The organism is Streptomyces sp. NPDC004539 (assembly GCF_040610055.1).
Taxonomy (GTDB): domain Bacteria; phylum Actinomycetota; class Actinomycetes; order Streptomycetales; family Streptomycetaceae; genus Streptomyces.
Genome location: NZ_JBEXLS010000001.1, coordinates 584,676 through 641,769 on the forward strand (window position 1 = coordinate 584,676; position 57,094 = coordinate 641,769).

50 protein-coding genes, 2 tRNA genes and 1 riboswitch (2 of these 53 only partly in view) are annotated in these 57,094 nt (G+C 71.8%); of the genes, 20 read left to right on the plus strand and 32 right to left on the minus strand.

The genetic code is table 11. The features are described from left to right. A protein-coding gene (locus tag ABZX85_RS02535; RefSeq protein WP_355861834.1) for a glycoside hydrolase family 3 protein crosses the window boundary here: on the minus strand, positions 1–959 show its 5' portion. Its footprint begins 541 nt before the window's first position; only the first 959 of its 1,500 coding nucleotides appear in the window; the start codon lies at positions 957–959; the stop codon falls past the left edge of the window. A 169-nt stretch (positions 960–1,128) separates the two neighbouring features. On the opposite strand from ABZX85_RS02535, the gene ABZX85_RS02540 reads away from it, so the two are divergent. The 5 genes from ABZX85_RS02540 to ABZX85_RS02560 all read left to right on the plus strand — a co-directional run bounded on the left by ABZX85_RS02540 (position 1,129) and on the right by ABZX85_RS02560 (position 7,840). After that, positions 1,129–1,893 carry a GntR family transcriptional regulator gene (locus tag ABZX85_RS02540; RefSeq protein ID WP_355861836.1) on the plus strand — a complete coding sequence of 255 codons (765 nt, stop codon included), beginning with the start codon at positions 1,129–1,131 and terminating at the stop codon, positions 1,891–1,893. A 126-nt stretch (positions 1,894–2,019) separates the two neighbouring features. Beyond that, positions 2,020–2,277, plus strand: a complete 258-nt coding sequence (locus ABZX85_RS02545; RefSeq protein ID WP_355861838.1) for a DUF3311 domain-containing protein — start codon at positions 2,020–2,022, stop codon at positions 2,275–2,277. Further along, positions 2,274–3,884 carry a monocarboxylate uptake permease MctP gene (mctP, locus tag ABZX85_RS02550; protein ID WP_355861840.1) on the plus strand — a complete coding sequence of 537 codons (1,611 nt, stop codon included), beginning with the start codon at positions 2,274–2,276 and terminating at the stop codon, positions 3,882–3,884. The genes ABZX85_RS02545 and mctP overlap by 4 nt, the downstream gene beginning before the upstream one ends. Before the next feature lie 311 nt (positions 3,885–4,195). Further along, a riboswitch (cobalamin riboswitch) is annotated at positions 4,196–4,328 on the plus strand. 129 nt (positions 4,329–4,457) lie between these two features. Beyond that, the gene (locus ABZX85_RS02555; RefSeq protein ID WP_355861842.1) at positions 4,458–6,824 is read left to right on the plus strand and encodes a ribonucleoside-diphosphate reductase subunit alpha; all 2,367 of its coding nucleotides are present in this window, start codon (positions 4,458–4,460) and stop codon (positions 6,822–6,824) included. Further along, positions 6,824–7,840 (plus strand): ribonucleotide-diphosphate reductase subunit beta, encoded by a 1,017-nt coding sequence (locus ABZX85_RS02560; protein WP_355861844.1) that lies wholly within the window; start codon positions 6,824–6,826, stop codon positions 7,838–7,840. The genes ABZX85_RS02555 and ABZX85_RS02560 overlap by 1 nt, the downstream gene beginning before the upstream one ends. Before the next feature lies 1 nt (position 7,841). On the opposite strand, the gene ABZX85_RS02565 is transcribed toward ABZX85_RS02560, so the two are convergent. The 11 genes from ABZX85_RS02565 to ABZX85_RS02615 all read right to left on the minus strand — a co-directional run bounded on the left by ABZX85_RS02565 (position 7,842) and on the right by ABZX85_RS02615 (position 18,722). Next, positions 7,842–8,513: a hypothetical protein gene (locus ABZX85_RS02565; protein WP_355861846.1), complete on the minus strand. Its 672-nt coding sequence runs from the start codon at positions 8,511–8,513 to the stop codon at positions 7,842–7,844. A 68-nt stretch (positions 8,514–8,581) separates the two neighbouring features. Continuing rightward, entirely contained in the window at positions 8,582–10,030 is a 1,449-nt protein-coding gene (locus ABZX85_RS02570) for a cytochrome P450 (RefSeq protein ID WP_355861848.1), read from the minus strand. After that, on the minus strand, positions 10,031–10,939 hold the full coding sequence (locus ABZX85_RS02575; RefSeq protein ID WP_355861850.1) for a multidrug MFS transporter: 909 nt from the start codon (positions 10,937–10,939) through the stop codon (positions 10,031–10,033). 450 nt (positions 10,940–11,389) lie between these two features. Then, complete coding sequence (def, locus tag ABZX85_RS02580; protein WP_355861852.1) at positions 11,390–12,040, minus strand: peptide deformylase; 651 nt, start codon at positions 12,038–12,040, stop codon at positions 11,390–11,392. Between the two features lie 123 nt (positions 12,041–12,163). Beyond that, positions 12,164–13,153, minus strand: coding sequence for a hypothetical protein (locus ABZX85_RS02585; protein ID WP_355862314.1), 990 nt, complete (start codon positions 13,151–13,153; stop codon positions 12,164–12,166). Positions 13,154–13,225: 72 nt separating this feature from the next. Further along, on the minus strand, positions 13,226–14,395 hold the full coding sequence (locus ABZX85_RS02590; protein ID WP_355862316.1) for an HD domain-containing protein: 1,170 nt from the start codon (positions 14,393–14,395) through the stop codon (positions 13,226–13,228). Positions 14,396–14,472: 77 nt separating this feature from the next. After that, positions 14,473–15,741 (minus strand): HD-GYP domain-containing protein, encoded by a 1,269-nt coding sequence (locus ABZX85_RS02595; protein ID WP_355861854.1) that lies wholly within the window; start codon positions 15,739–15,741, stop codon positions 14,473–14,475. A gap of 73 nt (positions 15,742–15,814) precedes the next feature. After that, the gene (rsrA, locus tag ABZX85_RS02600; RefSeq protein WP_355861856.1) at positions 15,815–16,117 is read right to left on the minus strand and encodes a mycothiol system anti-sigma-R factor; all 303 of its coding nucleotides are present in this window, start codon (positions 16,115–16,117) and stop codon (positions 15,815–15,817) included. Further along, entirely contained in the window at positions 16,114–16,794 is a 681-nt protein-coding gene (sigR, locus tag ABZX85_RS02605; protein WP_355862318.1) for an RNA polymerase sigma factor SigR, read from the minus strand. Before sigR ends, rsrA begins: the two co-directional genes overlap by 4 nt. A 211-nt stretch (positions 16,795–17,005) precedes the next feature. Continuing rightward, complete coding sequence (locus ABZX85_RS02610; protein WP_355861858.1) at positions 17,006–17,659, minus strand: alpha/beta family hydrolase; 654 nt, start codon at positions 17,657–17,659, stop codon at positions 17,006–17,008. A gap of 247 nt (positions 17,660–17,906) precedes the next feature. Further along, complete coding sequence (locus tag ABZX85_RS02615; RefSeq protein WP_355861860.1) at positions 17,907–18,722, minus strand: SOS response-associated peptidase; 816 nt, start codon at positions 18,720–18,722, stop codon at positions 17,907–17,909. A 251-nt stretch (positions 18,723–18,973) separates the two neighbouring features. Here ABZX85_RS02615 and ABZX85_RS02620 point away from each other — a divergent pair, with 251 nt between their 5' ends. The 4 genes from ABZX85_RS02620 to ABZX85_RS02635 all read left to right on the plus strand — a co-directional run bounded on the left by ABZX85_RS02620 (position 18,974) and on the right by ABZX85_RS02635 (position 22,619). Next, positions 18,974–19,681, plus strand: coding sequence for a M50 family metallopeptidase (locus ABZX85_RS02620; protein ID WP_355861862.1), 708 nt, complete (start codon positions 18,974–18,976; stop codon positions 19,679–19,681). A 171-nt stretch (positions 19,682–19,852) separates the two neighbouring features. Next, the gene (gene aroA / locus ABZX85_RS02625) at positions 19,853–21,169 is read left to right on the plus strand and encodes a 3-phosphoshikimate 1-carboxyvinyltransferase (RefSeq protein WP_355861864.1); all 1,317 of its coding nucleotides are present in this window, start codon (positions 19,853–19,855) and stop codon (positions 21,167–21,169) included. A gap of 5 nt (positions 21,170–21,174) precedes the next feature. Next, entirely contained in the window at positions 21,175–22,185 is a 1,011-nt protein-coding gene (gene rsgA / locus ABZX85_RS02630) for a ribosome small subunit-dependent GTPase A (RefSeq protein WP_355861866.1), read from the plus strand. Positions 22,186–22,295: 110 nt separating this feature from the next. Continuing rightward, positions 22,296–22,619 (plus strand): multidrug efflux SMR transporter, encoded by a 324-nt coding sequence (locus ABZX85_RS02635; protein ID WP_355861868.1) that lies wholly within the window; start codon positions 22,296–22,298, stop codon positions 22,617–22,619. 9 nt (positions 22,620–22,628) lie between these two features. Here ABZX85_RS02635 and ABZX85_RS02640 read toward each other — a convergent pair whose 3' ends face one another. Then, positions 22,629–23,222, minus strand: coding sequence for a TetR/AcrR family transcriptional regulator (locus ABZX85_RS02640; RefSeq protein WP_355861869.1), 594 nt, complete (start codon positions 23,220–23,222; stop codon positions 22,629–22,631). 190 nt (positions 23,223–23,412) lie between these two features. Here ABZX85_RS02640 and hisN point away from each other — a divergent pair, with 190 nt between their 5' ends. The 3 genes from hisN to ABZX85_RS02655 all read left to right on the plus strand — a co-directional run bounded on the left by hisN (position 23,413) and on the right by ABZX85_RS02655 (position 25,415). Beyond that, on the plus strand, positions 23,413–24,213 hold the full coding sequence (hisN, locus tag ABZX85_RS02645; RefSeq protein ID WP_355861871.1) for a histidinol-phosphatase: 801 nt from the start codon (positions 23,413–23,415) through the stop codon (positions 24,211–24,213). A gap of 180 nt (positions 24,214–24,393) precedes the next feature. Then, a complete protein-coding gene (locus ABZX85_RS02650; protein WP_355861873.1) occupies positions 24,394–24,786 on the plus strand; it encodes a CBS domain-containing protein in 393 nt (130 codons plus the stop codon). Between the two features lie 212 nt (positions 24,787–24,998). Beyond that, complete coding sequence (locus tag ABZX85_RS02655) at positions 24,999–25,415, plus strand: Fur family transcriptional regulator (RefSeq protein WP_355861875.1); 417 nt, start codon at positions 24,999–25,001, stop codon at positions 25,413–25,415. A 72-nt stretch (positions 25,416–25,487) separates the two neighbouring features. Here the strand turns inward: ABZX85_RS02655 and ABZX85_RS02660 are convergent. The 4 genes from ABZX85_RS02660 to ABZX85_RS02675 all read right to left on the minus strand — a co-directional run bounded on the left by ABZX85_RS02660 (position 25,488) and on the right by ABZX85_RS02675 (position 30,888). After that, positions 25,488–25,561 (minus strand) — tRNA-Met (locus ABZX85_RS02660). A gap of 273 nt (positions 25,562–25,834) precedes the next feature. Beyond that, complete coding sequence (locus tag ABZX85_RS02665; protein ID WP_355861877.1) at positions 25,835–27,652, minus strand: tetratricopeptide repeat protein; 1,818 nt, start codon at positions 27,650–27,652, stop codon at positions 25,835–25,837. 164 nt (positions 27,653–27,816) lie between these two features. Continuing rightward, a tRNA-Met gene (locus tag ABZX85_RS02670) sits at positions 27,817–27,890 on the minus strand. Positions 27,891–27,945: 55 nt separating this feature from the next. Further along, positions 27,946–30,888, minus strand: a complete 2,943-nt coding sequence (locus ABZX85_RS02675; protein WP_355862320.1) for a UPF0182 family protein — start codon at positions 30,886–30,888, stop codon at positions 27,946–27,948. Positions 30,889–31,051: 163 nt separating this feature from the next. On the opposite strand from ABZX85_RS02675, the gene ABZX85_RS02680 reads away from it, so the two are divergent. Further along, positions 31,052–31,594: a PPA1309 family protein gene (locus ABZX85_RS02680; RefSeq protein ID WP_355861879.1), complete on the plus strand. Its 543-nt coding sequence runs from the start codon at positions 31,052–31,054 to the stop codon at positions 31,592–31,594. Positions 31,595–31,699: 105 nt separating this feature from the next. Here the strand turns inward: ABZX85_RS02680 and ABZX85_RS02685 are convergent, their stop codons facing one another. Then, positions 31,700–32,797, minus strand: a complete 1,098-nt coding sequence (locus ABZX85_RS02685; RefSeq protein ID WP_355861881.1) for a PDZ domain-containing protein — start codon at positions 32,795–32,797, stop codon at positions 31,700–31,702. Positions 32,798–32,849: 52 nt separating this feature from the next. Between ABZX85_RS02685 and ABZX85_RS02690 the strand changes: the two genes are divergently transcribed. Both ABZX85_RS02690 and ABZX85_RS02695 read left to right on the plus strand, forming a co-directional pair. Next, positions 32,850–33,311 (plus strand): molybdenum cofactor biosynthesis protein MoaE, encoded by a 462-nt coding sequence (locus tag ABZX85_RS02690; RefSeq protein ID WP_355861883.1) that lies wholly within the window; start codon positions 32,850–32,852, stop codon positions 33,309–33,311. A 173-nt stretch (positions 33,312–33,484) separates the two neighbouring features. After that, positions 33,485–33,844, plus strand: a complete 360-nt coding sequence (locus tag ABZX85_RS02695; RefSeq protein ID WP_355862338.1) for a hypothetical protein — start codon at positions 33,485–33,487, stop codon at positions 33,842–33,844. Between the two features lie 165 nt (positions 33,845–34,009). Here ABZX85_RS02695 and ABZX85_RS02700 read toward each other — a convergent pair whose 3' ends face one another. Next, on the minus strand, positions 34,010–35,122 hold the full coding sequence (locus ABZX85_RS02700; protein ID WP_355861885.1) for an SDR family oxidoreductase: 1,113 nt from the start codon (positions 35,120–35,122) through the stop codon (positions 34,010–34,012). Between the two features lie 194 nt (positions 35,123–35,316). Here ABZX85_RS02700 and ABZX85_RS02705 point away from each other — a divergent pair, with 194 nt between their 5' ends. Continuing rightward, positions 35,317–36,774 carry a zinc-dependent metalloprotease gene (locus ABZX85_RS02705; protein WP_355861887.1) on the plus strand — a complete coding sequence of 486 codons (1,458 nt, stop codon included), beginning with the start codon at positions 35,317–35,319 and terminating at the stop codon, positions 36,772–36,774. Then, positions 36,771–37,292, plus strand: coding sequence for an NUDIX hydrolase (locus tag ABZX85_RS02710; RefSeq protein ID WP_355861889.1), 522 nt, complete (start codon positions 36,771–36,773; stop codon positions 37,290–37,292). The genes ABZX85_RS02705 and ABZX85_RS02710 overlap by 4 nt, the downstream gene beginning before the upstream one ends. Positions 37,293–37,458: 166 nt before the next feature. Here the strand turns inward: ABZX85_RS02710 and ABZX85_RS02715 are convergent, their stop codons facing one another. From ABZX85_RS02715 to ABZX85_RS02730, 4 genes are all read right to left on the minus strand, one after another. After that, entirely contained in the window at positions 37,459–38,211 is a 753-nt protein-coding gene (locus ABZX85_RS02715) for an AIM24 family protein (protein ID WP_355861890.1), read from the minus strand. Positions 38,212–38,228: 17 nt separating this feature from the next. Further along, on the minus strand, positions 38,229–38,912 hold the full coding sequence (locus tag ABZX85_RS02720) for an AIM24 family protein (RefSeq protein ID WP_355861892.1): 684 nt from the start codon (positions 38,910–38,912) through the stop codon (positions 38,229–38,231). Between the two features lie 7 nt (positions 38,913–38,919). After that, entirely contained in the window at positions 38,920–40,482 is a 1,563-nt protein-coding gene (locus ABZX85_RS02725) for a TerD family protein (RefSeq protein ID WP_355861894.1), read from the minus strand. Between the two features lie 113 nt (positions 40,483–40,595). After that, entirely contained in the window at positions 40,596–41,189 is a 594-nt protein-coding gene (locus ABZX85_RS02730; RefSeq protein WP_355861896.1) for a M48 family metallopeptidase, read from the minus strand. 243 nt (positions 41,190–41,432) lie between these two features. Between ABZX85_RS02730 and ABZX85_RS02735 the strand changes: the two genes are divergently transcribed. Further along, positions 41,433–42,533 carry a ThiF family adenylyltransferase gene (locus ABZX85_RS02735; RefSeq protein ID WP_355862322.1) on the plus strand — a complete coding sequence of 367 codons (1,101 nt, stop codon included), beginning with the start codon at positions 41,433–41,435 and terminating at the stop codon, positions 42,531–42,533. A 185-nt stretch (positions 42,534–42,718) separates the two neighbouring features. Then, positions 42,719–44,062, plus strand: coding sequence for an AarF/ABC1/UbiB kinase family protein (locus tag ABZX85_RS02740; RefSeq protein ID WP_355861898.1), 1,344 nt, complete (start codon positions 42,719–42,721; stop codon positions 44,060–44,062). On the opposite strand, the gene ABZX85_RS02745 is transcribed toward ABZX85_RS02740, so the two are convergent. The 5 genes from ABZX85_RS02745 to ABZX85_RS02765 form a co-directional block, all read right to left on the minus strand. Then, positions 44,028–44,222 (minus strand): hypothetical protein, encoded by a 195-nt coding sequence (locus ABZX85_RS02745; protein ID WP_355861900.1) that lies wholly within the window; start codon positions 44,220–44,222, stop codon positions 44,028–44,030. The genes ABZX85_RS02740 and ABZX85_RS02745 overlap by 35 nt on opposite strands. A 112-nt stretch (positions 44,223–44,334) precedes the next feature. Beyond that, positions 44,335–44,658, minus strand: coding sequence for a hypothetical protein (locus ABZX85_RS02750; RefSeq protein WP_355861902.1), 324 nt, complete (start codon positions 44,656–44,658; stop codon positions 44,335–44,337). Beyond that, positions 44,655–45,026: a WhiB family transcriptional regulator gene (locus ABZX85_RS02755; protein ID WP_355861903.1), complete on the minus strand. Its 372-nt coding sequence runs from the start codon at positions 45,024–45,026 to the stop codon at positions 44,655–44,657. The genes ABZX85_RS02750 and ABZX85_RS02755 overlap by 4 nt, the downstream gene beginning before the upstream one ends. A gap of 158 nt (positions 45,027–45,184) precedes the next feature. Beyond that, on the minus strand, positions 45,185–45,502 hold the full coding sequence (locus ABZX85_RS02760) for a hypothetical protein (protein WP_355861905.1): 318 nt from the start codon (positions 45,500–45,502) through the stop codon (positions 45,185–45,187). A gap of 166 nt (positions 45,503–45,668) precedes the next feature. Further along, positions 45,669–47,906, minus strand: coding sequence for an ATP-dependent DNA helicase UvrD2 (locus ABZX85_RS02765; protein ID WP_355861907.1), 2,238 nt, complete (start codon positions 47,904–47,906; stop codon positions 45,669–45,671). A gap of 184 nt (positions 47,907–48,090) precedes the next feature. Between ABZX85_RS02765 and ABZX85_RS02770 the strand changes: the two genes are divergently transcribed. Then, entirely contained in the window at positions 48,091–48,333 is a 243-nt protein-coding gene (locus tag ABZX85_RS02770; RefSeq protein ID WP_355861909.1) for a mycoredoxin, read from the plus strand. Between the two features lie 55 nt (positions 48,334–48,388). Here the strand turns inward: ABZX85_RS02770 and nudC are convergent, their stop codons facing one another. From nudC to ABZX85_RS02790, 4 genes are all read right to left on the minus strand, one after another. Beyond that, positions 48,389–49,333 carry an NAD(+) diphosphatase gene (nudC, locus tag ABZX85_RS02775; RefSeq protein WP_355861911.1) on the minus strand — a complete coding sequence of 315 codons (945 nt, stop codon included), beginning with the start codon at positions 49,331–49,333 and terminating at the stop codon, positions 48,389–48,391. 75 nt (positions 49,334–49,408) lie between these two features. Continuing rightward, the gene (locus tag ABZX85_RS02780; RefSeq protein ID WP_355861912.1) at positions 49,409–50,830 is read right to left on the minus strand and encodes a dipeptidase; all 1,422 of its coding nucleotides are present in this window, start codon (positions 50,828–50,830) and stop codon (positions 49,409–49,411) included. Positions 50,831–50,840: 10 nt separating this feature from the next. Then, on the minus strand, positions 50,841–54,293 hold the full coding sequence (locus tag ABZX85_RS02785; protein WP_355861914.1) for a UvrD-helicase domain-containing protein: 3,453 nt from the start codon (positions 54,291–54,293) through the stop codon (positions 50,841–50,843). 74 nt (positions 54,294–54,367) lie between these two features. Continuing rightward, positions 54,368–57,094: the 3' portion of an ATP-dependent DNA helicase gene (locus ABZX85_RS02790; protein WP_355861916.1), read on the minus strand. Its footprint extends 651 nt past the window's final position; the window shows 2,727 of its 3,378 coding nt (coding positions 652–3,378); the start codon falls outside the window, past its right edge; the stop codon is at positions 54,368–54,370.

Sequence of the window (57,094 nt, forward strand, 5' to 3'; positions counted from 1 at the left end):
TCGCCCGAGTGGACCGCGTCGGTCAGGGCGTCGCGCAGGCGCCGTACCGTGCCGTCGTCGTCGAGACCGCCCCCCACGCAGATCGCGTCGGCGCCGGAGGCGATCGCGAGGACCGTGCCGCGTTCGATGCCGTACGTGTCGGCGATCGCCCGCATCTCCATGCCGTCGGTGATGATCAGCCCGTCGTAGCCGAGGTCGCGGCGCAGGAGCCCGGTGAGGACGGGCCGGGAGAGGGTCGCCGGGCGGGCCGGGTCCAGGGCCGGGGTGAGGATGTGGGCGGTCATGATCGCGCGCGTCCCGGCCGCGATCGCCGCGCGGAACGGCGGCAGGTCCCGGGCGGCGAGCGTGTCGTACGGCACGTCGACGCGCGGCAGCGACTCGTGGGAGTCGACGGACGTGTCACCGTGCCCCGGGAAGTGCTTCGTGCAGGCGGCGACCCCGGCGGACTGGAGGCCGGCGACGTACGCGGCGGTGTGCCGGGCCACCAGCCCGGGGCCGGCGCCGAAGGAGCGTACGCCGATGACGGGGTTGCCGGGGTCCGTGTTGACGTCGGCGGAGGGCGCCCAGTCGAGGTTCACCCCGCACGCGGCGAGCCGGCGCCCCAGCTCGGCGGCGACGGACCGGGTGAGCTCCACGTCGTCCACGACCCCGAGCGCGAGGTTGCCCGGGAAGGAGGAGCCCCGGCGCGCTTCGAGGCGGGTGACGTCGCCGCCCTCCTCGTCGATCGCGACCAGGACGTCCGGCCGGACCTCGCGCAACCGGGCGGTCAGCCCGGCGAGCTGCCCCGGGTCCTCGATGTTGCGGGCGAACAGGCCGACCGAGGCGAGCCCCTCGTCGAGGCGGCGCAGCAGCCAGTCGGGGGCGGTCGTACCGGTGAAGCCGGGCTGGAGGACGGCGAGGGCGTCCCGGGCCACAGTCGTCTCTGCCAAGACCACCCTCCGAATGGTGTAGACCAGCATCGCGAGCTTGGACCGGACCAAAGGCCGTGTCAAGGCCCGGGACGCCGTACGCAGGGAGTTCTTACCAGGACCGACCTCGCCGTACAGGCACCCGTACACACGATCCCGTGCCACGATGTGAAGTCGCGGCCGACGGGAGGTCGGCCCGTGCGAGCCGGGAAGGCAGGCCATGAGCGCCGACGTCAGCAGTGCGGAGAACGAGGGTGGGGCGACCGTCCGTACCGCGCGCGTGCCCAAGTACTACCGTCTGAAGAAGCATCTGCTGGACATGACGCGGACCCAGGCGCCCGGCACCGCGGTCCCGCCGGAGCGCACGCTCGCGGCCGAGTTCGACACGTCCCGCACGACGGTCCGCCAGGCCCTCCAGGAGCTGGTCGTCGAGGGCCGGCTCGAACGCATCCAGGGCAAGGGCACGTTCGTCGCCAAGCCGAAGGTCTCCCAGACCCTCCAGCTGACCTCGTACACCGAGGACATGCACGCGCAGGGCCTGGAGCCGACCTCGCAGCTCATCGACATCGGGTACGTCACCGCGGACGACCGGCTCGCCGAGCTGCTCGACATCGCGCCGGGCGGACGCGTGCTGCGCATCGAGCGGCTGCGGATGGCCAACGGCGAGCCGATGGCCATAGAGACGGCCCACCTCAGCGCCAAGCGCTTCCCGGCCCTGCGCCGCTCCCTCGTCAAGTACGCGTCCCTGTACACCGCCCTCGCCGAGGTGTACGACGTCCGGCTCGCGGAGGCCGAGGAGACGATCGAGACGTCGCTGGCGACGCCGCGGGAGGCGGGCCTGCTGGGGACGGACGTGGGGCTGCCGATGCTCATGCTGTCCCGGCACTCCCTCGACCTCCGGGGGGAGCCCGTGGAGTGGGTGCGGTCGGTGTGGCGGGGGGACCGGTACAAGTTCGTGGCGCGGCTGAAGCGGCCCGTGGAGTAACCATGGAGTGACACAGGATCAGGACGATCTGCGAACAAGGCTTCCCCTGTGCTTATCCGTCACTTAGATTGCCTGCGCATTGCATTGGTGATCACTGGTGATCTCAGCGAGGGGACGGAGCCGCCGATGTCAGACACCCCACCGAAGGCCGGGGAACCGGTGGTGACGCCCTTGCGCGTCGTCATCGCCCTGTGCCTGTTCGCGCCCTTCGTGGCGCTGCTGTGGGTCGGTTCGTATGCCGATGTGAACCCGCGGTTCATCGGCATCCCGTTCTTCTACTGGTACCAGATGCTGTGGGTGCTGGTCTCCACGGTGCTGACGATGACCGCGTACCAGCTCTGGCAGCGTGACCAGCGCGCCCGCAAGGGGGGTGCGGCGAAGTGAACGACGGTGTGAACGGCGTCGCGCTCGGCGTCTTCATCTTCTTCTTCCTGGCCGTCACGGTCATGGGGTTCCTCGCGGCGCGCTGGCGCAAGGCGGAGAACGAGCACTCCCTGGACGAATGGGGGCTCGGCGGGCGGTCGTTCGGGACCTGGGTGACCTGGTTCCTGCTCGGCGGGGACCTCTACACGGCGTACACGTTCGTCGCGGTGCCGGCGGCGGTGTACGCGGCCGGCGCGGCCGGGTTCTTCGCGGTGCCGTACACGATCCTCGTCTACCCCCTCATCTTCACGTTCCTGCCCCGCCTGTGGTCCGTCTCGCACAAGCACGGGTACGTCACCACGTCCGACTTCGTGCGCGGGCGGTTCGGGTCCAAGGGGCTGTCCCTCGCGGTCGCCCTCACCGGCATCCTCGCGACGATGCCGTACATCGCGCTCCAGCTCGTCGGCATCCAGGCGGTCCTCGACGTCATGGGCGTCGGGGGCGGCGAGGACACGAACTGGTTCATCAAGGACCTGCCCCTGCTGATCGCCTTCGGCGTGCTGGCCGCGTACACGTACTCCTCGGGGCTGCGGGCACCGGCGCTGATCGCGTTCGTCAAGGACACGCTGATCTACATCGTCATCACGGTCGCGATCATCTACATCCCGATCAAGCTGGGCGGGTTCGACGAGATCTTCGCGAAGGCCGGGGAGAAGTACGAGGCCGCCGGGGCCGGGGGGCTCGTGCCGGCGCAGGGCGCGCAGTGGACGTACGCGACGCTCGCGCTCGGTTCGGCGCTGGCGCTGTTCATGTACCCCCACTCGATCACGGCGACTCTCTCCTCCCGGAGCCGCGACGTCATCCGGCGCAACACGACGATCCTGCCGCTGTATTCCCTGATGCTGGGGCTGCTGGCGCTGCTCGGGTTCATGGCCATCGCCGCCGGGGTGAAGGTCAAGAACGGGCAGCTGGCGATCCCTCAGCTGTTCGAGAACATGTTCCCGGACTGGTTCGCGGGGGTCGCGTTCGCGGCGATCGGGATCGGGGCGCTGGTGCCGGCCGCGATCATGTCCATCGCGGCGGCCAACCTCTTCACGCGGAACATCTACAAAGACTTCATCAAGCCCGACGCGACGCCGGCGCAGGAGACCAAGGTCTCGAAACTGGTCTCGCTGCTCGTGAAGGTGGGCGCGCTGGTCTTCGTCCTGACGATGGACAAGACCGTCGCCATCAACTTCCAGCTCCTCGGCGGGATCTGGATTCTCCAGACCTTCCCGGCCCTCGTCGGCGGTCTCTTCACCCGCTGGTTCCACCGCTGGGCCCTGCTGGGCGGCTGGGCGGTCGGCATGCTCTACGGCACGATCGCCGCGTACGGCGTCGCCTCGCCGACCCAGAAGCACTTCGGCGGCAGCTCGAAGGAGATCCCCGGCATCGGTGAGATCGGCTACATCGGCCTCACCGCCTTCGTCCTGAACGTCGCGGTCACGGTGGTCCTGACGTTCGTCCTGCGGGCGGCCAAGGCCCCCGACGGCATCGACGAGACCCGCCCCGAGGACTACACAGCGGACGCGGGCGACCCGGGCGTCCAGACGGAGCTACCTCCGGCGACGTCGGGAGCGGCCCACTAGGCAGGTGCGGCACCGTCGTGGTTGCTCGCGCCCGCGCGGCGGTAGCCGCAGATCGATACAGCCCCGCGCCCCTGGAAGATGCGCTCCGCGCGCTTCCAGGGGCGCGGTCCTGTGTCGCACGACCCGCAGCGAACCACCGTCGGCCACCACCCCCAGGGGCGCGGGGAACTGCGCGACCAGCCACAGCGGGCCCGCAGTCGGCAGCCCGCAGCACGCCCCACCCCCTCCCCCGCATCACAATTCTCACCCGACAGTTGACACTCCGAAGCCGACACGACACAACATCTGGGGGTGCCACCACAACCCGGCACTAGATGTATGCTCATGCTCGCTGTCGCCGCAGGGGAATCCGGTGTGAATCCGGAACTGTCCCGCAACGGTGTACTTGTGCGCATACGCACACGAGAGTCAGTCCGAGGACCTGCCGACAGCACACGCGCCCAGCCGTACCCAGGACGGCTCGGCGTGCCCTGACGTCCGGGCCTCGCGGAGTGGGCCGGGGTGCAAACGCGCCGTGCGTTCGCGCTGCCCTGCCCTCCCCCAGGCCCCCTGCCGAGCGAGGGAGAGCCTCACGTGACGATCGCGCCAGTCGAACCGGTTTCAGAGGTCCAGGCGGTCGAGACCGAGAACGACGGTCCCGGAACCGCGCTGCTGCGGACCCTGACGGAGCTGACCGCCGACCTCCCCGACGCCGACCCCGGCCGGGTCGCCGCCGCCGCCCTGCGGGGCCGCTCCGCGCGGGCGGACGAGGCCGAGTTGCGCGAGCTCGCGACCGAGGCCGCCGCCGGCCTGATCTCCGAGGACCCGGCGTACTCCCGCCTCGCCGCCCGCCTCCTGACGATCAGCATCCGCGCCGAGGCCGCCTCCCAGGGTGTGACGACCTTCACGGAGTCGGTCTCCGTGGGTCACCGCGAGGGCCTCATCGCCGACCGCACCGCGGAGTTCGCCGCCCTGCACGCCACGTACCTCGACGGCCTGATCGACCCCGCCGCCGACGACCGCTTCGGCTACTTCGGCCTGCGCACCCTGCACAGCCGTTACCTCCTGCGGCACCCGATCACCCGCAAGGTGATCGAGACCCCCCAGCACTTCCTGCTCCGGGTCGCGTCGGGCCTGGCCGAGGACAGCACCGTCCGCGCCCTGGACGAAGTCACCGCGCTGTACGGCCTGATGAGCCGGCTCGACTACCTCCCCTCCTCCCCCACCCTCTTCAACTCCGGCACCCGCCACCCGCAGATGTCGTCCTGCTACCTCCTCGACTCCCCCGTCGACGAGCTGGACTCCATCTACGACCGCTACCACCAGGTCGCCCGGCTGTCGAAGCACGCCGGCGGCATCGGTCTGTCGTACTCCCGCATCCGCTCCCGGGGTTCGCTGATCCGGGGCACGAACGGGCACTCCAACGGCATCGTGCCGTTCCTGAAGACGCTGGACGCGAGTGTGGCGGCCGTCAACCAGGGCGGTCGGCGCAAGGGCGCGGCGGCGGTCTACCTGGAGACCTGGCACTCCGACATCGAGGAGTTCCTGGAGCTGCGGGACAACACCGGTGAGGACGCCCGCCGGACGCACAACCTGAACCTCGCGCACTGGATTCCGGACGAGTTCATGCGCCGGGTCAACGCGGACCAGGAGTGGTCGCTGTTCTCCCCGTCGGACGTGCCGGAGCTGGTCGACCTGTGGGGCGACGAGTTCGACGCGGCGTACCGCGCGGCGGAGGCGAAAGGTCTCGCCAGGAAGACGATCCCGGCGCGTGACCTGTACGGCCGCATGATGCGGACGCTCGCGCAGACCGGCAACGGCTGGATGACGTTCAAGGACGCCGCGAACCGTACGGCGAACCAGACCGCCGAGCCGGGGCACGTCGTGCACTCCTCCAACCTCTGCACGGAGATCCTGGAGGTCACGGACGACGGCGAGACGGCCGTCTGCAACCTGGGTTCGGTGAACCTGGGCGCGTTCGTGACCGGTGGCGACATCGACTGGGAGCGGCTGGACGAGACCGTCCGCACCGCCGTGACCTTCCTCGACCGCGTCGTCGACATCAACTTCTACCCGACCGAGCAGGCGGGCCGCTCCAACACGAAGTGGCGTCCGGTGGGCCTGGGCGCGATGGGTCTCCAGGACGTCTTCTTCAAGCTGCGCGTCCCGTTCGACTCCGCCGAGGCGAAGGCCCTGTCGACGCGGATCGCCGAGCGGATCATGCTGGCCGCGTACGAGGCGTCCGCGGACCTCGCCGAGCGGTCCGGTCCGCTGCCCGCGTGGGAGAAGACCCGTACGGCGCGTGGTGTGCTGCACCCCGACCACTTCGGCGTCGAGTTCACGTGGCCGGAGCGGTGGGCGGCGCTGCGGGAGCGGATCGCGTCGACCGGGCTGCGCAACTCGCTGCTGCTGGCGATCGCGCCGACCGCGACGATCGCGTCCATCGCGGGCGTCTACGAGTGCATCGAGCCGCAGGTGTCCAACCTGTTCAAGCGCGAGACGCTCTCCGGTGAGTTCCTCCAGGTCAACTCGTACCTGGTGCAGGATCTGAAGGACCTCGGCGTGTGGGACGCCCGGACCCGTGAGGCGCTGCGCGAGGCCAACGGCTCGGTGCAGGACTTCGTGTGGATTCCGGACGAGGTGCGGGCGCTGTACCGCACGGCGTGGGAGATCCCGCAGCGCGGTCTGATCGACATGGCCGCCGCGCGGACGCCGTACCTGGACCAGGCGCAGTCCCTGAACCTGTTCCTGGAGACGCCGACGATCGGCAAGCTCTCCTCGATGTACGCGTACGCCTGGAAGTCCGGGCTGAAGACGACGTACTACCTGCGCTCGCGCCCGGCGACGCGCATCGCCCGCGCCGCCCAGGCGCAGGCCCCCATCCCGGTGCAGCAGGCCACGGACCCCGACGCGGTCGCCTGCTCCCTCGAAAACCCCGAGTCCTGCGAGGCATGCCAGTAATGACCACCGAAGCCCAGAAGAACCTGCTCGACCCCGGCTTCGAGCTGACGCTTCGTCCGATGCGCTACCCGGACTTCTACGAGCGCTACCGGGACGCGATCAAGAACACGTGGACGGTCGAGGAGGTCGACCTCCACTCGGACGTCGCGGACCTCGCGAAGCTGTCGCCGATGGAGCAGCACCTCATCGGCCGGCTGGTGGCGTTCTTCGCGACGGGTGACTCGATCGTCGCGAACAACCTCGTGCTGACGCTGTACAAGCACATCAACTCCCCGGAGGCGCGGCTGTACCTGTCGCGTCAGCTCTTCGAGGAGGCCGTGCACGTCCAATTCTATCTGACGCTGCTCGACACCTACCTGCCCGACCCGGAGGACCGCAACGCGGCGTTCGCGGCGGTCGAGAACATCCCCTCGATCCGCGAGAAGGCCGAGTTCTGCTTCAAGTGGATCAACGAGGTCGAGAAGCTGGACAGCCTCCAGACGCAGGCCGACCGGCGCCGCTTCCTCCTCAACCTGATCTGCTTCGCCGCGTGCATCGAGGGCCTGTTCTTCTACGGTGCCTTCGCGTACGTCTACTGGTTCCGCAGCCGGGGTCTCCTGCACGGCCTGGCGACCGGCACCAACTGGGTGTTCCGGGACGAGACGATGCACATGTCGTTCGCGTTCGAGGTCGTCGACACGGTCCGCAAGGAGGAGCCGGAGCTCTTCGACGAGGCCCTCCAGCAGCAGGTCACCGACATGCTGAAGGAGGCCGTCGAGGCGGAGCTCCAGTTCGCCCGCGACCTCTGCGGCGACGGCCTGCCCGGCATGAACACCGAGTCGATGCGCCAGTACCTGGAGTGCGTCGCCGACCAGCGCCTGGCCCGCCTCGGCTTCGCCCCGGTCTACGGCTCCGAGAACCCCTTCTCCTTCATGGAGCTCCAGGGCGTCCAGGAACTGACCAACTTCTTCGAGCGCCGCCCGTCCGCGTACCAGGTCGCCGTGGAGGGCACGGTCGACCTGGACGAGGACTTCTGAGCTACTTCAGGGTCACGGCGACCCCGGCCGACGCGGCGGAAGCGACCGCGTCCGTGCCGGGGTAGTACCACCGCCAGCTCCCCGAGGCCGTCACCGCGACCTCGGTGCTGATCTTCCCGGCGCCGCCCGTCTTCACGGTCCTCACCGTGCTGTACCGGGCGGCGCCGTTCTTCCTGAACTGGAGCATCGCCGTCTGCTTCGCGTACCCCTGGTACTTCCGGCTCTCCCAGTTGGCCTGCGTGAGCTGCCCGGTGACGGCGATCCGGGTGCCCTTGCCGGCCTTGGCGGGTGCGGCGACGGTGAGCTTGGCCGCCCGCCGGACCTTGTAGGCGGCGGCACCGTAGTAGACCCGGTGGTCACCGTCCTGGGCCTCCACGCTCAGGTTGACCGTCCACTCCCCGGCGACCCGGTTGCTGTCGATGTCGTCGCTGTCCCGGATCCAGTAGGCGTCGGCGGTCATCGTCCCGGTGCACACGGACGTCGTCCTCGACTTCTTGACGCAGGTCGTCCCGCTCCACTCGACGAACCCGTAGAGGTTGGACCGGTTGAACGTGCTCAGCCGCCTGAGCCCTTTGATCCCGGAGTCGTCCTTGACGGTGACGGCGATCGGGTAGGAGATCCGGCCCGCCGTCCCGACCGTGACGCTCCTGCCGCCGTTGACGACGGTCGACACCAGGGTGACGTTCCCCCTGCCCTCTCCGGGAACCGGCGCCGCGTGTGCCCCGGTCGCCGTCACCAGCGTCAGGGCCGCGGCACCACCGGCCGCGGCCCAGATTCTTCCGCTTCTTCCTCGCACGAACCCCCCTTTGTCACAGGTTCCGTGAGGATATCCGCCCCCTGCCTGGCCACCGGCCGCAGCCTCAGGTCCCGGGGGCGCAGGGTGATGCCGATGCGGTGGCGGGGGTCCGAGTCCTTTGTCTGCTCGAAGGTGAACGCCGAGGCGATGGAGGCGGTGAGGAGGGTCATCTCGGCCATGGAGAAGTGGTCGCTGGGGCACTTGCGGTTGCCGACGCTGAAGGGGCTCATGGCGTGTTTGGGGACCTCCTCGGAGGCGCCGGGGAGCCAGCGGTCGGGGGTGAAGCGTTCGGCGTCCCGGTAGGAGCGGGGGTCGCGCTGGACCGCGTAGGGGCTGTAGACGATGTCGGCGCCGGCGGGAATGCGGTATCCGCCCAGGGTTGTGTCGGTGACCGCGCGCCGGGTCAATATCCATACGGCCGGATAGAGCCGCAATGTCTCCACGACGACATTCCCGGTGTACGCCAGACTGCGGACGTCGTCGAATCCCACGGGCCGGTCGCCCGCCACGTTTTTCACCTCGTCCCGGATCTTGTCGGCGTGTTCGGGGTACTCGGTGAGCACCAGCAGCAACGACATGATCATGGAGCCGACGGTTTCGCTGCCCGGGGTGAGTATCGCGATGACCTGGTCGTGGATCTCCTGTTCTCCGATGGGTTCGCCATTCTCGTCCGTCGCCTCCAGCAAAGCCGTCAGCAAATCGTCCGGCTTTTGACGGGATGCCCGGCGGTCGGCGACGATCTCGTCGACCAGGAGGTGCAAATCGGCCAGCGCCCGGTTGAATTCCCGGTTGGCCGGAAGCGGCACGCGATAAAGCGGCCCGAGCGGCACGACCATGCGCTGGTACATACCGCGGAAGAGGCTCGCGAGGTCCGCGCAGATCCGGTCGGCCCGCTCGTCCATGTAACTCCCGCGCATGAGACAGCGCGCGGCGATCCGGGTGGCGACCCGGAACGACTCGGCGGTGACGTCGAGGACGTCCGCCCCGCGCCACCGCTCGACCACCGCCCGCGCCTCCTCCTCCATGATCGGCCCGTACCCGGGTATCGCGTCGAGCCTGAACGCGGGCTGTATCGTGCGGCGTTGGCGCCGGTGCAGGGGCCCGTTGGCGGTGGCGACCCCCTCCTTGCCGAGGAGGCTCTCCAGCGACTCCCACAGCGGCCCGGCGATGATGTAGTCGGGGCTGAGGGCGACCTCGCCGACGAGTTCGGGCGCGGTGACGGCGTACACCGTCTTGGGGCCGAGGCCGAGCCGGACGACGTCTCCGTGGTCACGCAGTCCGGCGAAGAACGCCAGCGGCGAGCGGGCCAGTTTCCAGCCGTGCCCGAGGAGCGGGAGGCCGCCGCCGGCGAGGGGCGGCTCCGCCGGTGCGGGGCGTACCGATTCGAGGGTCATCTATTTCTCTCCCGCCGGATCGTCGTCGACATAAGGGGGTGTGGACCGGTCGTCCCAGCTGTCGACCGTGTACCGGCCGGACTCGTGGTGGAACCAGTACGCGGAACTGAACCAGTTCCGCATGTTCTCCAGACAGGCCAGTACGGCGTCGCGGATTTCCTTGTCGCCGATTCCGGCCGCGAACGTCCGCGTCTCCCGTTCGGCGTCGAGGAAATCGGCGATGCATTCGAGGACTCGTCGCCTGAGTTCCTCCACCGACTCTTCCAGGGTGAGCCCCTCATGGACGACGAGGCTGATTCCGAGATTGTGCACCTCGTCGCCCGCTATTTCCTTGGGCAGGGAACAGAGGTCGTTGTACCAGGCGGCGAATTCCTGGCTGAGGAGAGCGGCCCGCCGGAATGCGGGGTGTTTCCGCACCCGGTCCGGGAGTTCGTGCCCCGCGGCCGGTTCCAGAAGATCCGTCCATATCCAGTGGGCGAAGGTGAGGCGCCGGAGGGCGAGGTATTCCTCGACCGGGGGGACGCGCGCCTCGACGCGGTTGCGGAACTCACGGTCGTACGCGTCGATCACTTCGTGGAAGTGCCGGGCGAAGCGGGCGTTCCAGGTGGCGGGCAGGAAGCCGTGGAGCCGCAGGACGCTGTCCGCGAGGGCCGCGACCAGCGGGTCCTGGTGGTGCAGATGGGCCTTCGGGGCGTCGAGGGCCTGGTGGAGCCGGGACTTGAGGCGCCGCCAAGCGGCGGTGCGGCCGTGCACGATGTCGCGGTCGTGGCGGTCGTCCCAGACGAAGAACCAGGCGCTGTAGTCGGCGACGGCCTGGAGGACCGCGTCGGGGGCGCCGAGGTAGTAGCCCGCCATCAAGTCCGTGTAGCACAAGCCGTCGGCATATTCCGCGACCTTGTCGGGGGGCATGAGCCGCTTATCCAGCAGCCACTGCCGGGTGTTCTGCTGTAGTCGCGGCCAATACGGGTGCAGCCGACGGGGAAACTCGGTCTCGACGACCGGCAGACTCAGCGACGGCGGAACCGCGGCACCCCGTGTGCCACCGCTCCTGCTGTATGTGGTGGTGCTCGGTGGGAAAGCTGGCACGAACAACCCCTCTCGGCCGCCTGTCGCGCACACTCCTCCCGCTGTGCCGGGCGTGCGCCGTTGCGTATCCCCGCTCTGCCCATTCAGCACCACAACTGACCGCTCTGGGAACGGATTTGCTTCTTTCACTACCCCAGAATGCTGAGATTCCACCCCTCTGTGACTGGTTATGGATCAGAAGGTGCGCTTAAGCGATCGAACGTGCGACGGACATACGAACGACGCCCGGCCGGAGGGGGTTCCGGGCCGGGCGTCGTCTCGTGCGGCGGGGTGTCAGTCGTTGGCGACCACGGGGTAGCGGGGCTCGTTCTCGGCCATCTGCCGCAGGGCGTCCTTGCGGTCGCGCTTGGAGAGGCGGTCGATGTACAGGTAGCCGTAGAGGTGGTCGGTCTCGTGCTGCAAACACCGTGCGAAGAAGCCGGTGCCGCGGACCTTGATCGGGTTGCCCCGCTCGTCCTGCCCGGTGACCTCGGCGTAGTCGGGGCGGGCCAGTTCGGCATATGCGGTCGGCACGGACAGGCAGCCCTCGTTGCCGTCGTCCAGCCGGCGCTTGTCGGCGGGGAGTTCGACGAGCTTCGGGTTGCAGACGACGCCGGTGTGGCGCACCCCGTCGTCGTCCGGGCAGTCGTAGACGAACACCTTCAGGTCGACGCCGACCTGGTTCGCGGCGAGGCCGACGCCCTCGGCGGTGCGCTGCGAGGCGAACATGTCGTCGACGAGCTTCAGCAGGGACTCGTCGAACTCGGTGACGTCCTTGCACTCCTTGTGCAGCACCGGGTTGCCGACGACGGTGATGGGCAGCGAGGTCCCGCGCTCCCGGTAGGCCGCCTCCCGTGCCTCGTTGTCCTCGGTGTCGATGACGAAGCCCTCGTCGTCCACGGGGAGCACGCCCGCGTGCTGCTGATCGGTGTCCTGCTGCGCCATGACGAGGTAAGCCTCTCTGAAACCAACGGGAAAATGCTCGATACAGGGTAAGGGGATCGCGCCCCTCAGGGGCGCGGGGAACGGCGCGACCAGCCACAACGTTCCTGCACCCGGGAAACGGCCTCAGCAGACCTCTTCGAGATCCCGCCAGTCCCTGGAGTCGGGGCTGTCCGCGACCCACCCATCAAGCAACCCCCTGACCAGCGAAGCCGGCGCAGCCACCCCGCACTCGCGCTCCGGCACCCACAGCTGCCCGTCCGTCCGGTGGCCCAGCGGTCCCGGCTGGCCCGGCTCGCTGTGGTCGTGGGGATCGAGGTGCTCCCCGTCGCCCTCGTCGGACGGCATCCGCGACTCGGAGCACATCCGGCACAGCAGCCGCACCGACGACGACCAGTCCTCGGCGGCGAACCCGGCCTCGGCGGCGAGCTGCTCCAGCGCGTCCCGGTCGGCCTCGGTACCGGCCTCCAGGAGGACCACCCAGGTCGGCACGGGCGACGGCGCCCACAGCTCGATCTCGTCGAAGACGGGGTAGGAGTGCCCGGCGGACGTGGTCCGCTCGCCGTGCGGGACGCCGTCGTGCAGGACGACCTCGCCCCAGCGCCGCCCGGACGACGGCAGCGGGATGGACAGCACCTCCACGCGCGCGGGGTCGAGCCGCCGTCCCCACACCACCTCGGCCTCCCCCTCCGGCGAGAGCCGGACGGCGGCGCTGCCGAGGTCCATGCCGACCGGTTCGGCGGAGGAGCCCGCGCCGCCCGAACCGCCCGGGACCCGCAGCCCGTACGCCTGCCAGGCACGGCGGGCCAGCGGCCAGTCCTGGAGGGCGGTCGCGGCGATGCCGACGTTCCACCAGTCGGGGGCGCCCGCGTCCTTGTCGAGGAGGGCGACGGCCCGCAGCCCGGCGGCCCGCGCCTGCTCCCAGTCGTGCCGGAACTTGTGCAGCAGCGCCAGGTTGAACCAGGACTCCGACAGCCAGGGCTCCAGATCGGCGGCGCGGGTCAGCAGCGCGCCCGCGTCCTCGTACCGCCCGTCGCCGATCAGCGTGAACGCGCGATCGGTGGCCTGCCGCCAGGAGGCGGAGGGCCGGTGCCGTCCCTTGCCGAAGATCCTCACATCACCACCCGCCCGTTCCCCGGACACCCTCTCTTCCTCGCATCAAACCATGTACGGCCGGGAGGGCGCTCGCTACCCATGGGTTACCCAAGGGCGAGCGGGGTGGGACGGGCCGCGGGACAGGACACGGGCCAGCGCGGCGACGACCTCGGGGGCGTACTCCCCGCCCGTCCCGAGGCGCAGCTCCTCCAGCGCGTTCAGCGGCCCCGAGGCGCGCGCCTTCTCCTCGTAGGCGTTGACGACCCGGACGATCCGCGCGGCCCTCGGCTGCTGGGGTCCCGGGTCCGCCTGGCGTTCGACGACGGCCGCGACCTGGGCGCTCGCGCCGGTCTGCCGGACGACGGCCCCGCCGAGGAGCGCGATCCGGCGCTGCTCCTCGGGCGGCAGGCCGGAGGTGGCGCCCTCGGGGACCGGGTCGACGAGGCTGAGCTGGCCGATGTCGTGCATGAGCGCCGCGTACTCCAGGACGGTCGACTCGGGTTCGGTGAGCCCGAGTTCACGGCCGACGGCCTGGCAGAGCGCGGCGACGCGGTGGGCGTGCCCGGCGGGCGTGTACCCGGCGATCTCGGTGGCGCGCGCGAGGGAGGCGATGGTCTGCCGGTAGGTCGCCCGCACGGCCGCGTACCGCCGGAGCGCGACCTGAGTCAGCAGCAGCGGCACCGAGAACAGCGGCAGCGCCCACAGTCCGACGACGGCCACCGCGAGCGCCGTCACCGCGCCGGTCGCGCAGACCGCCGACCCGATCCCGGGCACGGCCCGCAGCTCGTCCCGCAGCAGGGGCCCGTACGGCCAGCCGGTGCGGGCGTGCTGGAGGGCCGCCGCGAGGACGGCGTCGCACAGCGCGGTCAGCACGAGCAGCGCCAGCAGCAGGACGGCGTACCCGGGCCCGTCCGCGAGGAGGCCCCGGTTGACCAGCGGCTGGAAGCACAGCGCCGCGAACCCCACGGACAGCACGCGCCGGACGAGATGGTCGACGGCGCCGGAGCGGCCCCGGGCGATGTGCGGGACGTTCCCGAGCAGCGAGGCGACGGCCACCACGGCGACGACCTGGGCGACCCCGTGCCCGGTGGGCGAGCCGGCGTCGTCCCCGAGGAGCGCGTACGCCAGCGAGCCGGCGGCCCCGAGCGGCGCCATGTCCCGGACGCCGGGCCCGCTCCAGCGCAGCGCCTCACCGACGGCGATCAGCGTCCCGAAGGCCAGCACGATCGTGCCCTCCTTCAGCCCGTCGACGCAGGTCAGCACGGAACAGACGGTGACGGCGAGGGCGGCGCAGGCGTGCAGGGCGGCGAGCCGGAGCGGGTGGGCCCGCGGGCGGGGCCTCACGGTCGTACGCCCTGTCTGTACGGGCGGGCGGCACGCGCCTCGGGCAGCGGCTCCTCCGCCGTCACGACCGGGTGCCAGCCCCAGCGGGCGAGGGCGCGTTCCAGGGCGTCGACCATGCGGGGGTCGAACTGGGTGCCGGCGCACCGGCGCAGCTCCGCGAGGGCGACCGGGACCGGGCGGGCCCGGCTGTAGGAGCGGGTGGAGGTCATGGCGTCGAAGGCGTCGGCCACGGCGACGACCCGGGCGGGCTCGGGGATGCGGTCCCCGGCGAGGCCGTACGGGTAGCCGGAGCCGTCGAGGCGTTCGTGGTGGTGGAGGATCGCGGAGCGGGCCTCGCCGAGGAAGGCGATGCCCCGGGTGATCTCGTGACCGTACTCGGGGTGCAGTTCGATGATCCGCCGCTCCTCGGGGGTGAGCGGTCCGTCCTTGCGGAGCAGACGGGTGGGGACGCCGAGTTTGCCCACGTCGTGCAGGATGCCGGCGAACCGGATCAGCTCGACGCGGCGGTCGTCCATGCCGAGTTCCCGGGCGATCATCACGGACGCCTGCCCGACGCGTTCGCTGTGCCCGCGGGTGTACTCGTCCTTGATGTCGACGGCCTGCACGAGCGCCCGGATCGTCGCGCTGTGGGCGGCCCGCTCCCGGTTCACCTGGGCGAACACCCACCAGGCCACGCACATCGGCAGCAGCACGAGCAGCGCCGCGACGGGACCGTAGGGGCTGCGCCACAGGACGGCCATCATCAGCCCGGCGAGCCCGTGCACGGCGAGCGGCGCGAGGGACCGGCCCGGCACCGGCCGCCGTACGGGCCCCTCGGCGAGCGCGCGGACGCCGCTGTCGAGGAGGGCGAGGACGACGCAGTACACGAGGACGGCGGCGCAGGCGGGCAGCAGCGCGTACGGGAAATCCGGCGCCACCACCGCGTCGCGTCCGCCGAGCCGCCAGTGCGTCCACCCCGCGCACCACACGGTGACCGAACCGGAGGCGGCCCGCCAGAGCCGGCGCCACCAGCCGGCCGGCGCGCACAGGGCGCCGGGCAGCGGGACGAGGGCTGCGGCGGGCGGCGGCAGCAGGAAGGCCGCCGCGAGGAGGACGGGGTGGAAGGTGCCCTTCACGGCCCGCTCCCCCACGGCGTGCACGAGGGCGAGGAGGCCGACGGCGATCCAGGGGGTGCGGGCGGCGGGGGTGACGGGCAGACACAGCAGCGCGGCGACCACCGCGACGACACCTACGAAGAACCGCGCCCGCCCCGGAATAGCCTCCACGAGGGGGAAGCCTAGGGACGGGCGGAGGGGGCGTACGGGGTAACCAGAGGTAGTACCCCGTTCGAGTGACGGTTCAGGACTCCTGGGGTGCCACCGCGATGTCGTGGTCGGGGACGGCCTGGCCGGAGCGGATCAGGTCGAGCCGGCCGAGCACCTTGGCGCGCAGGTCGGTCGGTACGTCGTCCTGTCCGCAGCAGCGCTTGACCAGCTTCTTCACGGCCTCTTCGAGTCCGTACTTCTCCAGGCACGGCGAGCACTCGGTGAAGTGCTGCTTGAACTTGTCCCGGTCCACGTCCGGCATCTCGCTGTCGAGGAACTCGTAGAGATGGTCGAGCACCTCGGAGCAGTCCGTCTCGTGGTGGTCTCCGCAGCTCATGAACCCGAGCCTTTCGCTTCGTTCGACTCCCCCGCGCCGGCCGGGACGAGCCCGCGCTCACGGGCGTAGTCCTCCAGCATTCCGCGCAGTTGACGCCGGCCCCGGTGCAGCCGGGACATCACCGTACCGATGGGTGTCCCCATGATGTCGGCGATCTCCTTGTACGCAAAGCCCTCGACGTCCGCGAGATAGACGGCGATGCGGAACTCCTCGGGGATCGCCTGGAGGGCTTCCTTCACGTCCGAGTCGGGCAGGTGGTCGAGGGCCTGCGACTCGGCGGAGCGCAGCCCGGTCGACATGTGCGACTCGGCGCGGGCGAGCTGCCAGTCCTCGATCTCCTCGGCCGCGCTGCGCTGGGGCTCGCGCTGCTTCTTGCGGTACGAGTTGATGAACGTGTTCGTGAGAATCCGGTACAGCCACGCCTTGAGGTTGGTGCCCTCGCGGAACTGGTGGAAGGACGCGTACGCCTTGGCGTACGTCTCCTGGACCAGGTCCTCCGCGTCGGCGGGGTTGCGCGTCATGCGCAGTGCCGCCGAGTACATCTGGTCGAGGAATTCGAGGGCGTCCCGCTCGAAGCGCGCGCTGCGCTCGGAGGTCGACTCGCTCTCGCCCCGGCCCTCGGGCTGCTCCGCCTGGCCGTGATCGGTCCCTGCGTCGGTACCGGTGACCGGACCCACCTCCTCAAGATTCCAGGCGGCATCGAGACCGGTGCCACCAGAATCGGAGGATAGACGACGATCCGGTCCGCCCGCCGCCCGAATAGGGCCGGTCTTCGCCGCGTGCAGCACCGTCCAGTCCAGGTCGGCGCGGCTGGAGCGGTTCGGGCAGATGGTCGAACCCATGCGGCGGACTTCCTCTCTCACGGACTTCTCAACGTTCCTGTCCGCATCAACAGTCGTACGGGGCTCGACATTCCCCGAGCGTTGTGATCCAGCGGACGACGCCGTCCGTGACGATCGTCACCGTCTCCTCCTGCGTCATCCCGCACCTCTTCGGCACCGCGAACCCGTGATCCGCGAACGGCACCTCGACCATCCCGAACTCCCCCTCCGGAAACTCCCCGGGCTTCCCGAACGGGTCGTTGCCGCCCTGTACGACGAGAGTCGGCACCCCGGCCCCGAGCAGCTCCCCTTCACGGGACTTCTCCGGCTTACCGGGCGGATGCAGCGGAAAGCTGAGCGCGAGCACGCCCACGGCCCCCAGTTCGACGGCCGTCCGGCAGGCGACCCGCGCCCCGGCGGACCGCCCCCCGGACACCACGGGCAGCCCCTTCGCCGCCACGGCCTCCCAGATCCCCCGCCACCCCACGTCCAGCGTCCTCGGCGCCGGCGCCACCTTCTTCCCGGCGACCCGCCAGGGCTGCTCGACGAGCGCGACGGTCACCCCGTGCGCGGGGAGCACGGCGGCGAGCCCCTGGAGATCCCGGGCCTCGATCCCGCCTCCCGCCCCATGGCTGACAGCGAGGACGAGACGGGGCTTCTTCGCCGGACACCAGGTGATACGGGCGTCACCGGCTTCGGTGGGGACGATCTGGCTGGTCATGCGGAGAGGGTGCCAGAGAGCGGGGCGGGACGGGGGCATCGGAGTCGGGGCGTTTTGGCGCCGGGGCGTATCGGAGCCGGGGCATTGGGGAGCCGGGGGGGATGGCGCCAGGGCGTCTCAGAGCGAGGGCTTTGGGGAGCCCGGGCGTTTGGGCGCCAGGGCGTTTGGGAAGCCGTCCGCCTCAGGGCCCGGCCCGCCCCGAGATCGAGCCCGCCTCACCCCTCGGCCCCTTGCAGCCCCGGCCCCCTCAGAACAGCGTCCCCTCCTCCGGCCCCTCCAACTCCGTCAGCAGTTCCGGGCCGTTGTTGCGGACGTTGCTGACGGTCGTGGAGACGGGGTAGGCGCGCATGAGGCCGTGCGGGGGCGGGGTCAGGAGGGGCGTGAGGTCGGCGAGGTCGGTGGCCGTGGGGTCGAGCCAGGCGTCCCAGCGGTCGGGGGTCAGCATGAGCGGCATACGGGGGTGGATGTCGGCCAGGCTGCGGGGGCCCTCGGCGGGGGCGACGGCGAGGGGGGTCGTCTCGGCCTCGGTGGTGATGACCGAGCACGTCACCCACCAGGCGAGCGGATGGTCGTCCGGCAGCGTCCGGTCCCGCCAGAACTCGTACAGACCGGCCATCGCGAACACCGACCCGTCGGCCGGCAGCACGAAGTACGGCTGCTTGCGGGGCCGCTTCTTCTTCCCCTCGACCTCCAGCTCCCGCTCGTCCTTCGCGGTGACCCACTCGTAATACCCGTCGGCCGGGACGATGCAGCGCCGGGCGGCGAAGGCCCGCCGGAACGACGGCTTCTCGTGCACCGTCTCGGACCGCGCGTTGATCATCCGCGCGGCCCCCTCGGGCGACTTGGCCCACGAGGGCACGAGCCCCCACCTGACCCTGCGGAGCTGGCGAACCGGCCGCCGGTCGTCGGCGTCTTTCAACGGACGGTCCAGGACGACGTACACCTCTTTCGTGGGCGCCACGTTGTAGTCGGGGGCCAGCGCCTCCTCCGGCTCGATCTTCTCGATCTCAAAGATTCCTGCGAGATCCTCGGGCCTACGACTGGCCGCATACCGTCCGCACATACGTGCCACACTGCCAGACCCCGTACGCCGCTAGGCTCTGTCGTCAAATTCTCGTCGTCCGCCCGGAGGGCGGGCCGGGCGGGGTCTGGTGCGTGCAGCTGCAAGGCGGAGGAGGGAGTCGACGCGGCGCGTCGGCGACCGACGACAACGCCTGGGGTCCCCCCTGCTCGAAGAGCTTGGGGGAGTGCGTGCCGGACCCCGCCCGGCAGGCGGGAATTTGACGACAGAGCCTTAGGGAGTCACCGCCGAATATGGACAGCACCGCCGACCTGTGGGACCGCGTCACCGGCCTCCAGCCCGACCCCGATCTCTGGGTCGTCGTGGCCACCGCCCTCGCCGCCCTCGCGATAGTCGTCCCCCACAACCTGTGGCGCCTCTCCCGCAACGCCATCACGATCGCCCACGAGGGCGGCCACGGCCTGATCGCCCTCCTCACCGGCCGCACCCTCACGGGCATCCGCCTCCACTCGGACACCAGCGGCCTGACCCTGAGCCGAGGCAAGCCGCACGGCATCGGCATGATCCTCACGGCGGCGGCGGGCTACACGGCCCCCTCCCTGCTGGGCCTCGGCGGCGCGTCCCTCCTGGGCGCGGGCCGGATCACCCTGCTGTTGTGGGTGGCGACGGCGTTGCTGGTGGCCATGCTGGTGATGATCCGCAACGCGTACGGCGTTCTGACGGTCGTCCTGTCCGGCGGCGCGTTCCTGCTGGTCTCCTGGCTGGCGGGCCCTCAAGTGCAGGCCGCCTTCGCCTACGCGGTGGTGTGGTTCCTGTTGCTGGGAGGCGTCCGCCCGCCGTTCGAGCTCCAGGCGAAGCGGCGGCGGGGAGGGGCGTCGGAGTCGGACGCGGACCAGTTGTCGAGGCTGACGCACGTACCGGCGGGGTTGTGGCTGTTCCTGTTCCACACGGTGTCGATCTGTTCGCTGCTGGGTGGGGGCAGGTGGCTGCTGGGGTTGTAGCTCTCAGTGCCGCACCACAGCCGGATGCGGCCCCGAAGGGGCACGCATCTTTAGGGGCGCGGGGAACTGCGCGACCAGCCACGACGGCGCCGCGCCCAGACACGCAACCGCCGACAACGCTCCCCCACCCATGGCCGTCCCCCAACCGCAACCGCCGACTAAAGTGAACGCATGCCGCAGAACCCCGTCCACACCGCCCACTGGCCCGCCCCCACCGCGAGCGGAGCCGTCGACGCGACGGTCCACGTACCGGGGTCGAAGTCCGTCACCAACCGCGCCCTGGTCCTCGCCTCCCTCGCCTCGGAACCGGGCTGGCTCCGCCGCCCCCTCCGCTCCCGGGACACCCTCCTGATGGCAGCGGCGCTACGGGCGATGGGCGTGGGCATCGAGGAGGGCGTCGGCCCGGACGGCACGGGCGAGGCATGGCGTGTCCTCCCCGCCGACCTCAGGGGCCCCGCCACCGTGGACGTCGGCAACGCCGGCACCGTCATGCGCTTCCTCCCCCCGGTGGCCACCCTGGCGAACGGCCCGATCAGGTTCGACGGCGACCCGAGGTCGTACGAACGCCCCCTGCACGGCGTGATCGACGCCCTGCGCGCCCTCGGCGCCCGTATCGACGACGACGGCCGGGGCGCGCTCCCCCTGACCGTGCACGGCGGCGGCGCCCTGGACGGCGGCCCGGTGGAGATCGATGCGTCCTCGTCGTCCCAGTTCGTGAGCGCGCTCCTGCTCAGCGGCCCCCGCTTCAACCAGGGCGTGGAGGTGCGGCACACCGGCGCCACCCTCCCCTCCCTCCCCCACATCCGGATGACGGTCGACATGCTGCGCGCGGCCGGCGCCCAGGTCGACACCCCGGAGGCGGGCGGCGAGCGCAACGTCTGGCGGGTCACCCCGGGCGCCCTCCTCGGCCGGGACCTGACGATCGAACCGGACCTCTCGAACGCGCAGCCGTTCCTCGCGGCGGCGCTGGTGACGGGCGGCAGGGTGACCGTCCCGGACTGGCCGAGGCGTACGACGCAGCCGGGCGACGCCCTGCGGGAGATCTTCACGGCGATGGGCGGCTCCTGCGAACTCACCGACCACGGCCTGACGTTCACCGGCGGCGGCAAGATCCACGGCATCGACGTCGACCTGGGCGACGTCGGCGAGCTGACCCCCGGCATCGCGGCGGTCGCCGCCCTCGCGGACTCCCCCTCGACCCTGCGCGGCGTCGCCCACCTCCGCCTCCACGAGACGGACCGCCTGGCGGCCCTCACGAAGGAGATCAACGAGCTGGGCGGCGACGTCACGGAGACGGCGGACGGCCTGCACATCCGCCCCCGCCCGTTGCACGGCGGCACCTTCCACACCTACGACGACCACCGCATGGCGACGGCCGGCGCGATCATCGGGCTGGCGGTGAAGGGCGTGGAGATCGAGAACGTGGGCACGACCGCCAAGACCCTCCCGGACTTCCCGGACATGTGGACCGGGATGCTCGGGAACTGACGATCATGCGTCGCTACGGCAAGCACACCGACGAGGACGACATCCGCTCGCGCCCCAACCGCAAGGGCAACCGTCCACGTACGAACATCCGCCCCAAGCACGAGGACGCCGCCGAGGGCATGGTCCTCACGGTCGACCGGGGCCGGCTCACCTGTCTCGTCGAGGACCGCACGGTCCTCGCGATGAAGGCCCGCGAACTGGGCCGCAAGGCCGCGATCGTCGGCGACCGGGTCGCCCTCGTCGGCGACCTCTCCGGCGCGAAGGACACCCTGGCCCGCATCGTCCGCATCGAGGAGCGCACGTCCGTCCTGCGCCGCACGGCGGACGACGACGACCCGTACGAGCGTGTCGTGGTCGCCAACGCGGATCAGCTGGCCATCGTCACCGCCCTCGCGGACCCCGAGCCCCGCCCCCGCCTGATCGACCGCTGCCTGGTCGCCGCGTACGACGGCGGCCTGGAACCCCTCCTGGTCATGACCAAGTCCGACCTGGCCCCCCCGGACAAGCTCCTGGAGCTGTACGGCGACCTCGACATCCCCTACGTGGTCACGAACCGCGAGGAGCTGGAGAACGGGGACGCGGCGGACCGGGTGCGCGAGTACCTCGTGGGCCGCACGACCGCGTTCGTCGGCCACTCCGGCGTCGGCAAGACGACCCTGGTCAACGCGCTGGTCCCCGAGGAGCGACGGCGCCTGACGGGCCACGTCAACGCGGTGACCGGCCGGGGCCGCCATACGACGACGTCGGCGCTGGCGCTCCCGCTGCACGGCGCGGACGACTGGGTCATCGACACCCCCGGTGTCCGTTCCTTCGGGCTGGCCCACATCGACCCGTCCCGGGTCATCCACGCCTTCCCCGATCTGGAGGAGGGCACGGCGGACTGTCCGCGCGCGTGCAGTCACGACGAGCCGGACTGCGCGCTGGACGCGTGGGTGGCCGCGGGGCACGCGGACCCGGCCCGCCTGTACTCGCTGCGCCGGCTGCTGGCGACGCGCGAGCGCACGGAAGGCGACTGACGGCCCGTCATTTCACGCCTCTGACCTGGGTGTTGTTTGTGTGTACCTGAGTCCGGTAAGTGCACAATCGCACCGACCTCGACGCGCACCACCAAACGGGAGGACAGCACATGGCTTGGCTGCTGGTCGTCGTGGCCGGACTGCTCGAAACGGGATTCGCGGTGTGCCTCAAGCTCTCGCACGGCTTCACCCGGCTCTGGCCGACCATCGCGTTCGCCGTCTTCGCCCTCGGCAGCTTCGGTCTCCTCACCCTCGCCCTGAGAAAGCTCGACGTGGGTCCGGCGTACGCGGTCTGGACCGGGATCGGCGCGGCCGGCACGGCGATCTACGGGATGATCTTCCTCGGCGACCTCGTCTCGACCCTGAAGATCGTGTCGATCAGCTTCGTCATCATCGGGGTGATCGGGCTCCAGCTGTCGGGGTCGTCGCACTGAGGCGGGGCCTCAGGCCGGTGACCGGTGCTCCAGCGCGCTCCGCACCAGCTCGCCCACACCGCCCTCGCCGGCGGGTGCGGCGAGACAGGACAGGGCGAGGCGGACGGCGAGTTCGGCGCTGCGGGCGAGGTCGGCGGTGTCGCCCTTGCCGGCCGCCGCCCGCTCCCGCACGTGGTTCACGAAGTCTTCCGGTGCGGGCAGCGGCCCGTCCGCCCGCCGCTGCGCCGGGACCGCCGTCCCCGACAGCACGGCCCGCAGGGGCGGCGCGGGCAGCCGCTCGCTCCAGCATCCGGTGAGCATGGCCCGTACGAGGGGGTTGTCGCGCGCGGCCGACACCGTCCACTCGGCGACCGCGACGAGCCGCTCCCCCGGCTCCCCGGGGCCGGCCGCGAACGCCCGCTCGACCCCGGCGAGATAACCGTCCGCCTCCCGCCGCACCAGCGCCCGCGCGAGCCCGTCCTTGCTCCCGAACTCGTTGTACAGCGTCTGCCGCGACACCCCGGCCGCCGCCGCCACGTCCACCATCCGCACCGTCGACCACGACCGGCGCGCGAGCGCCGCGAAAGCGGCGTCCAGCAGAGACTCCCGCGCTGAGGGCATCATCGCCTCCCTGGGCCGAGCAACTCTGCCGCCCACATTTGACGCGCCCACCGCCACTGTCAAGGGTTCGCGGCACGCCCACCCCTCGGGGACGGCGGGAACACGTCACCCCGCGCGCCTTCGTGCCGAAACCGACACCAACCCGCAACCGCCCGCATGGCCCCGTCCCCACCACGCCGGATACGGTTCCCCCATGCCGGACTACCTCGACGATCTCCGCCTCGCGCACGTCCTCGCGGACGCCGCCGACGCGGTCACCACGGCCCGTTTCAAGGCCCTCGACCTGAAGGTCGAGACGAAGCCGGACATGACTCCGGTGAGCGAGGCCGACAAGGCGGCCGAGGAACTGATCCGGGGCCAGTTGCAGCGCGCGCGCCCGAGGGACGCGATCCTCGGCGAGGAGTACGGCGTCGAGGGCACCGGTCCCCGCCGCTGGGTGATCGACCCGATCGACGGCACGAAGAACTACGTACGCGGCGTCCCCGTCTGGGCGACGCTGATCTCGCTGACGGAGGCCGGTGAGGGCGGGTACCACCCGGTCGTCGGCCTGGTCTCGGCGCCCGCGCTGGGCCGCCGCTGGTGGGCGGCGAAGGGGCACGGCGCGTTCACGGGCCGCTCGCTGTCCTCGGCGTCCCGGCTGCGCGTCTCCGGGGTGAACCGGCTCACGGACGCGTCCTTCGCGTACTCCTCCCTCTCCGGCTGGGAGGAGCGCGGCACCCTGAACGGCTTCCTGGACCTGACCCGGGAGGTCTGGCGGACCCGCGCGTACGGCGACTTCTGGTCGTACATGATGGTCGCCGAGGGCTCGGTGGACCTGTGCGCGGAGCCGGAGCTGTCGCTGTGGGACATGGCGGCGACGGCGATCGTGGTGACGGAGGCGGGCGGTACGTTCACCGGTCTGGACGGCCGTCCGGGGCCGCACAGCGGGAACGCGGCGGCGTCGAACGGGCTGCTGCACGACGAGTTGCTCGGGTATCTGAACCAGCGCTACTGACCTCGTGAGAGGGGTCGCCAACCGGCGCTCCTCCGCGGCACATATGAGCACGCGCGCCCTCAATTGGCAACGCGTGCCCCCTTGTTGACCCCCGCTTTACCTGCGACGCTGAGGGCGCCCCCACTTGTGCACTTGTGAATCCCCGAACTAGCCGGGGATCACAGGAGGAGGTCACCCTCGATGCTCGTCCACCAAGCCATGAGCCGGACGGTCCTGACCATCGGCCCCGCCCACACCCTCCGCCAGGCCGCCGCCCTGATGTCCGCCCGCCGGGTCGGCGCGGCCGTCGTCCTCGACCCGGACGCCGGCGGCATCGGCATCCTCACGGAGCGCGACATTCTCAACTCCGTGGGACTCGGCCAGAACCCCGACAGCGAGCACGCCCACGCCCACACGACGACCGACGTCGTCTTCGCGACGCCCTCGATGCCGCTGGAGGAGGCGGCGCGGGCGATGACCCGGGGCGGCTTCCGGCATCTCGTCGTGCTGGAGGGGGGCGAGCCGGCCGGGATCGTGTCCGTGCGGGACATCGTCCGCTGCTGGGTGCCGGCGGGGCTGCGGATACCGGCGTAGGCCGGACGTGCCAGGTGGGCCGTCCCCGAGGGGACCGGCCCACCACCTCGACGAGCGGTCCAGTGCTGGAGCGGCCGTGCAGGGCCTGGACCACGGCCTCCAGCCGCTCATCGAACTCATCACGGATCTTACATTGGACTAATTCCAAGTCAAGTCAGCTTCCAAAGTCACACCCGTTCGGAAAACCGCACCCGGCTGTTAATCTGGACCGCATGAGTGACCTTCTGGAGCGGCTGCGCGGGCGCGGATGGCGCATGACCGCACAGCGGCGTGTCGTGGCCGAAGTCCTCGACGGTGAACACGTCCACCTCACGGCCGACGAGGTCCACTCCCGAGCGGTGGCGAAACTCCCGGAGATCTCCCGGGCGACGGTCTACAACACCCTCGGCGAACTGGTCACCCTGGGCGAGGTCCTGGAAGTCACCACGGACAAACGCGCCAAGCGGTACGACCCCAACGCCCACCGCCCCCACCACCACCTCGTCTGCGCCCACTGCGGCACCATCCGAGACGTCCACCCCACCGGCAACCCCCTCACCGACCTCCCCACCACGGAACGCTTCGGCTTCACGATCGACGCGGTCGAGGTCACGTACAGAGGCATCTGCCCGAACTGCGCCCAGGCATAGCCGGCGCGGAGTACCCATGGGGCAACGCACTGAGGGCCCGGAACCTGTTCCCAGATTCCGGGCCCTCATCAGTAGCGGGGACAGGATTTGAACCTGCGACCTCTGGGTTATGAGCCCAGCGAGCTACCGAGCTGCTCCACCCCGCGTCGGTAAACCCAACCCTACGCGCCCCCCACACCAGGAGGCAAATCGATTCCCTACAACCCCTCACCCACCAACGCCACCCAGCTGCGGGCAGTCGTGCCGCCCCCACCCACCCCGGCCTGCACCCACCGTCCTTCCTCCGCCCTAGCTGCGGGCAGTCGTGCCGCTAGGGGCGGCACGGGTGGGCGCAGCGGCACCCCGCACGCGCGGGCAAGCAACCCCCCGCCCCAGCCACCCACCGGCCGCACCCCACCCACCCAACCCGCACCCTCACCTCACGCGCTCAACTCCTCCCGCAGCGCGTCCCGCAACCGAGCCGCCCGCTCCCCCACCTCCCCCGGCCCGAGCTCCACCGCCCGGGAGGCCCACCGCTGCCCCTCGACCAGTTCCCCCCGCCGAGCGCAGACCAGCGCGAGGCGGAGGGCGGCCCGGCCATGCCCGGCGGCAGCCGCCCGCTGCCACCACACGACCGCCTCCGGCTCACTCCCCTCCCGGACGAGCAGCAGCCCGAGATTGAACGCCCCGTTCCGCGACCCCGCCTCCGCGGCGGCCCGGTACCAGCGGGCCGCCTCCACGACGTCCCCCCGCCCTGCCGCCAGCATCCCCACCCGCACCTGCGCCCGCCGATGCCCCTGAGTCGCGGCCCGCTCGTACCACTCCTCGCACTCGGTCTTCTCCCGCACCGGCTCGCCCAGCTCATGCGCGGACGCGGCCGGCCGCCGCGCGTCGAGCAGCGCGGCCAGCCGGTAGGCGGCCTCCGCACTCCCCCCACCCGCGGCACACCGAAGGTGACGCTCGGCGGCCTGCTCGTCCCCCTCCCGCAACCGCGCCATCCCCACCTGGAGCGCCGCCTCGGTGTGCCCGGCGGCAGCCGCCCGCTCGTACCACCGCAGCGCGGCCTCCTCCTCCCCCCGCCCGGCGTGCAGAATCCCGAGGTTGAAGGCCGCGTCGACGCTCCCCGACTCCGCCGCCTTGGAGAACCACGGCTCGGCCCCGCTCGCGTCCCCGTTCTGGAGCAGCAGGATGGCGAGCGCGTTGGCGGCCTCCCGATGCCCGACGTAGGCCGCCCGCCGGTACCACTGCTCGGCCTGCGCCACCCGCCCCTGCTCCGCGCAGAGCAGCCCGAGGTTGTAGGCGCCGTTGATGTCCCCGGCGTCCATGGCGGCCCGGTACCACCGCTCGGCGGTCTGGTTCTGCCCCCGCTCGGCATGCAGCGCGCCCAGCGCGTTCGCGGCGTTCCCGTCCCCGTCCTGGGCGCCCCGCAGCCACCAGATCGCCGCGTTCTCGACGTCCCCGGCGTCGCGCAGCAGGAACCCGAGGGCACAGGCGGCGCGCGCGTCGCCGTCCTTCGCGGCCATCAGGTACCAGCGGCCGGCCTCCTTGACCTCACCGCGCCGCTCCAGAATCCCCCCGAGGTGCAGCGCGGCGCGCAGATGTCCGCGCGCGGCGGCCTGCCTGTACCACTGCTCGGCCTCGCCGCCGGCCGCCGCCCCCTCGGCCCGCTCCCCGAGGAGCCCCCCGCTGCCGGGCCGGTCGAGCCCGCGCGCCAGCCGGTACGCGGCCTCGCGGTGCCCGCGCTCGGCGGCGACGCGCAGCCATTTCGGCGCCCCGGCGTCCCCGCGGTGCTCCAGGAGGTCGGCGAGGGCGTAGGCGCCGAGGGTGTGCCCCTGTTCGGCGGACTGGCGCAGCCAGTACTCGGCGGCGGGTTCGTCCCCGCGCTCGCGGTGGTGGCGCCCGAGGGCGTGCGCGGCGGCGGAGGACCCGGCGACGGCGGCGACGCGCCACCATCCGGCGGCCTCTTCCGCGTACCCGCGCTGGTGGAGGAGGACGCCGAGGTTGTTGGCGGCGGCGCGGTCGCCGGCGGCCGTGGCCGCACGCAGCCGGGGCTCCGCACCGTCCAGGTCGCCGCGCCGCAGCAGCCGGGCACCGAGGACGCTCGCCGCCTCGGTGTCACCGCCCTCGGCGGCGAGCCAGAGGCGTGCTTCCTCGGCGGCCTCCCCCGTCTCGTCCGGGGCCGCTTCCTCTGCCTCACCCGAAGGCCGCGCAATTCGCCCTGTCTCGTACAGAGTTCCCTTGTCCCCCATAACGTCCATCGTCGCACCACCTGCAACCGAGTTACATCTGGTATACCGCAGCCAGTGAGGTCACTTCAGCGTTTTGTCGACATGCCCACAGAGAGACACATCAAACCCACTTTCTTTCCAAGACGCGGCGAAGGCCCGGATTCTGTTCCCAGAATCCGGGCCTTCGTCTTCAGTAGCGGGGACAGGATTTGAACCTGCGACCTCTGGGTTATGAGCCCAGCGAGCTACCGAGCTGCTCCACCCCGCGCCGTGTGAAACAACCGTACCACGGCGCGGAGGGAGCCTGTCGGGCCGTCAGCCGCCTAGGACGAGCTCGGCTTCGGTGTCGGCGTCGGACTCGGCGACGAACTGGCCGCCGGAGTCGGCTTGTTCGCCTCCTTCTCCGCTGCGGCCTGCGCGTCCTCGGCCCGCTTCAGCGCGGCCTCCAGGTCCTTCTGGGACTGCCCGTACGCCTCCCAGTCGCCCTTCTTCAGGGCGTCCTGGCCGGCGGTGAACGCCTTCTGGGCGTCCTGGAGCGCCTGCTGGACCGTCGGGTTGGAGGACGTCGGCGGCGGAGTCGTCCCCGTGCCCCCGCCGTCGTCGACCGGTGGCGGTGTCGTCGTCTGGGTGTCGAAGACCTTGTCGAGCGCCGCCTCCAGGGTGTCCTCGAACGCGGTGTTGCCGTTGTAGGTCACCAGCACCTTGCGCAGCAGCGGGTACTTCAGTCCACCACCGCGTACGTAGACCGGCTCCACGTAGAGCAGTCCGCCGTCGAGCGGGACGGTCAGCAGGTTGCCGTACTCGACCTCGGAGTCGCCGCCTCTCAGCAGCCTGATCGACTCGGCGATGTCCTGTTCGGAGTTGAACTGGCTCTGGACCTGTTTGGGTCCGTCGACGGTCGTACTGGTCGGCAGTTTCAGAATTCTGATCTTGCCGTAGTCCGCCGTCCCGGCCTCCGCGTCGACCGCCATGAACGCGCTCAGGTTGTCACGGCCGTTGGGCGTGAGCGTCGTCGTCAGCGAGAACGCCTGCTGCTGCTGGTCGGGCATCTTGAGGCTCAGGTAGTACGGCGGGACCGCGTCGCCCGACTTGTTCGTCGGGTCGTCCGGGACCTGCCAGACCTCGCTGCCGCTGAGGAACGTCGTCGCGTCCTTCACGTGGTAGCGGGTGAGCAGCTCGCGCTGGACCTTGAACAGGTCCTGCGGGTACCGCAGGTGGTCCATCAGGTCCTTGGAGATCGCGCCGCGCGGCTCGACCGTGTCCGGGAACGCCTTCATCCAGGTCTTGAGGACCGGGTCCTGGGTGTCCCACTGGTAGAGCTTGACCTCGCCGGTGTACGCGTCGACGGTCGCCTTCACCGAGTTGCGGATGTAGTTGACCTGGTTCTGCTGGGCCACCACCGCGCGCGAGTTGTTGGCCGCCGTCAGCGAGTCGGCCGTCGTGTCGCCCAGGGTCGTACGGGAGGCGTACGGGTAGCCGTTGGTGGTGGTGTACGCGTCGACGATCCACTGGATCTTGCCGCCGACGACCGCCGGGTAGGCGTCGCCGTCGATCGTCAGCCAGGGGGCGACGGCCTCGACGCGCTCCTTGGGCGTGCGGTTGTACAGAATCCGCGAGCCCTCGCCGATCGCGCCGGAGTACAGGATCTGCGGCTCCCCGAAGGCCACCGCGTACGCCGCCCGGTTGACCGGGCTGGAGAGGTTGACGCCGCTGCCGCCGGTGTAGCTGGTGGTCTTCTCGCCGCTGTCGTCGGAGTAGTCGATCTCCTTCTGCGGGCCGCCGACGATGGAGTACGTCGTCGTGCGCTCGCCGTAGTAGATCCGCTGCTGGTACTCCCCGAGGTCACCCGTCGACGGCAGGTCGGACTCGGTGAACACCGGCCGTCCCTCGGAGTCGACCGAGGTGCCCTGCGCCGCGACCACGCCGTAGCCGTGGGTGTAGCGGAAGTGGTTGTTGATCCAGTTCTTCTTCGGGATGCCCGCGAGGTTGATCTCGCGCAGCCCGATGACCGTGTCCTGGTCCTTGCCGTCCTTGGTGTACCGGTCGACGTCCAGGTTGGTCGGGAAGGCGTAGTAGTTACGGATCTGCTGGAGCTGCTGGAACGTCGGCGAGATGATGTTCGGGTCCATGATCCGGATGCTGGCCGTGGCGTCGGCGTTCGACCGGAGCTTGGTCTTGTCCGTCGCCGTCGACTTGCCCGAGTACTCGGTGACCTGCGCGTCGTCGATGCCGTACGCCTCGCGTGTCGCCTTCAGGTTCTTCGCGACGTACGGGGCTTCCTTGGCCTGCTCGTTCGGCTGGACCTGGAACTTCTGCACGATCGCCGGGTACAGGCCGCCGATCAGGATCGCCGAGAGGACCATCAGGCCGAAGCCGATGACCGGGAGCTGCCAGGTGCGCCGCCACAGGGTGGCGAAGAACAGCAGGGCGCAGATGACGGCGATGCAGAACAGGATCGTCTTCGCCGGGAGGTAGGCGTTGGCGTCGACGTACCGGAGGCCCGTCCAGCTGTCGGTGGCCTTGAAGTCGCTGGACTTCACGGCCAGGCCGTACCGGTCGAGCCAGTAGGCGACCGCCTTCAGCGCGACGAACACGCCGATCAGCACCGAGAGATGGCCGGTCGCGGCGGAGGTGGCACGGGCACCGGGGCTGGTGACGCGCAGTCCGCCGTACAGGTAGTGGGTGAGCGCGGCGGCGATCAGGGAGATGATCGTCGCGGCGAAGCCGAAGCCGAGCAGGAAGCGGTACCAGGGCAGGTCGAACGCGAAGAACGACACGTCCATGTGGAACTGGGGGTCCTTCTTGCCGAAGGACACGCCGTTGACCCACATCAGCCAGGTACGCCACTGCCCCGACGCCGAGGCGCCCGCGATCAGGCCCACCAGGGCGGTGATCCCGAGGAGCAGCCACTTCTTGTACGGGGCGATGCCCATGCGGTAGCGGTCGAGGCTCTGCTGCTCGACGGACATCGCCGCCAGCGGCGGGCGCAGCCGGTGCGCGAGCCAGATGTTGAAGCCGACCGCCACGGCCATGAGCAGGCCGAAGACGAAGAAGAGCCCGACCTTGGTCCACAGGGTGGTGGTGAACACGGACGAGTACTTCACCGACCGGTACCAGAGCCAGTCGGTCCAGAACCCGGCGAACATGGTGAACGCCATGCCCAGCACGGCCAGCACGCCCAGTGTCAGGAGCAGGGTCCGGGCTCGCCTGGACGGGCGGCCCACTCTGATCCGTGGCCCCGTCGGGCCTCCGCCGCGGTCCGGCATCTGGAAAGCCAAGGTGGCACCTCGAAGTTCGCTGTCGATCCCTCAGGCCCGCGTTTTCGCCGACCCCTCGTGGCCCCCAGTGATCGCGGGCCCACACCTATGCAACTTACTCATCGTTTACTCGGTTCCCGATTCAGGTCACGAACGAGGCAGGATTGTGACTATGTCCAACACCCCTATGGCGGCGAGCCCGCTCACCCGGGCCGTACTGGAGATCGACGAGTACGTCTCCGGTCTCGGCTGGGACCAGCCCGCCCGCCTCTTCGCCCTCGTAGACACCGCGCGCCTGCGCGCCGAGGAACCGCGCCTCGCGGCCCAGCTCGGTCTTGAGGACGCGCCGGAGACCGCCGGTCTCACCCCGATCGAGCAGGACGAGGTCCCCGCCTCGCAGCCGCTCGACGAGTTCCTCGCCACGATCGCCTGGCCGGCCGCGGTCACCGGCTGCGCGCTGACCGTCGAACGCCTCATGCTCCCCCCGTCCGCCGAGGCCCAGGTCCCCTCCGACCTGAACGAGGCGCGGCTCGCCAAGTGGGTCGCCGCGTACCCCGACCGCCAGGAGGTCCGGATGACCGTCGCGGTCCTGCGCGACGGCACCCGCGACTCGGCCGTGCGGCTGCGTGAGAAGGACACCCCCACGGAGGTCCTCACGGGCGGCGCCTTGGTCCCCGGCCTCGCGGAGGCCCTGTCGGCGACGTTCGCGGACTGACCTTCCCGGTACGACGACGGAGGGCGCCCTTTCTCGTGAGGGGCGCCCTCCGTCGTCGTACCGGTGCTCAGCTCTTCTGTTGATCAGCCCTCGGTCAGCCCTCGGTCAGCCCTTGGTCGTGCACTTGGGCAGGGCGTCGGTCTTGCCCTCCCGGATGTCCGTCAGGGCGCCGAGGGCATCCTTGATGGTGGCGACCTTGATCAGGGTGAGGCCGCTCGGGGTGTCCTTCGCGGCGGCGGCGCAGTTGTCGGCCGGGGTCAGGAAGTACTGGGCGCCCTTGTCGCGCGCGCCGACCGTCTTCATCTCGATGCCGCCGATGGGGCCGACCTTGCCGTCGTCGTCGATCGTGCCGGTCCCGGCGACGAACTTGCCGCCCGTGAGGCTGCCCGGGGTGAGCTTGTCGTAGATCCCGAGGGCGAACATCAGACCGGCGCTGGGGCCGCCGACGTCCGCGAGCTTGATGTCGATGGTGAAGGGGAAGGTGTGGTCGGTGCCGGCCGAGATGCCGACGATGGCCCGCTTCTCGCCCGTGTCGTCCGAGGTGGCGGTCTTGATGGTGACCTCCTCGGTGGCGGTCGCGGTCTTCCCGGCCTTCTCCGCGGCCTGCTGGGCCTTCACCGGGACGATCGTGAAGACGACGCTCTCCCCCGGCTTGTGCTTCGTCACCAGCTTCGCGACGTCACCGGGCTCCTTGACGGCCGTCCCGTCCACCGCCTTGATGACGTCCCCGGCGTGCAGCTTGCCCTCCGAGGGGGAGCCCTTCACGACCGTCGACACGATGACCCACGACTGCACCGGGATGTCCAGCTGCTTCAGCGCGGCCACCTTCGCGCTCTCCTGGGACTGGCTGAACTCCTCGGCGTTCTCCTGCCTCGACTGCTCCTCGGTCTTGCCGTCCGGGTAGAGCGTGTCGTGCGGGACGACCTTGTTGTCGTGCGCCAGCCAGCCGTAGACGGCCTCGACGAGGTTCATCCGGTAGTCGGCGCCGGTGACGCGGACCGTCGTCATGTTGAGGTGACCGGTCGTCGGGTACGTCTTGCGGCCCGAGATCTGGAGCACCGGTTCGCCGCCGTGGTCCCCCAGCGTGTTCACCGTCGGGCCCGGCGACATCTCCGAGTACGGCACCGGGAGGAGCACCCCCACACACAGGAGGGCGATCAGCGTGAGGGTCGAGGCGAGCATCGTCACCGTGCGGCGTGGCATGGCACGACAGTACGGGACGCCTCTGACAACGGGGATGGGGGACCATGGGGGCATGGCTGATGTCTCTTTCGACCACCCCGGGGAAGCCGGTACGGACGACCCCGTCCGGCTGATCGCCGTCCGCGACGAACCCCTCTCCCTCGACGAGGTGTTCCGGGCCGTGGGCGATCCGTCCGCCGGCGGTGTCGCCCTGTTCGTCGGGACGGTCCGCGACCACGACGGCGGGACCGACGTCGACTCCCTCGGCTACTCCTGCCACCCCAGCGCCGAGTCCGAGATGCGGCGGGTGGCCGAGAAGGTCGTGGCCGAGTACCCCGTCCGCGCCCTCGCCGCCGTCCACCGCGTCGGCGACCTCCAGGTGGGCGACCTCGCCGTCGTCGTCGCCGTCTCCTGCGCCCACCGCGCCGAGGCGTTCGCGGCCTGCCGCAAGCTCATCGACGACCTCAAGCGGGAGGTGCCGATCTGGAAGCGGCAGACGTTCTCGGACGGGACGGACGAGTGGGTGGGGGTGTAGCGGCGCGTGTGGGTGGGGCCGGGTCGGGCGGATCTCTCCGGTTGCGTAACCGGCGGCCCCGCGTGAGCGTTGTCAGTGCTGATCGTTAATCTGCTGATCAGTCAGTTCGCGGTGGCACGTAGGGGTCGGGAGGTCGGCACATGGGGGCGCTCGCCTGGTTGGGAATCCCGCTGATGGCAGCAATCGGTGCCGGTCTGTGGAGCACCTGGTCCACCCGCACCCGCAGGTCCCGTGGCGACGGCCCCGAACTGGACGGCTACGCGCGCTTCCGCGCGGCGATGGAACGGCCTCTGGGGAGGGAGGCGACCTTCCATGAGCCGCCTTTCCAGGAGACGCCTCTCAAGGACCCGGCTCCCCGGAACGCCGCGCTGAGGGACGCCGCGTTCGAGGACGCCCACGAGAACGTCCCTCGCGTCGAGGCGTCCCCCCTCACCCCGGAACCCGACGTCTTCGAAACCGCGCCCCCGAGGGACGACGCCTTCCCCGCCCCGGCCCTGGAAGGCACGGCCCCGACGAACTCGGCCCACGGCTGAGCGCACCGCCGGGACAGCGTCGTACCGAGTCGTGCGGATCTGTCTGCGGGGGCCGGCCCGACACCGAACGGCGGAGTGTCGGTCCGGCATTCGGTTCGCTGTGCCGGCGGCGGGGGTGTGCTCAGGAGCTCACCCGCCGCCGGCGTCGTACTCAGGCCCTCCGCCTCAGACCCGCCGCCGCGCCTTCCGGGCCCGGCGGACCACCGCTGCCGCGCCCAGCAGGGCGACCGTGGCGCCCGCCGCGCCCGCGGCGGTCGCGTCCTTGCGGCCCAGTCGGCGCCCGGCGACGGTGTGGCGCCCGGCGACCTCCTCCAGCAGCTCGGCGAGCACCTCCTCGTTGCTCCACCGGGGCCGCCACCCGGCGGCGTGGAGCCGGCTGCCGCTGACGACCCAGGGGTACATGGTGTAGGCGAGGTCCCCGGCGGGCGACGGCGTGAGCCCGATCCGGTGCAGCCGGGCCGCGGCCCCCAGCGCGACGGCGGACGGCAGCTCCATCCGCCGAATCCCGCTCAGCTCCTCGACCTCCTCCTGTTCGAGCCACCCGTCGCACCCGACGGCCAGCTCCCCCTCGACCTTCTCCAGGACGGCGTACTCCAGGGCCCCGCACAGATCGTCGACATGGCAGAACTGCCAGGCGGGCCGCGACCCGGCGACGACGAGCAGCCGGGGCGACTCGAAGTACCGGGTGAGCGCGGTGTCGGTGCCTCCGACGAGCGTCGCCGGCCGCACGACCGTGACGTTCAGCCCGGGATGCGCCCGAGGCGCCCGCCGGGCCAGCCGCTCGATCTCCAGGAGGTCCCCGACCCCGGTCGCCTCGGCGGTCGCCCGCAGCTCCGCGTCCTCGGAGAGCGGCAGCTCGTTGTCGGGCAGCGCCCCGTACACCATCGCGGACGTGCACAGCACGACCCGGTGCACCCCGGCCGCCGCGGCGGCAGTAAGTACTGTCTGCGTCCCCCGCACGTTGTAGGCCGTCCGGGCCGCGTCGTCGGACCCGAGATCGAGATCCAGCGCGAGATGGACGACGACGTCGGCCCCCCGCAACTTCTCCGCGATCGCCGGATCGCGCACGTCGAGGATGTGCCACGTCGCGTCGTCGCACTCCCCCCGCCGCTCGTCGATGGCGACGACCTGCTTGATCTCGTCGGACGCGGCGAGCCGCTCGGTCAGCAGCGCGCCCACCCCGTGCGCCGCGCCGGTCACGGCGACGACGGGCCCGCGCGCGGCGGCACCGGTTGAGCGGTTTCGCGCTGCGCGAACCTGCGGATCTGGGGAACTCACCAGGTGTCTCCAGCGGTTGTCTTGGCATACGGGCGCGGATGACGCGTACGTACCAGGTGGCTCCATCCTGCCGCAGGCCGCGAGTCGGCGGAGCACCGAGGCCCGATCGGGCCCGGGTGTCTACGCTGGGTGGTGTTGCAGGGCAGCCGCGCCGCCGGTCGTCAGACCGGTGGCCTTACCAGCCGAGGAACCCCGTGAGTGACACCCCATTCGGATTCGGCCTTCCGCCGGAGGAGCCGGAGGACGGCGACGGCAAGAAGAAGGACCAGCAGAGCGGTGGTGGTCAGGGACCGGCCAACCCGTTCGGATTCGGGCTCGGAGCCGGCGGCTTCGGCGTCCCCGGCGCCCCGGGCGCGGACAACCCGCTGGCCGCGATGTTCGGCTCCATGAACCCCGGTGACCTGGGCGCCGCGTTCCAGCAGCTCGGCCAGATGCTGTCCTACGAGGGCGGCCCGGTGAACTGGGACATGGCGAAGCAGATCGCCCGCCAGACGGTCTCGCAGGGCACGCCGGACGGCGTGAAGGACGCGAGCGTGGGCGCGTCGGAGCGCACGGCGGTCGAGGAGGCGGTCCGCCTGGCGGACCTCTGGCTCGACGACGCGACGTCCCTGCCGTCCGGCGCCGGTACGGCCGTGGCGTGGTCGCGCGCCGAGTGGGTCGAGGCGACGCTGCCCGCGTGGAAGGAGCTGGTGGACCCGGTCGCCGAGCGGGTCGGCGCGGCGATGGGCGACGTCCTGCCGGAGGAGATGCAGGCCATGGCGGGCCCGCTGATCGGCATGATGCGCTCGATGGGCGGCGCCATGTTCGGCACGCAGATCGGGCAGGCCGTGGGCGTCCTCGCGGGCGAGGTCGTCGGCTCCACGGACATCGGTCTGCCGCTCGGCCCGGCCGGCAAGGCCGCGCTGCTGCCGGTGAACATCGAGACGTTCGGCAAGGACCTGGGCGTCGCGAAGGACGAGGTGCGGCTGTATCTCGCGCTGCGCGAGGCCGCCCACCAGCGCCTGTTCGCGCATGTCCCGTGGCTGCGGGCACATCTGTTCGGCGCGGTCGACGGCTACGCGCGCGGGATCAAGGTCGACACGGCCAAGCTGGAGGACGTGGTCGGCCAGTTCGACCCGCAGAACCCCGAGCAGCTCCAGGACGCGCTCCAGCAGGGCATGTTCCAGCCGGAGGACACCCCGGAGCAGAAGGCGGCGCTGGCCCGGCTGGAGACGGCGCTGGCGCTCGTGGAGGGCTGGGTGGACGCGGTGGTCCACACGGCCGCGAAGCCGCGTCTGACGTCCGCGGACGCCCTGCGGGAGACGCTGCGCCGCCGCCGCGCCTCCGGTGGCCCCGCCGAGCAGACGTTCGCGACGCTGATCGGCCTGGAGCTGCGCCCGCGCCGCCTGCGCGACGCGTCCCGCCTGTGGGCGTCCCTCACGGACGCGCGCGGGGTCGACGGCCGCGACGCCCTGTGGGCCCACCCGGACATGCTCCCGACCGCGACCGACCTCGACGACCCGGACGGCTTCGTCCACCGCGAGCAGCTGGACTTCTCCGAGCTGGACAAGCTTCTCGGGGAGGCGGCGGAGGGCGGCCCCGACCTCAAGAAGAAGCCCTCCACCGACCCCTCCGCCGCCCCCTCCGCCGACAAGGACGACGACTCCGAGTGACCCTGTACGACGACGCGGCCTCGGTCCTCAAGGAGTACGAGGCCCAGCCCGACCTGCGCGACATCTACCTGGCCCACCTCGCGTCCCACCCGGACGGCATGTGGAAGGCGTGCGCGGACGGGCACATCACGGCGAGCGCGCTGGTCATCGACCCCGAGGGGGGCCGGGTCCTCCTCACCCTGCACAAAAAGCTCCGCATGTGGCTCCAGATGGGGGGCCACTGCGAGCCGGGCGACGAGACCCTGGCGGCCTCGGCGCTCCGCGAGGGCGTCGAGGAGTCGGGCATCGAGGGCCTGATGCTCCTGCCGGGCGGCCCGGTCCGCCTCGACCGCCACTCGACGCCGTGCGCATGGCATCTGGACGTGCAGTACGCGGCCGTACCCCCGGCGGGCGCGGTGGAGAAGATCAGCGACGAGTCACTGGACCTGCGCTGGTTCCCGTACGACGAGGTGGCGGGGGTGGCGGACGAGTCGGTGGTACGCCTGCTGGAGGAAACAAGGAAACGGCTGGCGGTATGAGAAGTAAGGGGCGCCCACCAGGCGGGCCGCCCCTTACACACGCGGTGGCACCAGGTCTTTCAGGGGCGCGGGGCTGTGTCGATCTGCGGCTACCGCCGCGTGGGCGCGAACAACCACAGCGCATCCGCACCCCGCCTCACAACCCTCCGAGGCACCCCACCAGGCGCTAGTTCCGACTACCCCCCAACGAATTCCCGCTGAGCCCCCCACTCCCCATCCCGAACTGCCCGAGCACCCCGGACGTCCTCAGGTGCTGCGGCGGCAGCAGCTCACTCGGCTGCACCAGCACATGCCCGGACCCGGAGAACTGCATCTCCCACCCCTCCCCGGACGACCCCCGCCGCCGCCACACGGCGGACGTGGACGTCGGCGCCTGCAACTGCGTACGCAGTGACGTCGACCAGGCGATCACCGCGTCCGAGTCGCAGCAGACGTTTTTCCCGGGCTCCACCTCCAGCACCAGCGGCTCCCCGGACGTCATGACGACGACCTGCCCGTTCCCGGACAGCTCCAGGTTGTACGCCCCGGCGGACGCCACCTCGACCGCGCTGTCGATCGCGACGATCCCGACGTTCAGCGACCCGTCGAACGCGAGCACGGACGACGAGTCGACGGTGATCCCCCGGCCCACCTCCATGATGTGCAGGTGCTGCGCGAAGTTCGCGAGGTACACGACCCCGTTCCCCTTGCACCGCATGAGTTCGAGCCGCTCGCCGGTCATCCGCTCGACGTTGCGCCAGCCCCGGTCCCGGTACTGGCTGTCGAACTGGACGTCGCCCTCGAAGGCGACCATGGCGCCCTGCCGCGCGAGGATCGCCCCCTGGCCGCGTGTGACGTCCGTCTTGAGGAGCTGTGGATTCTGGAGGGTGTAGCGCTCGGTGGACTCCACCGGAATGTGCGCGAAGAGTGTGCTGTGCATGTCTGTCCTGGCTCCCCTCAGCCCCGGATCTTGAATCGGTCGCCGGTGTCCTCGCTGGGCTGGACGACGACGAACCCCTGCCCCTTGAAGCCGACCTGGAAGGCTTCCCCGCTGCCCCGCCCGATCAGCGCGCCCGCCTTGAGCGAGCGCTTGGCCTTCATGTCGAGCCCGTCGGTCCAGGCGATCAGCGCGTCGGGGTCGACGTAGGTCTCGCGCTCGGCGCAGTCGAGGGAGATCGGCATCCCCCGGCTGACCAGCGCGACCCATCCGGTGCCCCGGACGACGAGGTTGGTGAGCCCGGACCCGGAGAGCTTCGCGAGCCCCTTCACGGGCTCGATCCTCAGCTCCAGGGCGGCGTCGCAGGCCAGCAGGGTGGGCCCGTTGACGGAGATCGCCTCGTTGTTCAGGTGGAGTACGAGGACGTCGCCGCCGTAGTCCGCGAGGTACAGCTCGCCGTCGCCCCGGCACAGCATCAGCCGGCCGCCCTCGCCGGTGACCATCTCCTCGGCGTGCCGGCGCAGGGTGCCGGGGGCGCCGTCGAACTGGACGTACCCGTCGTAGGCGATCATCGAGCCGGCCTTGGCGTACAGGTCCTGGCCGGTGACCATCGTGACCTTGAGGGTCTTGGAGCTGTGCACGCTCATCCGGACGCCGGCGGTGCCTGCGGTGTGCTGCTGCGCGTTGAGTGTCTGGAGGTCCATGGCTGCCTCACACCTCGAAGGGCTGGACGACGACGAAGTTGCCGGGGGCGCCCCGGAACTGGAGGTTGACGGCCTCCGCGCTCTGCCGGGCGTACCCGGAGCGGCGCAGGCGCAGCGAGGTCGTGGTGACCGCCTGCGCGCCCGCCGACCAGGCGATGACGGCGTTGCCGTCGACGTAGGTGGCGGGGCCCACGGGGAGGACGACGGGGACGCCGCGGGTCTTGACGACGACCGCGCCCGTGCCGGAGAAGAGCATGCTGAACAGGCCGCCGCCGGGCAGGCCGGCACCCTCGATACGGCGGACCTCGGTGTCGAGCGCCTCGTCGAAGGCGAGCACCCCGCGCGCGGAGGTGTAGAGCTGCTCGCCCTGGAGGCGGATGACGAAGAGACGGCTCGCCTCGTCCGCGAGGAACACCTCGCCGTCGCCGGAGCAGCGCATCAGGGCCATGCCCTGGCCGGTGAGCTGTCCGGTCAGCTTGCCGAGCAGTCCCGAACCCTTGTGGGCGAAGTCGATGTCGCCCTGGTAGGCGACCATGCTGCCCTGTTTGGCGAGGATGTTCGCGCCCTTGGTGAGGGTCGCCCGCACGAGCTCCGGGTTCTGCTCCGTCCAGCGGTCGCCCACCGGGGCCTCGGCGTACTTCGTGAGCACCGCGCGGAGGCCGGCTTCCGGGGGGACGGGGGCCAGGGAGGCTGTCGCGCCGAAGGGGGCGCCCAGGGGGGAGGGGGTGCCGGGGGGTGTCGTACCGGGAGGTGTTGTTCCGGGCGGGCCGAAAGGGGCTCCCGGGGGTGTCGTACCCGGTGTACCGAAGGGGGCTCCCGGGAGTGTCGTGCCGGGTGGGGTGTGCAGGCCGGCGGCGATGGTGGGGGCGGCGTGGGGTGCGAAGGCGGGGGCGGGGGCCGGCGGGGGTGTGGTGGGGGCCGGGGCCTGGGCCGGGACGGCGACGGTGGGGGCCGCAGGGGGTGCGAACGCGGGCGGGGCGAAGGCGGGGGGCGCGGCGGACGGTTCGGGCGCCGGGGGCTCATCCTGCACCGGGGGCTCGTCCTCGGCGACCTCGCCGCCGAAGTTGCGCAGCAGGGCGTCGAGGCCGCCGTCGAAGCCCTGGCCGACGGCGGCGAACCGCCAGACGTCCTTCAGGTAGAAGTCGCCGAGCATCACCGCCCGCTCGGTGGAGAACTCGGAGCCGTCGAAGGCGTACCGGGCGACTTCCTCGCCGCCGGCGACGATCCGCAGGTACCCGGGGGCGATCTGCGACATCTGGCCGTCGCCGTCGATCGTCGCCGTGAACGACAGTTTCTGGATCTGCGCCGGGATGCGGTCCAGGGTCACCCGGAAGGACTCGGTGTCCCCGGACTGCTCACCGAGGAGCTGGACGGCCTCCTCCGGGGACTTCGGCTGGTTGAAGAAGACGAAGTACCGGTCGTCCGAGAGCCGTTCGTCGGCGTCCAGGCCGAAGCAGCTGATGTCGAAGGCCAGCCCCGGCGCGGATATCCGCACGCCCACGTACAGGTCCGTGCCCGCCGTGAGATCGCCGACCTTGGCCTTGTGGCCGCGTTGGAATTCCCTGGGCATGTGCAACGACCGTCCCCCCGCTCCCGAATGCCAGTGCTTATTCGCGCCAGGCTAACCGCTGGCTCGGACATCACACGAAGTCGGTACGGACCCGGTACACAACAGGGCCTCACTCACTCCCCGCGCGCCCCCGGCAGGTGCGGGAGCCGGTCGGCGGAGACGACGCCCTCCAGATAGCCACGCGCGCGTTCGGTGCGCGGATACGCCTCCAGCAGCCGCCAGAAGTCGGGGCCGTGGCCGGGGACGAGGAGGTGGGCCAGTTCGTGCAGGAGGACGTAGTCGATGACGTACTCCGGCATGCCCTTCAGCCGGTGCGACAGCCGGATGCTGCCCTCGGCGGGCGTGCAGGAGCCCCAGCGGGTGTTCTGGTTGGTCACCCACCGTACGGAGCTGGGCCGCGCGCGGTCGTCGAAGTACTGCGCGGACAGCCGCTGCGCGCGCTCGGACAGCTCGGCGTCGCCGGGGACCCGTTTGCTCTCCTGGGCGGCCAGCTTGTCGAGCATGACGCTCACCCAGCGCTTCTCCTCGGCCTCGGACATCCGGGCAGGGATGAGCACGACGGTGCGGTCGCCCTCGCGGTACGCGGAGACGGTCCGGCGGCGCCGGGCGCTCCTGCGGACCTCGATCGCGCTCGCCCCCGAGCCGCTCGGCGGCTGGCTCGTCGTGCGGCGCTGTGCTGTTCCGGCGTGCAGTGGGTCGGCGGACACGCCCCGACGTTACCCGCTGCACACGGGAGAAGTCTTGACTCCGGGACGGTTCGGTGTCGTTCCCGTGGCGTACGGGTGCATCACGCTGCTGATTTGTACGACGAATCTCGATACCTGTGGATAACTTTCCGCGCGTTTCGCCGGGGATGGGCATGCTGTGGGTGACCGGCGGGGCGAGGGCTTCGCGGGGGCCGTGAGGCCGTGACGACAGGCCGTGAGGCCATGACGACGGGGGTGGTGGCCGTGCATCCGAGGGTGAAGCCGGCGCTGCGGCGCGGATGGCGTGATCTGGACACGGTGCAGTTCGGTATGACTCCGGCGCACGCGCTGACGCTGGGCCCGATGGACCGCGCGACACAGGGCTTCCTGGATCTGCTGGACGGGACGCGCGGGCTGCCGCTGCTGCGGGAGGAGGCCCGGCTGCGGGATCTGCCGGACGGGCATGTGGACGGTCTGGTGAGAGGTCTCGCGGGGGCGGGGCTGCTGGACGACGCGCGCGGGGGCGGCCCCGACGCGGACGCGCTGCGGGGGCGGGGCGAGGTCCTGGAGCGGCTCGGGCCCGATCTCGCGGCGCTGTCGCTGCTCACGCCGGAGCCCGGTGAGGCGATGCGGCTGCTGGCGGCCCGGCGCCGCGCGCGGGTGCGGGTGCGGGGCGCGGGCCGGGTGGGGGCGGTGCTGGCGGCGCTCCTGTCGGGGGCGGGTGTCGGTTCGGTCGAGGTGGAGGACGAGGGCCGGGTCGAGCCGGGTGACGTGGCGCCGGGCGGCCTGCCGGCCGAGGCGGTCGGCGAGCCCCGCCGCGAGGCGGCCCGGCGTGCAGTGCGCGCGGCGGCCCCGGACCGCCCGCCGTCCCGCGAACAGGGCCCGGAACCGGGGCTCACGCTGGTGGTCCTCGCCCCGCGGGACGACGTCGGTGTGTACGCCCCGGACCCGGCCGCCGCCGAACCCCTGATCGCCTCGGGCGTCCCGCACCTGTACGTGGGGGTGGTGGAGGCGACGGGTACGGTCGGCCCGTTCGTCCTCCCCGGCGAGACGGCCTGCGCGGGCTGTCTCCAGCAGTCCCGCCTGGACGCCGACCCGACGTGGCCGCGCCTGCTCGCCCAGTGGCGTTCGGGCCGGCGCCGCCCCGCCCTCCCCTGCGACCTCGCCCTGGCGGCGACGGTCGCCGGCCTCGCCGCCACCCACGCCCTGAACTTCCTGGACGGCCACACCCCGCCCGCCTGCGGCACCCGCTGGGAGATCTCGGCCCCGGCGCTCCAGTGGCGGGCGAGACCGGTGGCGGCGCACCCGGAGTGCGGGTGCGGGGCCGCCCGAGAGACGGGGTCTGTCCGAGAGGGGGCGACCTGAGATGCGGCGGTCAGGAGGGAACCCCGCCCGGCTCACGCGAGTCCTCCTTGCCGAACCGTCTCCGACTGTTGAGGAACACCCCGTGGAGGACTTGAGGGCGCACGAGACAATGGCAGGGCAACGGCATTCGAAGGAGTCACTCCGTCCGGCGAACGCGGCGCGGCCGGTGGGTACTTGGAGGGCGCATGTCTGATCTTCCCCGCAAGGCGGTCACCCGGACCGCCAAGCTCGCCGCGCTCCCGCTCGGCATCGCCGGCCGGGCCACCTGGGGCCTCGGCAAGAGGATCGTGGGTGAGTCCGCGGAGATCGTCGGCCGCGAACTGCAACAGCGCACGGCGGAGCAGCTCTTCAAGGTCCTCGGCGAGCTGAAGGGCGGCGCGATGAAGTTCGGCCAGGCCCTGTCGGTCTTCGAGTCGGCGCTCCCGGAGGACGTCGCGGGCCCTTACCGCGCGGCCCTGACGAAGCTCCAGGAGGCGGCCCCGCCGATGCCGACGCGCACGGTGCGGGCGGTGCTCGCGGAGCGCCTCGGCGAGGACTGGCGGGACCTGTTCCTGGAGTTCGACGACAAACCGGCCGCCGCCGCGTCGATCGGCCAGGTGCACCGCGCGGTGTGGAAGGACGGCCGTACGGTCGCCGTCAAGGTCCAGTACCCGGGCGCGGGCGAGGCCCTGCTCTCGGACCTGAACCAGCTCAGCCGCTTCGCCCGGCTGCTCGGCCCGCTGGTCCCGGGGATGGACGTCAAGCCGCTGATCGCGGAGCTCCGCGACCGGGTCGCGGAGGAGCTGGACTACGCCCTGGAGGCGAGCGCGCAGAGCACGCACGCGCGGGAGTTCGCCGACGATCCGGACATCGTCGTGCCCGCCGTGGTCCACCAGTCCGAGCAGGTCCTGGTCACCGAGTGGATCGAGGGGGTTCCGCTCTCGGAGGTGATCGCCGACGGCACCGAGGAGCAGCGGGACCGGGCGGGTCAGCTGCTCGCCCGGTTCTTCTTCTCGGGTCCGGCCCGTACGGGGCTGCTGCACGCCGATCCGCATCCCGGCAACTTCCGGCTGGTCCCGGACGGCGAGGGGTGGCGGCTGGGCGTCCTGGACTTCGGGACCGTCGACCGGCTGCCGGGCGGTCTGCCCCGGACGATAGGCGAGGCGCTGCGCATGACGCTGGCGGGCGACGCGGGCGCGGTCTACGAGCACCTGCGCGCGGAGGGTTTCGTCAAGGACTCCATCGACCTGGACCCGGACGCGATCCTGGACTACCTGATCCCGATCATCGAGCCGGTGGGGGCCGAGGAGTTCACCTTCACGCGGTCCTGGATTCGCACCCAGGCCGCCCGGATCGCCGATCCCCGCTCCCCCGCGCACCAGTTGGGCAAGCAGCTCAACCTCCCCCCGTCCTACCTCCTCATCCACCGGGTCACGCTGAGCACCATCGGCGTCCTGTGCCAGCTGAACGCGACGGTCCGGCTGCGCGAGGAGCTGGAGGAGTGGCTGCCCGGCTTCACCACCAAGCAGAGTCCAGACGCCCCTCGATAGCGCGGAGGTTCTCCCGCCCGCACGCGTCGCAGAGGTACCGCCGCTCGCCGTTCTCCACGGAACAGGTCCAGGTGAGCGGCGGCGGCGCCGTGACGGTCGTACCGCAGCGGGCGCAGCTGACGGGGACGTCGGAGGCGTCGTCGGGGGAATCGCTGTTCATCGCCAGACGATAACGGCGTGAAACCCGCCGGCCCCTGAGCAACCCGCTCCACATACGTCAGGGGCCGGTCCGACAACCGGACCGGCCCCTCGAACTACCTCAGTCGAGCGCCTTACTGCATGACGGCCATGGCGAGCGCCCGCCGAGCGCGCCGCGAGGCTCGCTCGGCACGGCGCTGCATCCGCCGGGCGGCGACCAGGCGGACCGCCTGCCGCTCCCGCTCGGCCTCCTGCATCCGCTCGTGCATATGCGCACGAGCCAAGGCTTCTGGGATGAGTTGCATCTCTCGGGTCCTGTTCTGACGCGAGTCGTTCGCGCCGCTGGTGGTGACATCTGAATGCGCGGAGCCCACGGGCTCACTGACGGACGGCTTCATCGGGGCCTGCTTCTGGGGGTCTCGCTTGAGGGGACGGTCGATGGTTCCGGTGATGTTCATGCCGAGACCGGGTTCTTGCGCGGGCGACCGCGAGGCCGCTTCCGGGCGACGACGACGCCCTGCACGAACAGTTCGCCACCCCAGACACCCCAGGGCTCGCGCCGCTCCTTCGCCCCGGCGAGGCACGCCTCGACCAGGGGGCAGGTCCGGCACAGGGACTTCGCGTACTCCACGTCCGCGGGCGACTCGGCGAAGAAGACCTCCGGGTCGTAGGAGCGGCAGGGTACGGGGACGCCGAGGTTCTCGATGGCGTCGTCGAGCGCGGTGAGCGCGGTGAGGGGGATCAAGGCGGGGTCCTCCGTGAGGCGGCCGGGCGGGGGGATCGTTTCGGAAGGCGGTACGGACGTTTCGTGCGCTTCGAGTTGCACGGTTTCGTCTTCCTCGTCTGTCGGACCGGCCCTGTTGGGCCGGAGTCGGCTTTGTCGTCCCGAGGCTTCTTCAGCGTCTGTCCCCGGTGTGGGGGCAAACAGAAGGGCCGCGGTTCCCGGATGGGGTTCCGCGGCCCTGAAGGCGCCGGCCTGATCGATCAGGCTGGATCACTCCAGGGATCTGGCCCACGGAAGGCCCACATCTGGTGGTGCTGCGTCGTCTGCTTCGGGTTTCCGGCACCGGCCGCCGTAAAGGCATAGGCCAGGGCCTTTGCCTCTACTGCTTCCAGTGCCTTCATCGGTCGTCCGTCGCGGGTGAGAACACTCGCGGGGGCGACGGAGAGGGACTCGGGCCGGCCGGCACGGATGCCGGACAGACCGGTGCCCGGGTTCGAGGCGTCGAGGATGCACACGGAGACGACCGAGGGATCGGTCAGTTTGACGGTGCTGGTGAAGCGGGTCTTGTTGATGATCACTGGAATCGCCTCCTCTCGGCGTCTCAAGGACCGGGGATGAACCCGATCCGACGGATATGCAAGTACAACACGGATCAGGGGCCTTCGAGAAGGCCGCCGTCCCGGTGTGTAAGAACCTATGGGGATTGCCGGGGCATGCGCAAACTATTTTTTCGACGAGTTCGCATCATCCCTCGCCCTCCTCCTCCGAAAGGTCCTGACCTGCGCAGATGGCCAGGACATCGGTGCCGTACCGGTTGAGTTTGCGCTGGCCGACGCCGGGGATGCGCGCGAGGTCGCCCGGTTCCTCGGGAGCGGTCTCGGCGATCGCGACCAGCGTCTTGTCGGTGAAGACGCAGAAAGCGGGCTGTCCGGTGCGCTTGGCCTGGACCTCTCGCCAGGAGCGCAGCCTCTCGTAGAGGCCCTCGTCCATGTCGGAGGGGCAGTCGTCGCACCGCAGGAGCTTCAGCTCGCCGCCGTCGGTCAATGTGCGCCCGCAGATCCGGCAGCGCGCCGGTGTGCGCTGCCTGCGGGCGACGGCTCCCGGTGCGCCCGCCCGGCCCGCGGCGGTGCGGTGGGTGCCGCGCTCGACGCCTCCGGAGCCGTCCGGCCGGTCCACGCCTCCCGTACGGCCCGCGCTCCGGCCCGCCGCGCCGCCCGAGCCGGGGCGCAGGCCGGCGAGGAAGCGGGAGGGGCGGCGGCTGGGCCGGCCGCCCGGGGAGCGGGCGAGCGCCCAGGAGACGTGGAGCCGTTCGCGGGCGCGTGTCACGCCGACGTAGAGCAGTCGCCGTTCCTCCTCGATCTGCTCGTCGGTGCGGGCGTAGGTGATCGGCATCATGCCCTCGGCGACGCCGACCAGGAAGACGACGTCCCACTCCAGGCCCTTGGCGGAGTGCAGGGAGGCGAGGGTGACGCCCTGGACGGTCGGGGCGTGCTGGGCGTTCATCCGCTCGTCGAGTTCGGCGACGAGGTCGGCGAGCGTGGCGTCCGGTCGGGCGGCGGTGAAGTCGCGGGCGAGGTGGACGAGCGCGGCCAGGGACTCCCAGCGCTCTCTGACGGCCCCGGAGCCCGCCGGGGGCGCGGAGGTCCAGCCCTCGCCGGAGAGGACGGCACGCACCTGCGAGGGCAGGTCCACGGCGTCGTCCAGCGCGGTGTCGTTGCCGCCGAAGCGGGCGGCGGCGCGCAGGGAGGCGGTCGCCTTGCGGACCTCGGGGCGGTCGAAGAACCGCTCGGCGCCGCGCAGTTGGTAGGGGATGCCGGCGTCGGCGAGGGCCTGTTCGTAGGTCTCGGACTGGGCGTTCGTGCGGAACAGGACGGCGATCTCGGCGGCGGGGACTCCGGCCGCGAGCAGGTCGCCGATGCGGCGGGCGGCGCCCTCGGCCTCCTCCGGTTCGTCCGCGTACTCGGAGTAGACCGGTTCGGGGCCGGGGGCGCGCTGGGAGATCAGCTCCAGCCGGTGGTCGGCGGCCCGGCCGCTGGCCTGGGCGAGGAGGCCGTTGGCGAGGTGGACGACCTGGGGGGTGGAGCGGTAGTCGCGGACCAGTTTGACGACGGTCGCGCCGGGGTGGCGGGTGCGGAAGTCGAGGAGGTGGTCGGGGGTGGCGCCGGTGAAGGAGTAGATGGTCTGGCTGGCGTCGCCGACGACGCACAGGTCGTCGCGGTCGCCGAGCCACAGCTCCAGGAGGCGCTGTTGCAGCGGGCTGACGTCCTGGTACTCGTCGACCACGAAGTGCTGGTACTGGGCGCGGACCTGGTCGGCGATGTCCCGGCGGTCCTGGAGGACGGCGACGGTCAGCAGCAGGACGTCCTCGAAGTCGATGACGCCGCGCTCGCGCTTGAGGTTCTCGTAGGCGGCGTAGAGCTGGGCCAGTTCGGCGGGGTCGCGGGGGGCGTCGCGGCCGGCCTTGACGACGGCGAGGGCGTAGTCGGCGGGGACGGTCTGGGTGACCTTGCACCACTCGATCTCGGCCGTCGCGTCCCGCAGTTCGCCGCGGTCCAGGCGCAGCCCGCAGGAGGCGGCGGCGTCGGCGACGAGCGGGAACTTGCGGTCGACGAGGCGGGGCAGGGCGCCGCCGATGGCCTTCGGCCAGAAGTACTGGAGCTGGCGCAGGGCGGCGGAGTGGAACGTCCGCGCCTGGACGCCCTGGGCGCCGAGCTGGCGCAGCCGGCCGCGCATCTCGCCCGCCGCGCGGTTGGTGAACGTGACGGCGAGGACGCTGGAGGGCTGGAGGATGCCCGCGCGGACCCCGTAGGCGATGCGGTGGGTGATCGCCCTGGTCTTGCCGGTGCCCGCACCGGCCAGCACGCACACCGGGCCGCGCAGGGTGGTCGCCACCTCGCGCTGCTCGGGGTCCAGCCCTTCGAGCACCGCGTCGGTCGAGTCCGGTGCCCGCGGGAAGAGAGGGGAAGGCGTTGCTGCTGTCACACCGCCATGCTGCCAGGTCCGCGGAGACGGGCGGGAAAGTTGTCCACAGGGGCGGCCCGATTGTCGTACCACTGCGGCGGGCGTCACGTCCGGGTGACCTCCGGTGCGGGAATGGTGACGGATGCGCGTACGTTCCTGTCTCTGCGAGGACGCATCCCCGACCCGCCGAAGGAGCGCGAGAGACATGCCGGGCACTGTGACGATGTACAGCACCACGTGGTGCGGCTACTGCCAGCGGCTGAAGAAGCAGCTGGACCGTGAGGGCATCGGGTACACCGAGATCAACATCGAGCACGACCCGGACTCCGCGGCCTTCGTCGAGAAGGCGAACGGCGGGAACCAGACGGTGCCGACCGTGCTGTTCCCCGACGGTTCGACGCTGACGAACCCGTCGCTGGCGCAGGTGAAGCAGAAGATCGGCGCGTAGGCGCGTACGCGCGTGAGGGGCGGTCCCGTTCACCGGGGCCGCCCCTCACGCGTGCTCAGACGAAGCTGCGGGTGGGCAGGGGCTTGCCGTACCAGAGTTCGATCAGGCGGGCCGCGATGGAGATGCCGTAGGGCGGCAGGACCTCGCCGGACTCGAAGGCGGCGGCCAGTTCGTCGCGGGAGAACCAGCGGGCCTCGTGGATCTCGTCGCCGTCGACCTGGATGTCGGTGGACGTGGCGTGCGCGAGGAAGCCGAGCATCAGGCTGGACGGGAAGGGCCAGGGCTGGCTGGCGACGTACTCGACGCGGCCGACGGTGACGCCGACCTCCTCGAAGACCTCGCGGCGCACGGACGTCTCGATGGACTCGCCGGGCTCGACGAACCCGGCGAGGGTCGAGAAGCGCCCTTCCGGCCAGTGGACCTGGCGGCCGAGCAGGAGGCGGTCCTCGTCGTCCGTGACGGCCATGATGACGGCCGGGTCGGTGCGCGGGTAGTGCTCCGCGCCGCAGGCCGGGCAGCGGCGGATGTGGCCCGCGGCGGCGATGACGGTGCGTTCGCCGCAGCGGGAGCAGAAGCGGTGTGTGCGCTGCCAGTTCTCCAGGCCGACCGCGTGGACCATCAGGCCGACGTCCCGCGCGGACAGCAGCAGGCCCGCCTCGCGCAGGCCCGCGGGGCGCGCGGACTGGTCGATGCGGCCGGGCAGGGCGTCCTTCTGGAGGGCGAAGTAGCTGACGCCGTCGTCCCCGGTGCCCAGGAAGTAGCGGTGCGCCTCGGTGAGGGGGGCCTCGAAGGAGGGCGTCATGACGAGTTCGGTCCGGCCGTCGGGCGTCTCGTCGATGAGGACCTGGCCGCCGGAGACCACGAAACAGCGGGTGGTGGGGTGGCTCCACGCCGCGGCGAGCCACGCCTCGTCGAGCCGGTGGTGGGCGGCGCGGTCGATGCCGCTGGGCGCGGTGAGCGACACGGGCCGGTCGGCGTTCGGGTCGGTCCAGGTGGTCACGGGTACTTCCAACTCCCCCGGGGCGGCGGTTGGTTCGGCGGGACGTACGGCAGGGGCGGGTGCGGGTGCGGTCGGTCAGGGTGCATGGCGCCAGGTGCGCGCGAGGTCGTCCCACAGGTGGGCGGTGGTCTCGACGCCTTTGAGGAGCAGGTCCAGTTCGACCTTCTCGTTCGGCGCGTGCCAGCCGTCGGAGGGGACGGAGATGCCCAGGAACAGCACCGGGGCGCCGAGGACCTCCTGGAGGTCGGCGGCGGGCCCGGAGCCGCCCTCGCGGGTGAAGCGGACCGGCTGCTCGAAGGCGAGCCGCATCGCGCGGACGACGGACTGGAGCGCGGGGTGGCCGAGCGGGGTCAGGCACGGGCGCGTGGCGGGGCTGAAGTCGATCTCGCAGCGGATGCCGGCGGGCACCTGTGCGGCCACCCACGCGCGGACGGCCTTCTCGACGGCGTCGGGGTCCTGTCCCGCGACGAGCCGGAACGACAGTTTCACGAAGGCGGACGCCGGGACGATCGTCTTGCTGCCGGCGCCCTGGTAGCCGCCGCCGATGCCGTTGACCTCGGCGGTCGGGCGGGCCCAGACGCGCTCCAGGGTGCTGAAGCCGGCCTCGCCCCGGGCGGCGTGGGAGTGCGCGGTGCGCAGCCAGCGGGGTTCGTCGAAGGGGAGTTCGGCGAAGAGGGCGCGCTCCTCGTCGGTGAGGTCGACGACGCCGTCGTAGAAGCCGGGGACCGCCACGCGCGCGTGGTCGTCGTGCAGGGCGGCGACCAGGCGCGCGATCTCGGTGGCCGGGTTGGGGACGGCGCCGCCGAAGGAGCCGGAGTGGATGTCCTGGTCGGGGCCGTGGAAGCGGATCTCGCAGTCGGTGAGGCCGCGCATGCCGGTGCAGACGGTGGGGGTGTCCTCGGCCCACATGCCGGTGTCGGAGACGATCACGGCGTCGGCGGCGAGCCGGTGCGCGTTCGCCTCGACGAGGGCACGGAAGTTCGGGGAGCTGGACTCCTCCTCGCCCTCGATCAGCAGCTTGAGGTGGACGGCCGGGGCGGTGCGGCCGGTGACGGCGAGGTGGGCGCGGACGCCCAGGGTGTGGAAGAAGACCTGGCCCTTGTCGTCGGCCGCCCCGCGCGCGTAGAGGCGGTTGTCGCGGACGACGGGGTCGAAGGGGTCGGTGTCCCAGCCGTCCTCGCGGGCGGCGGGCTGTACGTCGTGGTGGCCGTAGACGAGGACCGTGGGCGCCTCGGGGTCGTCCGAGGGCCATTCCGCGTAGACGGCGGGGGCGCCGGGGGTGGGCCAGACCTCGACGACCGGGAAGCCCGTCCCGGTGAGGCGGGCGGCGAGCCAGTCGGCGCTGCGGCGGACGTCCGGCGCGTGCTCCGGCTGAGCGGAGACGGAGGGGATGCGCAGCCACTCGGCGAGATCAGCGAGGAAGGCGGCGCGGTGCTCCTCGATGTACGCGCGGACGGCGCTGACGTCACTGACGGCGCTGTCAATGGGCTGGCTCATGCTGACGAGCCTATCCGCCCGCACCGACATCGTCGCCGGGCGCCCGTGCCCCCACGGGCGGTTCGGCGGTGGCCTCCTGACCCCGAAGAATCCGCTCCAGCGCGGCTCTTCCGGGCAGTTCCGGGGGCTGGACGACGTCTCCGGTCCTCACGTAGAGGAACGCCGCTGTGACGGATTCCACGGGCACGCCCTCCTGCTCGGCCCACGCGAGCCGGTACAGGGCGAGCTGCAAGGGGTCGGCGGTGCGCTCCCGGTGCGTCTTCCAGTCGACGATCTCGTACGTGGCGCTCTCGCCGTCGCCCCCCTTGTAGACGGCGTCGATACGGCCCCGTACGACGCGGCCGGCGAGGGAGATCTGGAAGGGGGCCTCCACGCGGTGGGGTGTGCGGCGGGCGTAGTCGGTGCGCTCGAACGCCTCCTTCAGGGCCTCCAGGTCCTGTTCGTCGTCGATCTGCGCGTCCTCGGTGCCGGGCAGGTCCTCGGGTTCCAGGAGGGGCAGGGTGAGGGCCTCCCAGCGGGCCTCCACCCAGGCGTGGAACCGGGTTCCCCGGCGCGCGGCCGGTTTCGGCGGCTGGGGCATCGGGCGGGCCAGTTCCTGCGCGAGGCCGTCCGGGTCGTCGGCGAGGCGCATGACCTGGGAGGCGGTGAGGACGGCGGGCAGGGGGACGTCGGTGACGGTCCGGCGCGCGCGCAGGAGTTCGCCCGTGAGGGCGTCGAGGTCGCGGTCCCAGGAGGCGATCGTGCGGGCGTCCTCCGGGGTGAGGGGGGTGGGGGCGGGGCGGCGGGCGTGGGGGACGTGCGGGGGGTCGGAGGGGGCGTCGTACGGCTCCGTATCGTCGTACGGCTCCGTTTCGTCGTACGGGGGCGTCTCGTCGTACGGGTCCGTGTCGTCGTACTCGGGGTCGTACGGGTCTTCGTCGTCCGGGGGTGGGGGCCAGTCGGGGTCCTCGTGGGCGTGGGGGGTGTGGAGGGCGGTGGGGGTGTCGAGGTGGGTGAGGACGGTGTCGGCGGCGGCGCGGCGGCGGCGCAGGGCGGTGTCGTCGAGGGGGAGCGGCCAGGCGTGGTCGGCGGCGGTGTCCTGGAGGGTGGGGTTCTCCTCGTCCTCCTCGGGTGCGTCGGCCCACACCTCGATCTCGCCGTGTCCGGCGGCGCAGTGGTCGTGGAGGGCAGTCAGGAAGCCGGAGGGGCCGCGGGGTTTCTTCTGGGTGGGGCCCCACCAGTGGCCGGAGCCGATCAGGAGGCTGCGGGGGCGGGTGAAGGTGACGTAGCCGAGGCGGAGCTCCTCGGTGTGCTGGTGGTCCTTCATGTCCTCGTGGAACGCCTTCATGCCCTTGGCGTCCCAGCTCGGGACGGACGGGAGGGTGTCGGCGTCGCCGCGCAGGGCGTGCGGGAGGACCTTCGCCTGGGTGGTCCACTTCTCGCGGCCCTTGGCGCTCGGGAAGGTGCCCTCGACGAGGCCCGGGACGGCGACGACGTCCCATTCCAGGCCCTTGGACTTGTGGGCGGTGAGGACCTTGACGGTGTTCTCGCCGCCGGGGAGGGCGTTGTCGAGGCCCTTCTCGTACTGGGCGGCGGTGCGCAGGAAGGCGAGGAAGGCGAGGAGGGTGGCCTGGCCGTCGTGTGCCGTGAAGGACGCGGCGACGTCGAGGAAGTTCGACAGGGTCTCGCGGCGGCGGGCGGCCAGCGCGTGCGGGGACGCCGAGAGTTCGACCTCCAGTCCGGTGACGGCGAGGACGCGGTGCAGGACGTCCATCAGCGGGTCGGACAGGGAGCGGCGCAGGTCGCGCAGTTCGGTGGCGAGGTAGGCGAAGCGCACGCGCGCCTCGGACGAGAACGGCAGCGTGTCGTCGTCGCCCGTGCCCTCCAGGAAGGTGTCCAGGGCGTCCGCGAGCGATATCACCTCGGCCGGGTCGGTGCCCTCGACGGCGGCGGCGAGGCGCCGGTCGGGGTCGTTGTCGTCGTCCACGCGTGCGTGCGTCACGAGATGGCGGGCGCGGCGGCCCAGGAGGGCGAGGTCGCGGGCGCCGATGCGCCAGCGGGGGCCGGTGAGGAGGCGGACCAGGGAGGCGTTGGCGCCGGGGTCCTGGAGGACCTCGCAGACGGCGACGAGGTCGGCGACCTCGGGGAGGTGCAGCAGCCCGGAGAGGCCGACGACCTCCACGGGGACGTCGCGGGCGACGAGGGCGCCCTGGATCTCGGCGAAGTCGGTGGCCGTGCGGCACAGGACGGCGATCTCGCCGGGTGCCTTGCCTGTGTTCACCAGGTGGGCGATGGAGTCGGCGATCCAGTCGATCTCCTCGGCGTGGGTGCGCAGGAGGGCGCAGCGGACCGTGCCGTCGCGTTCGGCGCCGGGGGCCGGGCGCAGGGCCTCCACGCCCGCGTGCATGGCGCGCAGGGGCTCGGCGAGGCCGTTGGCGAGGTCGAGGAGGCGTCCGCCGCTGCGGCGGTTCTCGCTGAGGGCCTGTCGGGTGGCGGGGCGGCCGTCGGCGTGCGCGAAGTGCTCCGGGAAGTCGTCGAGGTTGGCGACGGAGGCGCCGCGCCAGCCGTAGATGGCCTGGCAGGGGTCGCCGACGGCGGTGACGGGGTGGCCGGTGCCGCCGCCGAAGAGACCGGCGAGGAGGATGCGCTGGGCGACGGAGGTGTCCTGGTACTCGTCGAGGAGGACCACCTTGAACTCCTCGCGCAGGGCGCGGCCGACCTCGGGGATGCCGGCGAGCCTCGCGGAGAGGGCGATCTGGTCGCCGAAGTCGAGGAGGTCGCGGTCGCGTTTGGCGGTGCGGTAGCGGCGTACCAGGGCGGCGAGGTCGAGGCGGGCGGTGGCCGTCTCGGGGACCTTGCGCAGGTCGGCGTTGCTGAGTTTCGCGCTCTGGAGGGTCGTCAGCAGGTCGGTGTCCCAGGCGCGCAGGTCGTCGGGGGCGACGAGGTGTTCGGCGAGTTCGGCGTCGAGCGCGAGGAGGTCGGCGGTGAGGTCGGCGAAGGAGCGGGTGAGCGCCGGGTAGGGGCCGGGGGCCTCGCGCAGGACCCGCGCGGCGAGCTGGAAGCGGGTCGCGTCGGCGAGGAGGCGGGAGGTGGGCTCCAGGCCGAGGCGCAGGCCGTGGTCGGTCAGGAGGCGGCCCGCGAAGGAGTGGTACGTCGAGATGACGGGCTCGCCCGGGGGGTTGTCCGGGTCGACGGGGTCGGGGTCGGTGACGCCGGCCGCGACGAGTGCCTTGCGGACGCGCTCGGCGAGTTCTCCGGCCGCCTTGTTGGTGAACGTCAGGCCGAGGACCTGTTCCGGGGCGACCTGGCCGGTGCCGACGAGCCACACCACGCGTGCGGCCATCACGGTCGTCTTCCCGGACCCCGCTCCGGCCACGATCACCTGCGGGGCGGGCGGTGCCGTGATGCAGGCCGTCTGCTCCGGGGTGAAGGGGATGCCGAGGAGCGCTTTGAGCTGCTCGGGGTCGGTGATGCGGGAGGACATGCGGGGAAGGCTAGTGGGCGGCACTGACAACGGCGGACAAATGTCATGGCCATCTCCGTGCCGGGCGGGTCTCCTCACTCCACCACGTGCCGTCCTTCGGGCCGCGCGCTGCACGACGCGCGGAACGCGCAGTGGGTGCAGTGCTGGCCGGCGTCGGGGGTGAAGCGTTCGTCGAGGACCTTCCCGGCGGCCGTGGCGAGCAGGTCGCCGACCCATTCGCCGGACAGCGGTTCCTGGGCCTGCACCTTGGGGAGCGTCTCGCCGCCGTCGCGCACGGCGGCGCCCTGGCGGAGCTGCACGAGTTCCGCGCCGCCCGGCTCGGGCCGTACCCCGTCGAAGACCTCGTCGACGGCGCCCTCGCGCACGGCGAGCTGGTAGACGGCGAGCTGGGGGTGGCGGGCGACCTCGGCGGAGGTGGGGGCCTGCTTGCCGGTCTTGAAGTCGACGACGTAGGCGCGGCCGTCGGTGTCGGCCTCGACGCGGTCCATCTGGCCGCGGATGCGCACCTCGTAGTCGCCGGCCCCGAGGGTGACGTCGAAGTCGTGCTCGCTCGCCACGGGGGTGCGTCCCGCGCGGTCGAGCACATGCCACTTCAGGAAGCGTTCGAGCGCCACGCGGGCGTTGTGCTTCTCCTGCTCCGACTTCCAGGGCGCGTCGAAGGCGAGCGCGTTCCACACGGAGTCCAGGCGTTCCATGAGGACGTCGAGGTCGGCGGGGGTGCGCCCGGAGGCGACCTCGTCGGCGAGGACGTGGACGACGTTGCCGAAGCCCTGCGCGGCGGTCGCGGGCGCGTCGGCCTTCACCTCGCGGCCCAGGAACCACTGGAGGGCGCAGGTGTTGGCGAGTTGGTCGAGGGCGCTGCCGGACAGGACGACGGGCTGGTCGCGGTCGCGCAGCGGGACCTTGCTCTCGGTGCGGTCCCACATGCCCCACCAGCGGTAGGGGTGGGCGGCGGGGACCAGCGGGCGGCCGTCCTCGTCGGCGAGCGCGGCGAGGCGGGCGAGGCGGCGCGCGGCGGCCTCCCGGAGGGCGTCGGAGGCGCGCGGGTCGACGGTGGTGGCGCGCAGTTCGGCGACGAGCGCGGGGACCGACAGGGGGCGGCGGGGGCGGCCCGTCACGTCCTTGGGTTCGACGCCGAGTTCGGTGAGGAACCGGGAGGGCTGGTCGCCGTCGTCGGCGGGCGCCTTCACGGCGGTGACGACGAGGCGCTCGCGCGCACGCGTGGCGGCGACGTAGAACAGGCGGCGCTCCTCGGCGAGGAGCGCGCCCGGGGTGAGCGGTTCGGCGAGCCCGTCGCGGCCGATGCGGTCGGCCTCCAGGAGGGAGCCGCGCCGGCGCAGGTCGGGCCAGAGTCCCTCCTGGACCCCGGCGACGACCACCAGGCGCCACTGGAGGCCCTTGGAGCGGTGCGCGGTCATCAGCCGCACCGCGTCGGGCCGGACGACGCGCCGGGTGAGGGTGTCGGCCGCGATGTCCTCGGCCTCCAGTTCCTCCAGGAAGTTCAGGGCGCCCCGGCCGCCGGTGCGGGCCTCCGCGCGGGCGGCCGTCGCGAACAGCGCGCACACGGCGTCGAGGTCGCGGTCGGCGTTGCGGCCCGCCGCGCCGCCGCGCAGGGCGGTCCTGGCGAGCCGTCCGGGCCAGTTGGTGCGGGCCCACAGCTCCCACAGGGCCTCTTCGGCGGTGCCGCCGTCCGCGAGGCGCGCGCGTGCCCGCGCGAGGAGGTCTCCGAGGCGTTGGGCGCCCCGGGCGTGGGCGGGGTCGTGCGCGGCGAGCCGCTGCGGTTCGGCGACCGCGCGGGCGAGGAGTTCGTCCGAGGGGGGCGGCAGGGGGTTGCCGCCGGCCCGCTCCTCGTCGCGCAGGGCGCGGCCGAGGCGGCGGACGTCGGCGGCGTCCATCGCGGCGAGGGGGGAGGCGAGGAGGGTGAGGGCGGTCTCGGTGTCGAGCCAGACGGGGGGTTCGTCCTCCGGGGGGTTCGGGGCGTCCGTGTCGTCCGGGTGCTCCGGGGCGTCCGGGGTGTTCGAGTCGTCCCGGGTGTCCCGGTGGCTCGTGCGGTGTGTCGCCTCCGCCGTCGCGACCGCCCTGAGGGCCGTCAGCAGGGGGGCCACCGCCGGTTCGTGGCGGAGGGGGACGTCGGCGCCGTCGGTGTGCAGGGGGACGCCCGCCGTGCTGAGGGCGCGGCGCAGGGCCGGTACGGAGCGGGAGCCGGCGCGCACGAGGACGGCCATGTCGCGCCAGGGGACGCCGTCCTCCAGGTGGGCGCGGCGCAGGATGTCGGCGATGTTGTCGAGTTCGGTGCCGGCCGTCGGGTACGTGTACACCTCGACGCCGCCGCCGTCGCGCGCGGGGGCGAGGGCGCGGTGGGCGCGGACCTTGTCGGCCGGGAGGCGCGTGAGGGGCATGCGCTGGGCGAGCAGGCGGGTGGCGGTCAGGAGGTGCGCGGCGGACCGGCGCGAGGTGCGCAGGACCTCGACGGGGGCGGGGCTGCCGTCCGCGCGCGGGAAGGTGTGCGGGAAGTCGAGGATGCCGTTCACGTCGGCGCCCCGGAAGGCGTAGATCGACTGGTCGGGGTCGCCGAGGGCGACGAGGGTGCGGCCGTCCCCGGCGAGCGCGCGCAGCAGGCGTACCTGGGCGGGGTCGGTGTCCTGGTACTCGTCGACGTAGACGGCGTCGTACCGCGCGGCGAGCTGCCGGGCCGCCTCGGGGCGCTGGGCGAGGAGCACCGCGCGGTGGACGAGTTCGGCGTAGTCGAGGACGCCCTGGAGGTCGAGGACGTCGAGGTACTCGGCGAGGAAGACGGCGGC

Bases quoted from the DNA above. Each gene is read 5' to 3' on its own strand.
- ABZX85_RS02540 (WP_355861836.1), top strand. From the start codon at position 1,129: ATGAGCGCCGACGTCAGCAGTGCGGAGAACGAGGGTGGGGCGACCGTC.
- ABZX85_RS02545 (WP_355861838.1), top strand. From the start codon at position 2,020: ATGTCAGACACCCCACCGAAGGCCGGGGAACCGGTGGTGACGCCCTTG.
- ABZX85_RS02560 (WP_355861844.1), top strand. From the start codon at position 6,824: ATGACCACCGAAGCCCAGAAGAACCTGCTCGACCCCGGCTTCGAGCTG.
- ABZX85_RS02570 (WP_355861848.1), bottom strand. From the start codon at position 10,030: ATGACCCTCGAATCGGTACGCCCCGCACCGGCGGAGCCGCCCCTCGCC.
- ABZX85_RS02575 (WP_355861850.1), bottom strand. From the start codon at position 10,939: ATGCCCCCCGACAAGGTCGCGGAATATGCCGACGGCTTGTGCTACACG.
- def (WP_355861852.1), bottom strand. From the start codon at position 12,040: ATGGCGCAGCAGGACACCGATCAGCAGCACGCGGGCGTGCTCCCCGTG.
- rsrA (WP_355861856.1), bottom strand. From the start codon at position 16,117: ATGAGCTGCGGAGACCACCACGAGACGGACTGCTCCGAGGTGCTCGAC.
- ABZX85_RS02610 (WP_355861858.1), bottom strand. From the start codon at position 17,659: ATGACCAGCCAGATCGTCCCCACCGAAGCCGGTGACGCCCGTATCACC.
- ABZX85_RS02615 (WP_355861860.1), bottom strand. From the start codon at position 18,722: ATGTGCGGACGGTATGCGGCCAGTCGTAGGCCCGAGGATCTCGCAGGA.
- ABZX85_RS02620 (WP_355861862.1), top strand. From the start codon at position 18,974: ATGGACAGCACCGCCGACCTGTGGGACCGCGTCACCGGCCTCCAGCCC.
- aroA (WP_355861864.1), top strand. From the start codon at position 19,853: ATGCCGCAGAACCCCGTCCACACCGCCCACTGGCCCGCCCCCACCGCG.
- rsgA (WP_355861866.1), top strand. From the start codon at position 21,175: ATGCGTCGCTACGGCAAGCACACCGACGAGGACGACATCCGCTCGCGC.
- ABZX85_RS02635 (WP_355861868.1), top strand. From the start codon at position 22,296: ATGGCTTGGCTGCTGGTCGTCGTGGCCGGACTGCTCGAAACGGGATTC.
- ABZX85_RS02640 (WP_355861869.1), bottom strand. From the start codon at position 23,222: ATGATGCCCTCAGCGCGGGAGTCTCTGCTGGACGCCGCTTTCGCGGCG.
- hisN (WP_355861871.1), top strand. From the start codon at position 23,413: ATGCCGGACTACCTCGACGATCTCCGCCTCGCGCACGTCCTCGCGGAC.
- ABZX85_RS02650 (WP_355861873.1), top strand. From the start codon at position 24,394: ATGCTCGTCCACCAAGCCATGAGCCGGACGGTCCTGACCATCGGCCCC.
- ABZX85_RS02655 (WP_355861875.1), top strand. From the start codon at position 24,999: ATGAGTGACCTTCTGGAGCGGCTGCGCGGGCGCGGATGGCGCATGACC.
- ABZX85_RS02665 (WP_355861877.1), bottom strand. From the start codon at position 27,652: ATGGACGTTATGGGGGACAAGGGAACTCTGTACGAGACAGGGCGAATT.
- ABZX85_RS02675 (WP_355862320.1), bottom strand. From the start codon at position 30,888: ATGCCGGACCGCGGCGGAGGCCCGACGGGGCCACGGATCAGAGTGGGC.
- ABZX85_RS02680 (WP_355861879.1), top strand. From the start codon at position 31,052: ATGTCCAACACCCCTATGGCGGCGAGCCCGCTCACCCGGGCCGTACTG.
- ABZX85_RS02685 (WP_355861881.1), bottom strand. From the start codon at position 32,797: ATGCCACGCCGCACGGTGACGATGCTCGCCTCGACCCTCACGCTGATC.
- ABZX85_RS02690 (WP_355861883.1), top strand. From the start codon at position 32,850: ATGGCTGATGTCTCTTTCGACCACCCCGGGGAAGCCGGTACGGACGAC.
- ABZX85_RS02695 (WP_355862338.1), top strand. From the start codon at position 33,485: ATGGCAGCAATCGGTGCCGGTCTGTGGAGCACCTGGTCCACCCGCACC.
- ABZX85_RS02715 (WP_355861890.1), bottom strand. From the start codon at position 38,211: ATGCACAGCACACTCTTCGCGCACATTCCGGTGGAGTCCACCGAGCGC.
- ABZX85_RS02720 (WP_355861892.1), bottom strand. From the start codon at position 38,912: ATGGACCTCCAGACACTCAACGCGCAGCAGCACACCGCAGGCACCGCC.
- ABZX85_RS02725 (WP_355861894.1), bottom strand. From the start codon at position 40,482: ATGCCCAGGGAATTCCAACGCGGCCACAAGGCCAAGGTCGGCGATCTC.
- ABZX85_RS02740 (WP_355861898.1), top strand. From the start codon at position 42,719: ATGTCTGATCTTCCCCGCAAGGCGGTCACCCGGACCGCCAAGCTCGCC.
- ABZX85_RS02745 (WP_355861900.1), bottom strand. From the start codon at position 44,222: ATGAACAGCGATTCCCCCGACGACGCCTCCGACGTCCCCGTCAGCTGC.
- ABZX85_RS02750 (WP_355861902.1), bottom strand. From the start codon at position 44,658: ATGAACATCACCGGAACCATCGACCGTCCCCTCAAGCGAGACCCCCAG.
- ABZX85_RS02770 (WP_355861909.1), top strand. From the start codon at position 48,091: ATGCCGGGCACTGTGACGATGTACAGCACCACGTGGTGCGGCTACTGC.
- ABZX85_RS02780 (WP_355861912.1), bottom strand. From the start codon at position 50,830: ATGAGCCAGCCCATTGACAGCGCCGTCAGTGACGTCAGCGCCGTCCGC.
- ABZX85_RS02785 (WP_355861914.1), bottom strand. From the start codon at position 54,293: ATGTCCTCCCGCATCACCGACCCCGAGCAGCTCAAAGCGCTCCTCGGC.